Below are 55,151 nucleotides of genomic sequence, written 5' to 3' on the forward strand. Positions count from 1 at the left end.
GACCGCCGTGGGTGAAGATTTCCCAGCGCGGGGTTTCGCCCGGGCCGGAGACCTTCTTCGCGTCGATGGCGACGACGATGCACTGCGAACCGAAGTGCTGGGCTGCTTCGCCGACGAATTCCGGGTTGAACACCGCCGCCGTATTGATCGACACCTTGTCGGCACCGGCATTGAGCAGGTTGCGGATGTCCTGCACGGTGCGCACGCCACCGCCCACGGTCAGCGGGATGAACACCTGGCTGGCCATGCGCTCGACGGTATGCAGTGTGGTATCGCGGCCATCGACGCTGGCCGTGATGTCGAGGAAGGTAATCTCGTCCGCACCCTGTTCGTCGTAGCGACGGGCGATTTCCACCGGGTCGCCGGCATCACGGATGTTCTCGAACTTGACGCCCTTGACCACCCGGCCGTTGTCCACATCGAGGCAGGGAATGATGCGCTTGGCTAACGCCATGGGCTTAATCTCCGATTAAGAGTTGCAAGCTTCAAGCTATAAGCTGCAAGCCAAGCAGATCGCGGTCGTGCTTTAACTTGCAGCTTGCGGCTTACAGCTTGGAGCTGGTCGCGTACGAATCGCAGAAAGCTTGCGCTTCAGCGACATCAAGGGTGCCTTCGTAGATCGCACGGCCGGTGATTGCGCCGATGATGCCCGGCGCCTTGGCGTCGAGCAGCGACTTGATGTCACCCAGGTTATGGATACCACCGGAAGCGATCACCGGGATCTTGGTGGCAGCGGCCAGCGCAGCGGTGAACGGCACGTTGCAGCCCTGCATCATGCCGTCTTTGGCGATGTCGGTGTAGACGATGGCAGACACACCGTCGGCTTCGAAACGCTTGGCCAGGTCGATCACCTGTACGGTGCTGACTTCAGCCCAACCGTCGGTGGCGACAAAACCGTCTTTTGCGTCCAGGCCAACGATGACCTTGCCCGGGAAGGCGCGGCACGCTTCAGTAACGAACTCGGGCTCTTTCACGGCCTTGGTGCCGATGATCACGTAGCTCACGCCAGCCTTGACGTAATGTTCGATGGTTTCCAGCGAGCGAATGCCACCGCCGATCTGGATCGGCAGGTTCGGGTAGCGCTTGGCAATGGCCGTGACCACTTCGCCATTGACCGGCTGGCCTTCGAAGGCGCCGTTCAGGTCGACCAGATGCAAGCGACGGCAGCCGCCCTCCACCCACTTGGCGGCCATGCTCACCGGGTCATCGGAAAACACCGTGGAGTCTTCCATGCGGCCCTGACGCAGACGTACGCAAGCGCCGTCCTTGAGATCGATAGCGGGGATAATTAGCATGCTTTTCCTTCGTCAAAGAGCTGCAAGCTGCAAGCCATAAGCTGCACGCAGGCACGCGTTCCAATACTTGCAGCTTCAAGCTTGAAGCTTGCCGCTGCTCTAATTCTTCTCAAGCGCCCACAAGTCGCTTTCAATGCTTTCGAACCTTTCTTTAAGGTGCGTCTGCACATCGAAAATCGCCCTGTTGTAATAGTGCGGAGCAATTTCGCGGGTAAACAGGTCAAGAATTTCCGCCGCTTCGAACGAGCCCAGGTCCAGCTCGAAACGGTCCTCCATGAACCGCTGGATCTTGCGGTTCGCTTCACTCTCCTGCTCGGACGTGAGGGTGAGGATCGGCGGTTTCTTGCGGGCCATTACCAGCGCCCGTCCCACGCTGCGAAGTTCTGCAACAGTTGCAGGCCATGGGTATGGCTCTTCTCCGGGTGGAACTGCACGGCGAAGCGCGAACCATCGGCCAGGGCCGCGGCGAAATCGACGCCATAGTGACCGCTGCCCACCACCTGCCGCGCATTGCCGGCGGCGATGTAGTAACTGTGCACGAAGTAGAAGCGCGCCAGGTCCGGGATGTTGTGCCACAGCGGGTGATCCACCGTCTGCTTCACTTCGTTCCAGCCCATATGCGGGACTTTCAGGTGCTCGCCGTCTTCATGCAGGCCCTTGCCGAAAAACTTCACCTGGCCTGGAAACATGGCAATGCAATCGACGCCGTCGTTCTCTTCGCTGTGCTCGAGCAAGGCTTGCATGCCCACGCAGATGCCAAGGAACGGACGGTCCTGGCTGACTTCGTGCACCAGCTTGTCGAAGCCCAGGCGACGGATCTCGGCCATGCAATCGCGAATCGCACCGACGCCGGGAAACACCACCCGGTCGGCTTCGCGAATCACGTCGGCATCGCTGGTGATCAGCACCTTGCCGGCGCCCACGTGCTCGAGGGCCTTGGCCACCGAGTGCAGGTTGCCCATGCCGTAGTCGATAACCGCGACCGTCTGCATTACAGGACGCCCTTGGTGGAAGGCATCTGGCCGGCCATGCGGTCATCGAGCTCGACGGCCATGCGCAGGGCGCGGCCGAAAGCCTTGAACACGGTTTCGATCTGGTGGTGGGTGTTGTGCCCGCGCAGGTTGTCGATGTGCAGGGTCACGTTGGCGTGGTTGACGAAGCCCTGGAAGAATTCCTGGAACAGGTCAACGTCGAAGCCGCCGACGGTGGCACGGGTGTACGGCACATGCATCTGCAGGCCCGGACGGCCGGAGAAGTCGATGACCACGCGCGACAGCGCCTCATCGAGCGGCACGTAGGCATGGCCGTAGCGACGGATGCCCTTCTTGTCGCCGATGGCTTTGGTAAAGGCCTGGCCCAAGGTGATACCGACGTCTTCCACCGTGTGGTGGTCGTCGATATGCAGGTCGCCCTTGCTGACGATGTCCAGGTCGATCAGCCCGTGACGGGCGATCTGGTCCAGCATGTGCTCAAGAAAAGGCACGCCGATATCAAACCGGGCCTTTCCGGTGCCATCCAGGTTGATCGAGGCTTTGATCTGGGTTTCCAGAGTGTCGCGCTCGACAGACGCCTTACGTTCGGCCATCACCAGCTCCGCAAAATCATTGGGCGAAAAAGGCAGCCATTATAGGGGCGCGAGCGGCAAACAGAAACACGGGAGGTGATATCCCTGACGGGTTGTCTCCCGCGCTGTCGGCGATAGACATGTCCATACAAGTTTTCAAGGTCACTTAAAAGCAAATGTGGGAGCGGGCTTGCTCGCGATAGCGGTGGGTCAGCCGACCATGATGTCGACTGACACGCCCTCATCGCGAGCAAGCTCGCTCCCACATTAGGGTTGCCCTTACCGGATGGTCAGGGCAACGGTCTTAGTGGAACAACACCGCCGTCTTCTGCAGGGTCACCCACACACCCCACGCCAACGGAATGCCCACCACCAGCCAGGCGGCGATCGCCAGGGGCTTGGTGCCCGGCGCGGCTTTCCACTCCAGCGAAGTGCTGCTGTCGGCGCCTTTGTCATGGCCCAACGCCTGTTCGGCGGCCAGTTCGGCATCGGTCATGAAGTACTTGTCGGCGACCGGGCGGACCAGCAGGTTGCAGAGGAAGCCCAGCACCAGCAGGCCGGCGAGGATGTACAAGGTGATGTCATAGGCCGCGGCACGTTCAACGCCGATGCTCAGTTGATATTCACGCAGGTAGTTCACCAGTACCGGACCCAGCACGCCCGCCGCCGCCCAGGCAGTCAGCAGACGACCGTGGATCGCGCCGACCATTTGCGTACCGAACAGGTCCGCCAGGTAGGCCGGCACGGTGGCGAAACCGCCGCCGTACATCGACAGGATGATGCAGAACGCCGCCACGAACAGCGCGACGCTGCCCAGGTGACCCAGGTTCGGGATCAGCGCGTACAGGGCAAAGCCCAGGGCGAAGAACACGAAATAGGTGTTCTTGCGACCCAGGTAATCCGAGCAGGATGCCCAGAAGAACCGCCCGCCGATGTTGAACAGGCTCAGCAGACCAGTGAAACCGGCCGCAATGGCCGCGATCTGACCCAGTTGCGCAGCATCCAACTGACCGAAAGGCAAGTCATTGCCGAGCAACTTGCCGCCGAACACTTCCTGCAACAGTGGCGATGCCATGCCGATGATGCCGATACCAGCGGATACGTTCAGGCACAGCACCAGCCATACCAGACGGAACTGCGGGGTTTTCCAGGCCACGTTCACGTGAACGTGACGATGGGTGATCATCGCGTTCGCGGCTTTCTTCGGTGCCGGGGTCCAGCCTTCAGGCTTCCAGCCGGTCGGCGGAACGCGGTACGACAAAGCGCCACCGATCATGAACACGAAATAGATCGCGGCCATGACCAGGAAGCTCTGCCATACGCCCACGCCGGTTGGCGAAGCGAAATGGTTCATCAGCGCCGCGGCCAGCGGAGCACCGACCATCGCACCACCGCCGAAGCCCATGATCGCCATGCCGGTGGCCATGCCGCGCTTGTCCGGGAACCACTTGATCAGGGTCGACACCGGGGAGATGTAGCCCAGGCCCAGGCCGATACCACCGATCACCCCGGAACCGACCCACATCAGCCAGATCTGGTGGGTATAGATACCCAACGCGGAAATCAGCAGGCCACCGCACCAGCACAATGCCGATACAACGCCGGCCTTGCGTGGCCCGGCGTGTTCCAGCCAGCCGCCCCAGATGGCTGCCGAGCAACCCAGGAAGATGAAGAACAGGGTGTAGATCCAGCCGAGCATCGAGATCGGCCAGTCACATTGGGACGAAAAGACTTGCGAAATGAAGCTCATATCCGGTGCACAGGCCACAGGCTTGGTGACACCCAAGGCTTTGGACAGTGGCAGCCAGAACACCGAGAAGCCGTAGGCCATGCCGATGCAGAGGTGAATGGCCAGTGCGGCCGGTGGAACCAGCCACCGGTTGAAACCGGGCTTGGCGATGATACGTTCCTTGGAGAGGAACGCTGGCTGGTCGGCGATGCCGTCCGCCGTGATGCTCGTGCTCATTTGTGTATCCCCCAGTTATTGGAATGGTCCGTCAGCCACGCCTCACCCTCAGCCTTCATTGCACGCAGGCATGGCTGTATTTTCTGGTGAAGCTCCATAGTGTGCGACATCAAGTCGCAGAAGGACGGACGAACGGGCAAAGGTTACCATTTGCTCGTGGCAGAAAAACCAAAGTGATATCACCTTTTTCGTGCCATCTGTCTTATCGCACGTCTGCTCGCTTTCTATAGGGGGCTAACGATTTATTTTTTCAGGAATTTCCATGCCCATCGTTGTCGAGCTCATTACCGACGCCAGCTGTCAGGACCAGCAGGACCTGCAGAAAATCTACCGGGATGCCCCGGCCTGGCTGTTCGAACCGTTTAGCGATGCCACGCAATTGATCGCGCAATGCCTCGAGGAAGGCTCGTTGATCGCGGCACGCTTCAATGACCGACTGCTCGGTGCAGCACGCCTGCAACGGCACCAGAACGCCTGGCGCTTGTCCCACCTGTGCGTACGAAACGTTACCCGTCGCCGTGGCGTGGCTGAACGGCTGGTGAGCGAAGCTCGGCGAATGGCCACGCTAAACGGTGCCGAGCTGCACTTGTTGGCCCCGGCCGGGTATATGCAAGCCCAGGCGCTGGCGGCCAAGCTGAAGATGCCGCTTAATGAAAGCTAATCGATGACTGGAGACAAATCCTGTGGTGAGGGGACTTGCACTGTAGGAGCTGCCGAAGGCTGCGATCTTTTGATCTTTTGATCTTTCGCTTGAGACTCAAGTGTTGGAGGAAAGATCGCAGCCTCGTTGCACTCGACAGCTCCTACATAGCTCCTACATAGCTCCTACACGGCTCCTACACGGCTGTTACACAGCATTTACGGCCCTGTGAGTGCAAGCTCCCTCGCCACGGGGACCGCGCGGCGGCGAATCGAGAAACGATCCCCCAACGCGCCGCCAACTCAGGACGTTATACTCCCGACTAAATTTTGAACTCAACCTACAAGGATTCGCCCATGAAAGCGTTCGGCAAAATCCTGGGTCTGGTACTTCTCGGGCTGTTGCTGATCATTGTGGCCCTGGGCTTTGCCCTGACCCACCTGTTCGATCCCAACGACTACAAAGAAGAGATCCGCCAGATAGCCCGCGACAAGGCCCACATCGAGCTGACCCTCAATGGCGACATCGGCTGGAGCCTGTTTCCATGGCTGGGCCTTGAGTTGCACGACGCCAGCGTCGCTACCTTGGCCAGTCCGACCCAGCCTTTCGCCGACCTGCAGATGCTCGGCCTTTCGGTCCGGGTAATACCGCTGCTGCGCCGGGAAGTACAAATGAGCGATGTGCGGGTCGAAGGCCTGAACCTGCGGCTCAACCGTGACAAGAACGGGCACGGTAACTGGGAAGACATCGGCAAGGCGCCGGCCTCTGCGACGACGGCGAACGCACCGGCACCGGTGCCGGCAGAACAAGCGGCCCCGCCCGCCAGCACCCCGGCCGAAAAACCTGCCCAGCCGACCCGCCTGGATATCGACAGCCTGACCGTGAACAACGCCCGGGTCGAATACACCGACGAGCAGACCGGCAAGCTGTTCACGGCCGAGAGCATCCAACTGAGCACCGGCCCGGTCCACGACGCCACCAACATCCCGGTCACCCTGACCGCATTCCTTTCCAGCAACCAGCCAGCCGTACGCGTACGCACCGAAGTGACGGGTGAACTGCGCTTCGAGCGCGCCCTGCAGCGCTACAAGTTCGAAGACCTGAAACTGTCCGGCGAAGCCACCGGCGACCCCTTGCAGGGCAAGACCCTGAACTTCGCCGCCCAAGGCCAGCTGTTCCTGGACAAAGCCGCAAACGTCACCGAATGGACCGGCATCAAGCTGTCGCTCAATCAACTGCGCGCCTTGGGTGAACTGAAAGTCAACGACCTCGACAAGACCCCGCAATTGAATGGCGGGGTGTCGATCGCCCAGTTCGACTTGGCGAAGTTCGTCGACAGCGTCGGCCAGAAACTCCCGGCCATGGCCGAAGGCAGCCTGAGCAAGGTCGAGCTGTCCAGCCGCATTGCCGGTACGCCAACCAGTGTCGAGTTCAACGACATCAACCTGAAAGTGGACGACAGCAACTTCAGCGGTCGCATCGCCGTGGAAGACTTCGCCAAGCAGTCCCTGCGCGCGCAGCTCAAGGCCGACACGTTCAACGTCGACCGCTACCTGGCGCCAAAGTCCGCCGAAGCCGACAGCTCCAAGGCCGCCCGCGAAGCCGAAGTCAGCAACACCGAAGCCAGCGCCATGGCCGGTGCTGGCAGTACACCGCTGCCAAACGCCCCGACCCAGGGCGCCTGGAGTAACGATCGATTGTTTCCGGTGGAACGCCTGAGCAAGCTGGACCTCGATGCCGACCTGACCTTCGGGCAACTGACCCTCGATAAACTGCCGATCCAGAACGCTGCGCTCAAGGCCACCGGCCGGGGCGGCTTGCTGACCCTGGAGAACCTGCGAGGCGACCTGTACAGCGGCAACTTCGAAACCAAGGGCACCCTCGACGTGCGCCAGCCTACGCCACAGCTGAGCCTGCAAACGCGCATCAACCGGGTCCCTGCCGAGAAGATCATCGAAAGCCAAGGCAAGAATCCGCCGGTCAAAGGCCTGGTCACCGTCAACAGCGCGATCACCGCCAGCGGCAATAGCCAGAAAGCCCTGATCGACAGCCTCAACGGCACCGCCGGGTTCGTCATCAACGATGGCGTGCTGCTCAATGCCAACCTCGAACAGCAATTGTGCAAAGGCATCGCCACCCTCAATCGCAAGACCCTCAGCGGCGAACCCCGGGGCAAGGACACGCCGTTCCAGCAACTCAACGGCAATCTCACCTTCAACAATGGCGTTGCCAACAACCCGGACCTGAAAGTCCGCATCCCTGGCATGACCGTCAATGGCAACGGCGACATCGACCTGCGGGTATTGGGCATGGATTATCGCGTCGGCGTCATCGTCGAAGGCGACAAGAGCGACATGCCCGACCCGGCCTGCCAGGTCAACGAACGCTACGTCGACGTCGAATGGCCATTGCGCTGCCGTGGCCCGCTGGAACTGGGCGCCAAGGCCTGCCGCCTGGACAACGACGGGCTGGGCAAGGTCGCGGCGAAATTGGCCGGTGACCGTCTCGGCGACAAGATCGATGAGAAGCTGGGCGACAAGGTCAGCCCCGAACTCAAAGATGCGCTCAAGGGGCTGTTCAAGCGATGAGAGCCGAGCAGTTTTCCACCGCTGTCCTGGACTGGTTCGACCGCCACGGGCGCCACGATTTGCCCTGGCAACAAGCCATCTCACCCTATCGGGTGTGGGTCTCGGAAATCATGTTGCAGCAGACCCAGGTCAGTACCGTGCTCAACTACTTCGACCGGTTCATGGCCTCGCTGCCCACCGTCCAAGCCCTGGCCGCCGCGCCGGAGGACGAAGTGCTGCACCTGTGGACCGGGCTGGGCTATTACACCCGTGCGCGCAACTTGCAGAAAACCGCGAAAATCGTCGTCGAACAGTACGGCGGCGAATTTCCCCGGGACGTGGAAAAACTCACCGAGTTGCCGGGGATCGGCCTGTCCACCGCCGGCGCTATCGCCAGCATCAGCATGGGCCTGCGGGCACCGATCCTCGATGGCAACGTCAAGCGAGTGCTGGCACGCTTCACCGCCCAGGAAGGCTACCCGGGCGAACCCAAGGTTGCGAAACAGCTGTGGGCCACCGCCGAGCGCTTCACGCCACAGGACCGCGTCAACGCCTACACCCAGGCGATGATGGACCTGGGCGCCACGCTCTGTACCCGCAGCAAGCCCAGTTGCCTGCTCTGCCCGCTGAAGCAAGGCTGCGAGGCCCACATGCTGGGCCTGGAAACCCGCTACCCGATTCCCAAGCCTCGCAAGGAGGTGCCCAAGAAGCGCACCTTGATGCCGATGCTGGCGAACCACGAGGGCGCGATCCTGCTTTACCGTCGCCCTTCCACGGGGCTGTGGGGCGGTCTGTGGAGCTTGCCGGAACTCGACGACCTCGACGACCTGCAGCATCTGGCCCTGCAACACTCGCTGGAATTGGGCAGCCAACAGGAAATGCCAAGCCTGGTGCACACCTTCAGCCACTTCCAATTGGCAATCGAACCCTGGCTGGTCCGGGTCCGGGAAACCGGCCATCACGTGGCCGAGGCCGACTGGCTCTGGTATAACCTCGCCACCCCGCCGCGCCTGGGCCTTGCCGCCCCGGTCAAAACCTTGCTCGAACGCGCGGCCGCCGTAATGAACGCAGGAGAGTTGCAATGACCCGCACCATCATGTGCCGCAAGTACAAAGAAGAACTGGAAGGCCTGGAACGTGCACCGTTCCCGGGTGCCAAGGGCCAGGACATCTACGACCACGTCTCGGCCAAGGCCTGGGCCGACTGGCAGAAACACCAGACCCTGCTGATCAATGAAAAACGCCTGAACATGATGAACGCAGAAGATCGCAAATACCTTCAGGGCGAGATGGACAAGTACTTTTCCGGCGAAGATTACGCCAAGGCCGAAGGCTACGTACCGCCGTCCGAATAAGCTGCTCAGTGCGGGGGCGGATCGTAAGCGACGGTAATAGTTAAATATTTTTTGAAAACTTGCTTGACGCCCCCCTGAAAAACCCGTTTAATGCGCCCCGTTGCCCAGATAGCTCAGTCGGTAGAGCAGGGGATTGAAAATCCCCGTGTCGGCGGTTCGATTCCGTCTCTGGGCACCAAATACCGAAAACCCCGATCAAGAAATTGATCGGGGTTTTTTATTGTCCGGGATTTTCTTCCTCCGCCTTATCGACTCGGCTACATTCGTCCGCTCCCCTCCAGCAAGCGAGTCGACATGGACATCACCGGCATCCCCTTTGGCACCACCGATTGGTCAACCATCGAACCCACCGAGCACAAAGGCGTCACCGGAACCGCTTATTGGCGCACCCAACAGTTCGGGAACATTCGCGTGCGGATGGTGGAATATACGCCGGGGTACCTGGCCGACCATTGGTGCACCAAGGGCCACATCCTGTTTTGCCTCAAGGGCGAGCTCAATACTGAACTTGAAGATGGCCGGCAATTTTTGCTCAAGCCCGGCATGAGCTACCAGGTAGCCGACCAGGCCGAGCCCCATCGATCCTCCACTTCATCGGGGGCTACGCTCTTCGTAGTGGATTGAGATTCGAAGCACTCCCACTGAAGCTGTAGGATAGATAGCCTTATCCATCAGGAATCCGACCATGTCATCGGCGAACAAACAGCAGAAGCGCAGCCAGCGCGCCAAGGCGAAAGCCAAGCAGAACCGTACCAAGCGTGCTGCTGCGCCGAACGATTTCCTCGACCCGAACGACGAGCGCATCGATCTGGAAACCGTGGACCTGACGGAGATGTTCCAACTCATGGGCGCTGCCGAAAAGATCAGCCAACAGGCCATGTGCACGGTCTTCCTGGGGCATCCACTGCTGGAACTGGTGCTGGAACAGGAAGGTGAGGAAGAAGCGACCGACTTCATCTTTACCGCATTGATCGAATACCGCCGCTTGACCACCGGTGTGGATGAGCAGACCGCGCTGGATTGGGTGGAGAGCAAGCAGTTCCAGGCCGATTATGTGGCTGCATCCCAGGCACTCGCGCAAGGTAAGGTCTGACTGTCACCCAAGGGGCCAGAGGGGATGACAGACTGCAGGGATAGTTCCTACAAACCAAGGTCAACCAACATGGGGCGGCGTCATACCCGTCCTGCGTAAACCAGTTATTTTTCCTCCCAAGCAATCAGCCCCGTCCGGCATCATCGAAACGTCGCCCGGAGCATCCTTGCGGTCCGCCCCTCTCAATGGCTGGACACTGCGATGACGCCAATGCTGCCTCAAGATGACCCACAGCTCGCCCCCTTGATCAACGAACTCGGTGAGCTGATTCGCCAGGCACGCCAGAAGGTTCTGCGTGCCGTCGATACGTTCCAGGTACAAACCTGCTGGCAGATCGGCCGGCATATCATTGAATTCGAACAAGGCGGCGCCGAACGGGCGGCCTATGGGACACGGCTGCTGCCGTCACTGGCGAAAGTGCTGACGGAGCGGTTCGGGAAGGGATTTGATGAACGCAACCTACGGCACATGCGAGACTTTTATCAGAAGTTCCCAATTTGGAACGCAGTGCGTACCGAATTGAGCTGGACCCACTACCGCACGCTTTTGCGCGTAGAACACGACGTCGCCCGTCATTGGTACATGAACGAAGTGGCCATTCAAAACTGGTCCACCCGCGCCCTGGAACGCCAGATCGGCAGTTTCTATTACGAACGCTTGCTGGCCAGCCGCGACAGGCCTGCGGTGGAGCAGGAAGCCGGCACCCATATCAAGGAGATGAACCTCGGCCCCCGGGACATCGTCAGGGATCCGGTGGTTCTGGAATTCCTCGGCCTGCCCAACGCCGGCACACTACTGGAAACGGACCTGGAGCAGGCCTTGATCGACCAGCTACAGGGTTTCCTGCTTGAGCTGGGCAAGGGCTTCGCCTTCATTGCCCGTCAGCAACGCATCAGCACCGACAGCAAAGACTTCTACCTAGACCTGGTCTTCTACAACTACCTGCTCAAGTGCTTTGTGATCGTCGATCTCAAACGTGGCGAGTTCAGCCACCAGGACATCGGCCAGATGGATATGTATGTACGTCTCTACGATGATCTCAAGCGCGGCCCTGACGACAAACCTACCGTGGGCATCATTCTCTGTGCGCGCAAAGACGATTCGGTGGTGCGTTATTCCGTGTTGCAAGGCCATGAACATTTGTTCGCCAGCCAATACCAACTCGTACTGCCCACGGAAGAAGAGCTGCGCAACGAGCTGGATCGCGAACGGGCGCGCCTTGAAGACGTGACAGCCGACACCCAATAACCGCCTTTAGTGTGTTTTTTCAGCAGCGCCTACCCCAAGAACGCTATCCTGCACGTCACCGGCCGCAGCCCATTCTTCTCCAATCCAGGTGTTGCGGACCTCCCCTAACGAATTGGAAACCGAAGCCCAATGGCCTCACTGAACAAACAGCAAAAACGCGCCAAGCGCGCCAAAGACAAAGCCAAGCAAATCCGCATGACCGGGCGCAAATCGATCCCAATGTATGGCGACCCGGCCCACGCCACCGCCCAGCCACCGGTCTACGTGCTGGAACTGTTCGCCAAGCTGCGCGAAGCCGAGGCCATCAGCCGCAGTGAAATGCTCGATACGCTGCTCGCGTCCCTGAGCGAGATGATCATCGAACGCCCAGGCCTGCTCGACCTGAAAAACGCCGAGAACGAAAGCATGGCGGCGACCAACCTGGCCGCCGACATGCTGGTGGACTACCGCATGTGGGTCGATGAAATGGACCGTGAGACCGCCCAGCGCTGGCTCAGCACACCGGAGTTCATCAAGGACTTCAGCGAGGCGCTGGACCGCTACCGCCAGACCCTGGAAGAACCCGCCAGCGAATAAACCGGCCGGTTATTCGTCACCGTTCCAATGGAACACCAGGTTGCGCGCGGCTCCACTGCCTACCTCAGCAGTGTCGCGCCGCGCCTCACCATTGCGCGTCGCCACCACGCTGTACTTGCCCGGCGGCAGTTGCACGTAAACCAGCGGTCCGGCCTCATCCAGCGTCAGCAGCGTTTGCCCCGACGCGTTCTGGACGGTGACCTCCACATCCGGGATGTATTTGTTTTCCGGGCCAACCGCGAATGTCATGTGCAAGTTGTAACCCTGGGCCTGCCCGATGGCCCGGGCTTCATCCTCACCGATACCGCCCGACAGGTAAGTGATGCCGTTCTGCTGCATGGGTTGGACCTGCACGCCTGCGTTGTCTATGGGCGCGAGGTTGGTGGCGTTGACGGCGATGGGGAACAGCAGGATGCTGATGGCGATGAAAGGTAATACAAGATAATGAATGAGCTTCATGGCGAGGACTCCAGGTTCTGGAAACAACTCACATGAGTTCTTTTTGGAGCACCGTAGCGGGTTAAGGTTTAGATCGATTGGGACTATTGACTAGGACGAACCCCGTCCCACAGCCGGCATATACCATTTACATGCCCCTTCATTGCCCTATGCTTTTAACTGATTCCAATGGATCGAGTTCATGCTCGATGCCAATATCTAACTTCCACTTACAAATAACGGGACCACACCCATGGCCTCCGCGAACAAGCAACAAAAACGCGCCAAGCGTGCAAAAGCAAAAGCCAAGCAAATACGCGTCAGCCGTACCAAGCCTGCTGCCGCCACGTTTGACCTTCCCGAGTACGACGATCCGTACGTCCTGGATGCCCTGCAAGACGAATTCACAGAACCGCCCAGAGACTTCTTATCGTTGTTTTATGAGATGCAAGACGCCGAAGAAAAGACGGGGCGCATCGACATGATGGTCAGGATGCTCGGATTACTCATTGCGATGACGGATGAACAGCCCGAGCTTCTGGACAGTCAAAATGCCGAAAACGAGGCCATGGCAGTCCAAAACCTGGTCGAAAATACCCTGATCGCTTACCGAAGTTGGGCTGACGATATCGATCAGGAAGCAGCGAAGCATTGGCTTCATAGCCCTGAAGTGCAGGCGGATTTCAAAATTGCATGGGTCAGCTTCAGAGAGGTTCTCAAAATACTGTGGGACGCGCCCGAATAACCCAACAGACTTTTGATCGCGGCAACGCTCATCCGTTTAACCCTTCCAACCCCCGCTCAAAGCTGGCACCATCGCGCCTTTTTTTAGCGACTCCCCGGACTTTTCACCGGTAAACCAGGTTCAAACGGCCGTTAGGTTGTTGATGGCGCGACAGTCTGCTGCGCCGATGCGACAACCTGCCGCACATCACCGGTTTACCGCCCGTAGCGCTGTTGGCGGCCATTCGGACGCATGCTAGCTTGGCCGCCTCGCCAAGGAAGGCAGCCAACAGCAAGGGAGCACATACCATGAGGACCGCACATGGCCCAGGCCACGCCCGCGCTTGAAATCCGCAACCTGCACAAACGCTACGGACAGCTGGAGGTGCTCAAAGGCGTCTCGCTGACCGCCCGCGACGGCGATGTGATCTCGATCCTCGGATCCTCCGGGTCCGGCAAATCCACATTCCTGCGCTGCATCAACCTGCTGGAAAACCCTAACCAGGGCCAGATCCTGGTGGCCGGCGAAGAGCTCAAGCTCAAGGCCGCAAAGAACGGTGAACTGGTGGCCGCCGACGGCAAACAGATCAACCGCATGCGCAGCGAGATCGGTTTTGTCTTCCAGAACTTCAACCTTTGGCCGCACATGAGCGTGCTCGATAACATCATCGAAGCGCCGCGCCGGGTGCTCGGCCAGAGCAAGGCCGAAGCCGTCGAAGTGGCCGAAGCCCTGCTGGCCAAGGTCGGTATCGCCGACAAGCGCCACGCCTACCCGGCCGAACTGTCCGGCGGCCAGCAACAACGCGCCGCCATCGCTCGCACACTGGCGATGCAGCCCAAGGTGATTCTGTTCGACGAACCCACCTCCGCCCTTGACCCGGAAATGGTCCAGGAAGTACTTAGTGTGATCCGCGCCCTGGCCGAGGAAGGACGCACCATGCTGCTGGTCACCCATGAAATGGGGTTCGCCCGTCAGGTTTCCAGCGAAGTCGTGTTCCTTCATCAAGGCCTGGTCGAGGAGCAAGGATCGCCACAGCAGGTCTTCGAGAACCCGCTTTCGGCGCGCTGCAAACAATTCATGTCCAGCAACCGCTAACGGAGCAGTACACATGCAGACCTACAAGAAATTCCTCCTGGCCGCAGCGGCCAGCCTGGTCTTTTCGGCCAGCGCCATGGCGGCCGACAAGCTGAAGATGGGCATCGAAGCGGCCTATCCTCCGTTCAACAACAAGGACGCCAGCGGCCAGGTCGTGGGGTTCGATAAAGACATCGGCGATGCCCTGTGCGCCAAGATGAAAGTCGAGTGCGAAGTGGTCACTTCCGACTGGGACGGCATCATTCCCGCCCTGTTGGCCCAGAAGTTCGACTTCCTGATTTCTTCGCTGTCGGTCAACGACGAGCGCAAGCAAGCCGTGGACTTCACCGACCCGTACTACTCCAACAAACTGCAATTCATCGCACCGAAAAACGTCGATTTCAAAGTCGATAAAGAGTCTCTCAAGGGCAAGGTCATCGGGGCACAGCGCTCTACCCTCGCCGGTACCTGGCTGGAAGACGAACTGGGCAGCGATATCACCGCCAAGCTCTACGACACCCAGGAAAACGCCTACCTGGACCTGACCTCCGGTCGCGTCGACGCGATCCTGGCGGACAAATACGTGAACTACGACTGGCTGAAAACCGAAGCTGGCCGTGCTTACGAATTCAAGGGCGACCCGGTGGTGGAAGGCGACAAGATTGCCATTGCGGTGCGCAAGGGTAACGACGAGCTGCGCAACAAGCTGAACGCCGCCCTCAAGGAAATCATTGCCGACGGCACCTATAAAAAGATCAACGACAAGTACTTCCCGTTCAGCATCTATTGATACTGACGTGCCTGGCCGGCGCTGTTCCCTGGCAACGCCGGCCCTTAGCAAAGCCTGCCGCGATATGAACTCTTACCCATGATGATCGATCTCTACGGATTCGGCCCGGCGCTCGCCGCCGGCGCGCTGATGACCGTCAAACTGGCGCTCACGGCCCTCTGCCTGGGGCTGGTGCTCGGCCTGCTCGGCGCCTTGGCCAAGACCTCGCCGTACAAGCCGCTGCAATGGCTGGGTGGCACCTATTCGACACTGGTTCGCGGCATCCCGGAATTACTCTGGGTGCTGCTGATCTATTTCGGCACCGTCAACCTGATGCGTGCCCTGGGTGAGTATTTCGGCAAACCCGACCTCGCCCTCGACGCCTTTGCCGCCGGGGTCATTGCCCTGGGCCTGTGCTTTGGCGCCTACGCCACGGAAGTGTTTCGCGGCGCGATCCTGGCGATCCCCAAGGGCCACCGTGAGGCCGGCGTCGCCCTGGGCCTGTCGAAGTGGCGGATCTTCACCCGGTTGATCATGCCGCAGATGTGGCGCATCGCCCTGCCTGGCCTGGGCAACCTGTTCATGATCCTGATGAAGGACACCGCGCTGGTCTCGGTAATCGGCCTGGAAGAGATCATGCGCCATGCGCAAATCGGCGTGACCGTGTCCAAACAACCGTTCACCTTCTATATGGTCGCAGCATTCATGTATCTGGGCCTGACAGTGTTCGCCATGATCGGCATGCATCTGCTGGAACGACGCGCCGCCCGTGGATTTACCAGGAGCACCCAATGAACTGGGACGTCATCATCAAGTGGCTGCCGAAGCTGGCACAGGGCGCGACACTGACCCTGGAGCTGGTGGCCATCGCCGTGATCGCCGGCCTGCTGCTGGCGATTCCACTGGGCATCGCCCGCTCTTCGCGCCTGTGGCAGGTGCGGGCGTTGCCCTACGCCTACATCTTCTTTTTCCGTGGCACGCCGCTACTGGTACAGCTGTTTTTGGTCTACTACGGCCTGGCGCAATTCGATGCCGTGCGCAGCAGTGCGTTGTGGCCGTACCTGCGGGATCCGTTCTGGTGCGCCACGGCCACCATGACCCTGCACACCGCCGCCTATATCGCCGAGATCCTGCGCGGTGCGATCCAGGCCATCCCTCGTGGCGAGATCGAAGCCGCGCGGGCCCTGGGCATGTCGCGGCCCAAGGCGCTGTTCTACATCATGCTGCCCCGCGCCGCGCGCATCGGCCTGCCGGCCTACAGCAACGAAGTGATCCTGATGCTCAAGGCCAGTGCCCTGGCGAGTACGGTGACCTTGCTGGAACTCACCGGCATGGCCCGTACCATCATTGCCCGGACCTATATGCCGGTGGAGATTTTCTTCGCGGCCGGCATGTTCTATCTGTTGATGTCCTTCGTCCTGGTGCAAGGCTTCAAGCAGCTGGAGCGCTGGTTGCGCGTCGATGCCTGCCAAGGGCGCTGACAGCGGCGTGCTGACGGGCGAGGCATTGCTCGCCCGCTTCACGGCGCTGGATACTTTTCTCACGGCGCACCAGGCACTGTGGAAACCGCGTCCGTTCACCCATCTGCAACTGCCTTGGGAAACGTCCCACCCGGAATTGTCCCGATGGCTACGCCAGCGTTCGCTGGAAGCTGCAGAAAACGACCATCATCAGCCGTGGTTGATGGAAGACGCGCCAGCGCCATTCCCGGAATGGGCCGCTATCTCCCGTGCCTTGAGCGCTGTCGCAGAATTGCCAGCCAGCACGCTCGAAGCACCAAGCCATCGCCTCAACGTCGACGTACCCGGACGCAAATGGCAGCAGATCGAAGCCTTCGCCAGCCGCCTGCACTTCACCACCCAACCGACCCATTGGCTGGATTGGTGCGCAGGCAAAGGCCACCTCGGCCGACGCCTGCTGCACGGTGAGCAACAACTGACCTGCCTGGAATACGACCCCGCACTGGTCGCCAGCGGCCAACAACTGAGCCTGCGCCATCACCTGCCCGCCACGCACCTGCAACAAGACGTGCTGGCGGCGGACGCAACCCAGGCGCTCCACCCCGGACACACGCCTGTGGCCCTGCACGCCTGCGGCGACCTGCATGTGCGCTTGATGCAGCTGGCCAGCGCCGCTGGTTGTGCACAACTGGCTATCGCACCGTGCTGTTACAACCGCACCAACACCGAGCGTTATCAAGCACTGTCCGACGCCGCCAAAGGCTCTGCCCTACAGCTGTCGCTCGACGATCTCAGCCTGCCGCTGACCGAAACCGTCACCGCTGGCGCGCGCGTCAGAAGACAGCGGGACCAATCCATGGCCCGGCGCCTGGCCTTCGACCTGCTGCAACGACACATCAGAGGGTGCGACGACTACCTGCCCACCCCCTCACTGCCCAGCGCCTGGCTGGAAAAATCCTTCGCCCAATACTGCATCGATCTGGCGGCCCTGAAAGACTTATCCACAGTCGGCACGCCTGATTGGGTCGCCTTGGAAGCCGCAGGCCATCAGCGCCTGGCCGAGGTGCGCAACCTGGAGTTGTTGCGAGGCCTTTTCCGGCGGCCACTGGAGCTTTGGCTGGTGCTGGACCGGGCGCTTTTCCTCAGTCAAAAAGGCTACGAGGTTCGCCTTGGCACCTTCTGCGAAACACCGCTGACGCCGCGCAATCTGATGTTGCTGGCAGAGCGTTGCTGAGACGAAACACCCTGTGGATAACTCTGTTGATGAAATAAACCTGGATCCAAGAAATTCGCGATTTCTTGACCTAATCAACGCTGGTCATTTTTTGTTCACATGGATAAATAACCATGAAAACAGGGATTTGCGGCGAAACGCGAAAGCGGTCACAAAATCGCAAGATACCCTGCGCCTCATCCTGCCCGTTGTGCATAAGCGTCTAAGCAAAACGACATAACCGCCGAATTCAGTGCTGCCTCGCGCCAGTAATTGCGTCCACCGCGCCCGTGCTATACAACAGCCCAACGTATCGTGATTGACACAATGCCGACACACTCAAGGACTGGCCGTGACGTTCATTTCCTACGCACAGAACTTCGAAGACATACGCCTGTGGCGCGCCCTTCAATCGGTGGAAAACGGCTTTTACCTCGACGTCGGCGCCAACCATCCGACAGATGATTCGGTCACCCGAGCGTTTTACGACCGCGGCTGGCGCGGCATCAACATCGAACCGGTGCCGGCCTACTACGACGCCCTCTGCCAGCAACGCCCCGACGACACCAACCTGCAATGCGTAGCCGGTGAAAACGCCGACAGCCTGACCTTCTACACCATCGCCGACACGGGCCTGTCCACGGTAGAAGCCAGCGTCGCCCAACAGCACCGCGACGCCGGCATGAACGTAACCAACCAGACCGTCCAGTCCCGCACCCTGGCCTCCATCTGCGAGCAATACGCCCAGGACCGCCCCATCCACTTCCTGAAAATCGACGTCGAAGGCCACGAAGAAACCGTGCTGCGCGGCATGGACTTCAGCCGCTGGCGCCCCTGGATCATCCTCATCGAAACCCCATGGGCCCGCGACCAGACCTGGGAAACCCTGGTGACCGACGCCGGTTATCAGTCCATCCTGTTCGACGGCATCAACACCTACTACCTCGCCGACGAACACCTGGCCCTCAAACCCGCCTTCGACATCCCACCGTGCAACCTCGACGGCTTCCAACTCTGCAAAGGCCACAAATTCAGCCACCCCATCGACGACGCAGACCCACAGCTCAGCGCCGCCCTGCAACGGGCTGAACAGGCCGAAGCCCAACTCCAGGCGATGCAAAACAGCCGCACCTGGCGAGCCCTGAACAAACTGCGCAACCTGCTGCACCGCGCTTGAGTATGGGTAGTGCAAAAATAGTCAGAATTCAGGGGTTTACAGAACGCCCCCAATCGCTATAATCGTCGCCCACACGCCGGTATAGCTCAGTTGGTAGAGCAACTGACTTGTAATCAGTAGGTCCCGGGTTCGACTCCTGGTGCCGGCACCATACAAAACGAAGGCTTGCAGCGATGCAGGCCTTTTTTTTTGCGTCGCACGTAATAAGCGACGTAACAAGCGCTCTTTGAAAGGTGCTAAGACCATGAATTGGCTGCAGTTTCTCTCCTCAATAATCAGCTCAATTGCTTGGCCGACCGCCGTTGTAGTCCTTGCCTGTATCATGCGAGATCCGCTTGCAAAGCTGATGCTGCTAATCCGCACACTGAAATACAAAGAATTTCAGATCGACATCGGTGGACAGTTGGAAGCCGTGAGAGATCAGGTAGGCGCCGAAGGCGAAGCCCCAAACCTGCCAGTTGAAGAGCCTCCATTGAGCTTCAAGTCACTTGCTGAGGCAGACCCACGAGCTGCAGTGCTCAGTGCTTGGATACCCGTTGAGACCGAACTCCGCGACATTGCGATGAAAATGGGCATAAGCGGTAAACCAGCGCCCATGCTGCTAATTCGTGAACTGTACAAAGCAGGCGTCGTGGACCGAGTGACCTTTAATACGCTGGAAAAACTGCGCCGAATTAGAAACTCTGCAGTTCACGTGCTGGAATCTAACGTTACTTTCGACGACGCTATCAATATGGCAGATATGTGTCAGTGGGTTACTGGTCATCTAAAGCGCAACAATACAAACCCGGACATCCTCACCGATCTCACCTGACCATCCCAGAAAATTGAGCTCTACTAGAGTGTCTGTACGCATCGAGCCCACCCACAGTACACACGGGAGTTTTTTCCGGCGCCCCCATCAAAAGTGCGCAAGAAGTTTAAGTGAGAAAATTCACCTCTATAAAACCTTATATTTCAATGCATTAGAGCTAGTTTTTAACTGTTAGCAAACTGTCAGGTCAGTGTCGGCACCCAGACAACTTCTGACTGTAAGTGAGGCAGACCATACTATCTGCGGGCCATGCATCTAATTACTGACTGGTTAGGAAAACCCTGGAAACTCAATCGTTAGGTGAAAATCCACAACTGGCCAACGCGTGCTGCGCCTTAATTTATAGGGAAACTGGGGAAAACTGGGACAGACCACGGTTACTGGCTGCAATGAACAGGCAGACACTATTATTTATGGTCTGCCCCCGTTTTCCTCATTAATATCAAATAGGAGCCGGGCATTGAGTTAATGTTGAAAAAATCAAAAGAGTACATTTCGTTGGGTTTCAGCATAGGTCCGCCCAAAATCTACTCGAGATGGTAGCGGTTAGCCGCTACCGCCTCATAAATGATACAAGTCAATATTTACGAGAAAAATTTGATTTAACCACTCTTGAGATATAGCTATTGAGTCCGCGGCCTGCCACCGCAAGTCGCTGCAACTCCGCGACCATTACTGGCCCGGGGCGATTGGAATCATACACATAGGTTCTGTAGGCTCCTGAGGCGAACTCTACGGATATCGACCCGTGGGCCAGTTCATATGCCACCACATTTGACTGACCACTGAGATTTTTGTAACGCTCCATGTTTCTCACCTATTGACACTGGCAAGTCGCCAGCACATACACTTTAGACTTCAATTGACTCCCAGCCAAGTCGGAAGTCCACTGCCTCAAGAAGCATGCGTAAATTGCGAATTTCGCCAATGCCGAGTAGACACAGAGAAGGCTATGGGAGCTCAAAATCAGCAATTCTATGATGCAGCACAAATCCTCGATTCGATTCCACTAAACGCCATAACCAGTTGATTAATTTATAGTTACTAGTTGGGGTACGCTAAATTTTCCATCGAATTCCAGACCCGCAGAAAACCTAGCCCCGCTGACTGCTACCGTTCGTCTGGTGCCACCATACAAAATGAAACCCTCGCAGAAATGCGAGGGCTTTGTTGTTTCTGGAGTGTCCACTTTTTATCCACCCCCCTGAAAAACCTGTGGGAGCGAGCTTGCTCGCGATGAGGCCGTCAAACCCACCGACAATCTTTCGGCCAAGACAACGGGCAGCCTTTCCTAGGCCGGCTCAACCAAACAACATCTTCTGCCAGTGATCCTCACCCACAATGGCAATCGAAGCCCCCGCCTCCCGCAGCTCCACTGCCTTCATGATCTTCGTTCCATAGGTACTGTGGAGCCACTGCTCATTACCCACGCTACCGACCACCAGGTAATGCACCTTCTTACTCACCCCACCCCCAATCAAACCGCCACGCTCCTCAACCAATGACTGGCAATCTTTGCGCGGCCCAAAGGCCATGACGCCTGTAAATACAAACATTCGGCCATCCCACACCAAATCATGGACTGGGGAATTGAACAGAAGGTCCGTTGGAGCAACGGCAACAGCTTCGCCGGCCTTCGTTCTCTCAATGCCCACGCCAGAAAAACTACTCAGGATGTTCAGCAGTTCAAGAGACTCATCCGGGTCCAGAGCGTCGTCCTGAAGCATGGACGCCAAACGCGAATACAACAGATTGATCACCGGGTCATTCAGATGGGCGAGGTTGTTTTCCAACCATTGCTTTAGGAAAACGGCTTCGTTGGTATTCACTACACCGTCCGCCGTAATCCCAGCGGCCATTCCCACCAAGGCATCGGCAGCGCGTCGATCGATACGGGTGCGGTGGAAGAATTTGCTGTTTTCGAACTCATTGTGTAGGTCCATTACCGGGGGCTCCTTTGGATGTGTATTGGCTCGACACTGAAGCATTGCTGACTGAGGAAGTGTTGTATTCAAACCTAGCACTCTTGTGCACGGTCCCTCATTTATTGATCAAGAAAATAAATCTGAGAATCATCTGGCCGACCTCCCCACCTCACAGAATGCCCTTGGCCATCGACGGGGTAGGCCAGCGGCCCGCGTGCTGCTCCATCAATGCCGAGGTGGCCATCTCGACCGAAATCGCCTTCTGTGAGCGTGTCGTTCAGCGCATCGGCCAGGTAAATAGCCGGCCAAGGCGCGAACTGCGGCCAGACTTTCGGGGAAACCGTCAGCCTTGACCGAGGCTTTCACCCTTCGCCGCTCGAAGACGGCGGCGCATCGGGAATAGGGGGGTCAGGGAATAGGGGGTCAGATAAATAACGAAAATCGTGGTCTGACCCCGTTTTTCACGACTACAGTGCTGCGCATAGCGCCACTGGGCGCTTGGTAAAGGTGGCAAATAGCTCCGGGACAATGGCGCCCACGAAGCCCTCAGTAGCAACAAAACCTTTTGTCAATGAATAGGTTACTGAAAGCACGCCCGGTTCAGGCGTCGTTTCGAAGGCCAGCGCTTGGAAATTGGTTACACCGAACCAGTTGACATAGTGATAGAACGTGTTCAAATGAGGTGGCACCATACAAAGCCGAATACAGAACAGTACAGCGGAGCAAAACCGCGTTCGGCCGACGAATCGTTAATAACGATCCTTCAAGCGCAGTGCTTACCACTGCAAGGAAAGATTCAGAATGGCTATCAAAAGCGACACCTTCAGCCGCGTTGAGCTGACTGATGCTGACGCTGCCCGCTTCGTGCAACACATGCGCGATGACAAACCAAATCCAAAAGCCCAGGCTTCGTATGCCCGTGGCCGCGATCTCCTGAGCCAGGTTTTCGGTCAGCAAGGTAGCGCGCGTCCTCGTTAATAAGCGAGTTCAGATGCAGGTAGGCGTCGATTACTTCATAGAAAAGCTGCACGCCGAACACCAAACCAACAGATTTTCAATGGGCCCAGATATAAATCTGAGGCCCTTGAAGTCGTTCATCCAGAATAATGCGCTGGACTTCCAAACCAACAATGTGGCCGTCACATATGCGGCCATCGTGCCGCCCGATCCAAACAACCAGCAGGCGAGGAAGCGCGTCATCGCCTATGTGACGCTCACCTGCAGCGAGATCGATCTCGACGGGGCATATCCGCTAGAGGATTGCGAGGCCGCCAATCGATACAAATCGATATCGGCGCTCAAAGTAGCCCGCTTAGCCACTCATAGCGGCTACGCCGGTCATAACATTGGTAAGACACTGATGGAGTTCGCTATCGCCCTAGCGGTACACCAGATCGCACAATTCGTGGGCTGTAGGTTTCTGGTAACCGACTCAAAGGCGGATTCCGTAGGGTTCTACCAAAACAAACTGGGTTTCACGCTATTGGATACCGAGGAAAATCGGGACCGTGAGCACCCGGTGATGTTTTTGGATCTGAACAAGCTCGATCTCAATGCCCCAGCTGACGCCGAGGGCGAACCTGAGGGAAATGCTCAAGAAGCTGAACTGGCATAGGTTGGGGATAGATATATGGCGATTTTCGAATTAAACACCGCTGAAGGTGCGCTTATCGTCTCAGCGGCTGCGTTTGGCCTCTCCCTGTACACGCTCGCAAAAAACAGAAACTCCGTCAGTGTTTACGTTGCTCGCGATCAGGATGGGGATTATTTGTGGTTAACCAATAACAGCCCACATGCCGTTACCATCGTGGATATGGGGACAGTCAATGCGCGATGGGGGACGCGGTCCCTACTGCGAGAGGATCCGCTTAAGAAACGGATTGACCCCAGAGACGTAGCCGCGATTTACCTACGACCGCAAATTGAGGGTTATATGAATCGCAACGTGTATCTACCGTTAGGCGCGTACATCGAAGTGGCTACGGGCCAAAGATTTTATAGTCGGAGCTGGATTGCGCGTGCCTGGGGCCGCTTGCGATCCTGGTTGAGGATCCCTACCAAGCAAGTATCTTCGTCGCACCAGCCTTGAAACTGAACAGAGGGCTCGGGCTACGCCTGTGTCCTCTTAACTCACCAGTTGAAAAAGACCAGCTCGTTAACCTCAATACCGCCCTTCCCTCCCACGGTATGCCTAAACGTCACCTCCTTGAGACGCAGATCGGAGAAAACTTCCCGGATCTTCGGGTGATCCCCCTCCGATATCATCATCTAATAAATACACTTGAGAGTTATTTCCACTCTACTTCAGCCATCAACAATTCACTCCGGAAAGGGTGGGGTGGAAATGTGCTAATTGTGGGGCTTGGTGCAGTTGGCACATGGATTTACATAGCTTAGTCAAGGCAGGCGTAAAGAATATCACTGTGATGGATTATGTTGTTGAGGAATCCAACCTCCATAGACAGGCTATTTTTTTGAGGCAGATATTGGCATCTCCAAAGGTGTCCGCCGCTTATAACAATATAAAAACCCCGTATGGAACCGGATTAAATAAACATATCAAAAAAATGCAGTCAGTTGAAGACTTGGAGCATCTTCCAGGCATGCCTGACATGATTATAAATTGCGCAGATTATCCAAGCGTTGACCACACGTCCAAGATTGTTTCCGACTTCTGCCTGAAGAATAGAATATCTCACATCATTGGAGGAGGTTATAATCCGCATCTAACGCTAGTTGCCAAGTCGTAATTCCCGGAGTTACAGCTTGCTTTCATTGCTTTGATAAGGTTCTCACTCCAATAAATGCCGCAGAGCCATTTGGTGTCAAAAAGTTTAACAGGAAGTACAAAAAAATAGGAAGCCTGGGGTCTCTGTGCAGCATTTCTGCATCGATTACAGCTACAGAAGCAATAAAATTAATTTTTGGAGTCCCGTTAGAATTTATGGGCGTGATAAATAAGCATCTAGAGTTTAGCCTTAAAGATTTTGATTTTGGTGAATTTTCTGTCCAGAGGAATGGAGATTGCGAATATTGCTCTTAGCCCATTGCAACCATTTCACGCTACAAGTTCCATCAAATCGGTTCATAGGTTCTACAGTTAGCCGCATCAGTCCGACTGACAGACTCACCAGATAAATATCTTTTGACTGAAATCAGAATACTTTTAGAGATAGCGTCATTTTTACGAGCACTTATTGAATAAAATCAATATATTGGAATACGATTTGACTCCTAGTGCCGCACCATACAAGACAAAGCCCTCGCAGAAATGCGAGGGCTTTGTTGTTTCTCGCGGTTGGTGGGCCTGAGCTTGAGCCCGCTGCACTTCCTCCCCCTACGCCGAGCACGGCATGAGCAAGCACTGCCTTCACGATCACTCATGGCAGGTATCCTTCCGACCGAGCCATTTCTACCTGCCCACTTAACTCAGGGCTATAGATCATCCATTGAAACCTTAACTCGTTGGGGAGCAGCAAGCCGCTCTCGCGCCTTATGGATCAAGACCACATCATCCTCGTCCATCAGGACTACCATGGAAGGCAATTGGCCCTGGTTGGGCACAATCTGCGAGGTTTCTCCCGATATCATTTGATGCGCGGACTCGAGCACGTCCTGCTGAAATTGCTCACTTTCATCATCCATTGGATATTTCCTCCAATCGTTTATCTTTGCGCGTCGACAGCCGGCTATTTCGACAGCGACGCGAATTATTACCCATCCATAAAATTACCTAAACCTCACCCGCCAGCATCGCGCCACGATTGCAGCCTCCCCCATCGCCCGCTACTCTCTGACCGTCGCTGCCAATTCAGCGACCGGGCCTGAGAACCCGAGTAAGATGCAGGCGCTACAGCGCCCGAACCACGTTTTGCGGCGTTTTTTTATGTCCGCATTCCGTGCAATGGCGGCTGTGCGTGGGAGACCTTCGGGTCTGCCGGGTTCCTGTATCTCCGGTTTCTCAGCCTGCGCACAGCTGCCACCCATTCGCCTGAGAACGAACGTGGCAGCTCTCACTTGATATGGGAGTTTATCGATGCATGCCATGGATCTGCTGCAGTTTCGCTTTATCGCTTTGCTAGTCACCACCGGCCGCCAATTGGCAAACGGAGGTGCGCAATGACCCATCCCAAAGACCTCAAAACCCCAGGCCTAACCCCCTTCTCCTACCACTCCGACCGCCCGCTATTCCGAGTCAACAGCGGCATACCCATCGGCGAAGCCCTGTCCCACGCCTCCGACTTGCTCCACGTTGCCAAGGTCCTGGCCGAGGACGCGGCGATGATTCGCAGCACGGACCGGTATGCCTGGGCGTCGTGTTATTTGCAGGATATGAGCAAGGCCGTCATCGATGACGTGGTGAAGGTGCTGGAGGCGCCGGGGAGTAATCCTGCCTAACAGCCGGTGGTGCAATGCTGCTCACTGAGCGGGGCAGCATTGGGTTTTATCTGTGGCAACGTCGCGAGAACGGGACGCAGATCGTGCCGTGCTCCAGCAAGAGTGCTTGTCAAATCAGCGACACAGTTCGTCCCGCAAGACTTCCACCACACGCTCCTGCTGCTCGACCGACATACCTACCCACAGCGGCAGTCGCACCAAGCGTTCCGAAAGGCTTACCGTATTGTCCATGGCGCCATGGACACGACCGTAACGCTGGCCAGCCGGCGAAGAATGCAGGGGCACGTAATGGAAGACCGAATTGATTCCCTCTCGCTTGAGGCCATCGAGCACCCGTTGTCGCGGCACGTCTGCGGGCAGCAGTACGTAGTACATGTGCGCGTTATGTTGGCAGTCGACCGGCACGATAGGGCGGCGCAGTGCCCCGCTGGTTTCCAGCGGCGCCAGCAATTGGTGATACCGCTGCCAGATGGCAAGCCGCGCCTGCGTGATGTGTTCGGCCTCTTCCAACTGCGCCCAGAGAAACGCAGCAGTCACGTCCCCTGGAAGGAATGACGAGCCGACTTCCTGCCAAGTGTATTTGTCGACCTCGCCACGGAAGAAACGGCTACGGTCAGTGCCTTTTTCGCGGATGATTTCTGCGCGCAACACATACGCAGAATCATTGACGAGCAATGCGCCGCCCTCGCCCGAAATGACGTTCTTGGTCTCATGGAAGCTGAAGGCACCGAGATCCCCGATACTGCCCAGAGGCCGCCCTTTGTAAGCGGCCATGACCCCCTGCGCCGCATCCTCGACCACCTTCAGGTTGTGACGCCGGGCGATCTCCATGATCGTATCCATCTCGCAACTCACGCCCGCATAATGAACCGGCACGATTGCCTTGGTGCGCGGCGTGATGGCCGCCTCGATCAGCGTCTCATCCAGGTTCAGGGTATCCGGACGGATATCGACGAACACGGGAACGCCGCCGCGCAAAACGAAGGCATTGGCCGTGGAAACGAACGTGAACGAGGGCATGATGATCTCGTCGCCCGGCTGGATGTCCAACAACAACGCGGACATTTCCAGCGCTGCCGTGCACGAGTGGGTCAATAAGGCCTTGCTCGCGCCGGTACGTTCGGTCAACCACTCATGGCACCGCTTGGTGAACGGGCCATCGCCGGCGAGGATATTGCCGAACTTGGCTTCAGCGATGTAATAAAGTTCTTTCCCCGTCATGTAGGGGCGATTGAACTGGATGTTTTTGTCTTCCGCCATTTGAGCCTTCGTACGCAAGTTTTAGTCGAACTAGACATCACGTCGTTATGCGAGGTGGGGGCTACCCACTTTTTTTCCGGGCGACAAGCAACCTGGAGGCACCGACCGGAAAACTCACTCCCACCTTGATGAGCAAACACTCCAGCCACATCACGAAACCAAACAGCACATTGAGCGCCTTGGGTACCGCTAATTCGGCGGTCTCGCTCGTATCGCCCCGCTGTTGCTTCTTGGCGCCGCGTGAAATCATCATCGCCGGCAGCAGCAAAGAGACAAACGATGTGCTGCGCACGACGGAAAACCCCGCCTCTTCCACCTTGCGATGCAGGTCGGTGGCATCGTAGCGCCGCACGTGGCAGGAATATTCATCCACCTGGCTCCACAGCCACTGATGCTGGGGCACGGTCAACAGCATGATTCCCCCGGGCTTCAGGGCACGGTGCATCTGCTGGAGCACTACGGTATCCGCCTCGATGTGCTCGATGACATCGAACGCGCCAATCGCTTCGAACTCGTCGATGTAAGGGATATCGCGCGCATCCATCTGCACGAACTCGGCAGCGGGCAAGCGAGAGGAGGCAAACTTCAGTCCGGTCGAGAACATCTCGCTGCCAAGCAACCTGGCCTTCGGAAACGCCACGGCGACCCGACTCAGAATGAAGCCGGTACCGCAGCCGATTTCCAGGAATGAACGCATGCGCGGCGCATATTTCGTCAGCGCCCATGTAATCAACCTGCCACGCGCCCGGAACCAGAAATGGTCGCTTTCAAGGTGCGCGTAGGTCTCATAGAAGTCGGCCTTGAAGCCCTCCTGCTTGTCCTCCAGCTCTGGCGCAAAAGCGGCGAAACCGTTCTTTCGAGCCACCTGATGTCCACACTGGACACATGCCCCTTTCTCCGAGGCGTACGGCGTCTCGCATTCAGAACAGATCCTCACGCCTGGTTCCCATCCGGTTGGTCATGACGAAAGACGAATAGCTTGAAGACGACGAACAAGAAACCTCCTACAACGAAAATGGCAGCGGCCTGGACCCACTGATGGGGATATCCCAGCTTGTCGACAAACACCGTCAGCAAGGCCAGGTTGAGCAAATAGCCGGCTGCGTGCGCCAGGCCGAAGCGCCATGCCGTTCCCACGACGTTGCCGCGATGCTCGAACGCCCAGTTGCGGTTGCCCAGGAAGCTGATGCAGATGCCAAGCACGTACAGGAAGCTCATGGCCAGCTTGAATGGGATGCCCAGCCACGTCAATGCCAGGTAGGCCGCATAACCGATGGCATTGCAGGCGACGCCGACGACTGCGTAACGGAGAATGGGCCTGATTACGGGCCGCCAGCGCTGAATGAGGGTCACTCATCTCCCCAGACGGCAATCCCGAAACCCGTCTTGCCATAGCCGTTGCCGTTATAAAGCATGTAGCGTCGACCGGCATGATCGAAGACGAACGGGTAACAGATCATCTCCGAATCCCAACCCGATTCCGATACGTCGATTCCCACCTGCTCATCGTGTCGCGTCCATTGCACGCCATCGGCGGAGGTTGCATAGCGGATCCGGTAGGTGGGGCAGTCTTGCGTGGCCCGGGAGCAGAACCACATCCGGTACATGTCCGCATCCTTGAGCACCCGCGGCACACCCAGGGCGTACTCGTGTTCGTCACGGAACTCGATGGCAACCGTGCCGTTGCGCTCCCACTCGATCCCGTCGGCGGACTCAGCATATTCGAGATGATAGAAGTGCTTCGCTTCCGAAGGGCCTTGTTCCCATCGCACACAGGAGGTGAACCAGGCCCTGAATCGTCCGGCCTCGAACTGCACCTCGGGAGTGGCAACGAAGTGAGGAAGATCGCGGGTGCGGTCGATGACGGGGCCGCGGAACAGCCTCTCAAAGCGTTGGGTGGCCTCGTTCCATTCGGCCAGGCCGATGGAATTGCGGATCTTCACCGTCACGCCCAGGTTGATCCCGGTGTAGTACAGCAGCTTGCGGCCACCGACGTTGACGATCGAATTGGGCAAGGCGCCACTGTCGTCGAAACATCCGAGGTCGCCCGGTTCGAGAACCGGATCCGGATGGACACGCAAGACCTTGGTCGGGTCCCGCATGTCGATCTCGAGGAAGCCGCCGTGTCCGCGATTATCTTTGTCACGCGATGAGAAATAGATGCGATACAGATCGCCATCCACTTGCTCGGCCATGGGAATCATCGCGTGGGAATACAACCAATCGCTCTGCCCTTCTGCGCAGAATATCTTTCCTAGTTTTTTCCACATGGGATTTCTTCTGCCAATGATGATGTTCTTCAGATGTTCCTGACGCGGGTACTCGGTACGCGCGACCGCTCGGTGGCTTGTCCGACGTACACGCCTTCGGCAGCGGCATCTCCAAGAATCAGGGCACCGGCGCCGATGATGCACTTCTCGCCGATGGTGACGTGATCACGAAGGGTCGCGTTGACGCCTAGAAAACAGCTTTCCCCGATCGTCACACGGCCGGATACGACAATGTGCGAGGCCAGGAAACAATGGTCCTCGATACGCGAATGATGCCCGACGTGATTGCCGCTCCACAGGGTCACGTTGTTGCCGATGCTCACGAAGGGCTGGACGGTATTGTCTTCCAGGATGAAGCAGTTCTCGCCGATGTCCTCTGTCAGCACCGAGGCGCGCGAACTGATGTAGCTGACCATTTCGTAACCCAGCGCCTTGACTGCCAGATATTTTTCCTTGCGGATCTGGTTAAGCTTGGAATATCCGAGCGCGACGAAAAAGACATACCGGTCTGGCGGGTAAATCTGGGTGACGTCATCGAACGCCACCACCGGAAACCCCTTGAAGCTCTTGTCCGCCGGCATGTAGGCGGGATCGACGGCAAACGCCTCGACCTGATAGTCGGAGTCGGTGGAGAAATAATAGAGTGCAAGCTCGGCGGCGTCAGTGAGACCAAAAATAATGAGTTTTTTCATTCGATGCTCCGCGCCTCAGCCTGACGGTAGACGTTCCGGACGATAGTGTAGGGTCTCTGTTTGACTTCGGAATAGATCTTGGCGAGATAAATCCCGACCACACCGACGAATGCGATGATCAGGCCGCCGAGCAGCCAGATCGAAGCCATCAGCGACGTATAGCCACTGGGTGGGTTCGCCAGGAACAGCCAGTTGACGATGAGAAAGCTCGTGTAGGCGGCCGACAGCAGGAAGATCGCGCAGCCCACGCCGAAAATTCCCACCAGCGGTGCACTGCTGAAGGCAGTAATCGAATTGACCAGTTGCGCCACTTTCTTTCCCAGCGTGTAGGTCGTCTCGTCACGACTGCTCTTTACAATGGCCTGCGCACGCTGATCGAAGCCGGTGATAACCCACAGACCCGCCATGAACAACTCGCGTTCGTCGTGCTGAATCAGCGCGTCTACATAGCGGCGCGACATCAGCCTGGCGACGACGATATTGTCGGGCATATCCAGCCCGCTGAGGACACGGAAGAGTTTGTAGAACACCTTCCCGGTCCAGCGCTCGAAGTGCTTGCCTTTTCGCTGCTGCTGGACACCGTAGACCACATCGGCCTTCTCGCGCTCCATCTGCTCGCTGAACGAGAGCAACCATGCCGGATCTTCCTCCAGGTCGCTATCGAGCAGGAAGACACGTTCACCGCGGGCATATCGCAGGCCCGTCATCATGGCCTTGTGGTGGCCGAAGTTGCGCGAGAGGTCGACGACCACCACATGGTGATCGGCTTCGCTCAACTGAACGGCCAGTTCCAGGCTTGAATCGGGAGAGCCGTCGTTGACGAGTACGATCTCGTAATCATCTCCGACCAGTTGTTGTGCTGCCTGGCTTGCACGGAGATGGAACTGCTCGATGAACTTGGCCGAACGGTAAAGCGTGGCAACGATGGACAGCCTCATGCTTTGACATGCCTCATGTAACGGTGCGCGTCCTTGCCGCAATTGAACAGCAGATCCAGGACAGTGACGCCATGGGTGAACTCTCCCCAGAGTTGCGGATACTCGGGGAAGCCAGCGTAATCGAACCATTGCAGCGCAATGCCGGCGTCGTCGAACAGCGGCTCCTCGATGTAGTCCTTTGCCGCCGGCCCCGACAGGTATCGCGTCGCACCGGCCTGCTGACAAAGATCCACCAGGCGGGCGGTCCGGGTTTTGTCGCCGGCAGACTTATAGTCCCAGCAATTCGTAATGCGGGTTTCAATACCGATGTATCGGCAAATCGCTTCCATGAACTTCCGGTTCATCGACGACAGACCCGTGTGGGTCTCAACCAGATAGAGCGGCTCGAGCCACTGGGCGACCTCATCGAAGAAAGGCGCTCGCCCATAGTTGCTCTGCAACGTTTTCCAATGCTTGGCCTGCCAGGCAGGGGTCAGCTCGACATCGCGAATGCGGCGACTGATGCCTTGCCCGACAGGCACGCTGAGCCACTGGACGCCTTGCGGCGTCTTGATCTGGTTGCGATTGCGCCAGTCATTCTTGGTGAACTGCATGTCGTCGTAGAGGATGAACTCATCGACCGCAGCGATCATGTCGAAATAGCCCTTCCAGGGTATGTAGTTCGACTGGAGAATGGCGACGGTCTTCATGGGCGCTTGCTGCTCGCGTCCCAGGCACCCGGGTAGTAACAACCCTGGCATTTTGCCTGCGCGACCTGTTGGAAATGGAAGGAAATGCAGAACAGTAGCGCCAGCGACCAGAAACGCAACGCTGCCGGTGAAGGTTTGTAGGCAAAATTCAGAACGATCGCGACGAAAACCGGTGCCATCAGCAGGTAGTCATACAGGTACGGATGAATGGCAACGGCCTGCGGCCACAGCAGACTGGTCATCACGTATTGTGAAAAAAGCAGGTAGTAGAACATGCTGATGCCGGCCAACGGGGAAGTCCCCGCCGATGCCGCAACGCCGGCAGGTTCGCGCCGTTTGATCAGGCGGAAACAGGCCAACTGGGCTACCAGGAACAGGATCGGCACGGCAATGGTCGGAATGGGCCGCGGAAACTGCGGATCAAGTATCGACTTCAGGATGTTGGTGAAATAAGTGGTGTCGCCATCCAGGCCAGCGCGAAACAGCCAACCACTGTTGGACGAGGTGAAACCCAGTGCCTTCGCTATCAGAGGGGACGGCAGGTAGAAGGCAACGGCGGCAACGATGGCCACCAATGCCAGGCGACACATCCGCCTGTCGAGACCGTCGCTGCGGCATGCCCAAACCAGCAAGGCGGCGCCCAGCAACGCCGCCGAGATCGGAGAAAACACGGCAAAACACACGATCACTGCCATGACCGCTCCGGACCGTTCCTGATTTTTCCAGATCAGGAACGCAGCCAGCGCCTGGAGCGCAAATATCAATGGGAACGTATTGTCGACGTTGAATCTGGCCGAAGAAATCCAGAATCCCGGCATCGACACCATGAATACAACCGATAACAGAATCAGCAGTCCCTGACCGAATGCCAGGCGCTTTTCCACCAGACGGGACAGAAAAAAGAACGTAACGCCTGCCAGCGAGATGATGTTCAGGAAGGCCCCTGTCACTCTCATCGGTAATGCCTGCACAAACATCTCTAGTTTATAGAGGCCGTACATGTAGAACAGATAAGCCGTGGCATGGTTGGAATACGCGATCTTATTTGCGTAGTTCTCCATCGAATAGAAGACGAGGAAACCATGCTGCGAAAAAGCGTGTTGTTCCCAGATGGGAAACGTGAAGTTTCTCAGGCGCTCGGGCGCGGTCGCAATCTGGCTTGCCGCTTCCCCGAAGCCCAGTGAGTACACCACGCCGATGGTTATGATGACTGCCAACAAGTATAAACAGGAGAAAAGCTTATTATTTTTTATAAAGATCATCTTTTCTAGTATTCACAATACGCTTGGGATAATTGGTGCCAGTGCGGGAGGCCCAACGTGGCATTTGCTGCCAAACAAGGTAGAAACAGTTAGTGATCGGGGGAGTGGCCCGTAGTGTAGAGGATTACGGTCAGGCGGCAGCGCAATCATAATCCAGATATACGGTCTGGTGAAGCGCTCCTGATAGAGAATGGCGAATTGATTTATCGTGCTTTTTCAGTAGTGGGCAGGTGTTGGCGAAGCCGCCAACCACGCGCACGCAGGCAGCAACGGCCTTTCGTAAATTGAGGGACAGACCACGATTGCTGGCTGCAATGAATAGGCAGACACTAAATTAATCATGGTCTGTCCACGTTCCGCCCCGCGGAAAAAACCCCCTCTCCTGCCTCCTGTCCAAACAGTCTGCGGCGTATTCATCTAATCAATTCCCCCGCCGATAGCCTCAGATAAGGGCCTGGCCTGTCCCAAGGCTCCGCTCACGCTCGACTACACTTTCCCAGAATCCCCCGCTCCAGGAGCAGTAAGCGATGAAGATCCGCAGCAAGATCATAGGCTCGGGGCTGGTCAGTCTTTCTTTTGCGCTGTTGCTCGGCGGTATCGGGTTGTGGGGTTATCACTCCATGACCGAGGCCCTGGTGCAGAACGAGACCAGTATTTCGGCCATGCGCAAGCACATGGAGGCGGACATGATGCACGACGCCATTCGTGCCGATGTGCTCGCCGCTCTGCTGGTGAAGGCGGGGGATACCCAGGGGGCAAAGGAGGTGCTGGAGGCGTTCGATGAGCATATGCAGCGGATGCGCAAGGTTATCGCCGAAAACGCCGAGGCCAAGTTGCCTGAGGATGTCGCCAAGGCGATTGTCGAACTCAAGCCACAGGTCGAAACCTATATCGACAAAGCCAAGCAAATAATCGGCAAGGCACTGAGTGGTTCCCAGGATAGCCATGCGTTGCGCGCAGAGTTCGACAAGGCGTTTTCAGCGCTGGAGGAACGCAACGAGGCCGTGAGCGAGTTGATCGAGAACCAGGCGCAGTCGTCTCGTGCGCATCAAGACAGCAGCATTCAAACCTCGCAGACCTGGCTGATTATTACCTTGTTGGCCACTTGTGTGGCGCTGGCGCTGTTGTCGTGGAGCCTGCTCAAGGCGGTGCTGACGCCGCTGAACAAGATCATCCTCAATACCCAGGCGATTTCCCAAGGGGATTTACAGCGCTCGATGGGGGCTCAGAGCAAGGATGAGCTGGGTCAGTTGCAAGGTGTGATCGAGCAGATGCAGACCAATCTGCGGCAGATGATCGCCACTATCCGCGGTCAGAGCGATGAGTTGCACGGCACGTCCCGGCACCTGGGCGATACGGCGCGGCAGATTGTGTCCAGCGCCGATCAGCAGGCCCAGAGCGCAACCAGCATGGCGACGAGCATGGAGCAGATGATGGCGAACATCAGCCAGATCCATCAGCACGCCGACAGCGCCCGGACGATTTCCGCGCAGTCCGAACATTTGGCGAGCAGCGGTGGCCAGGTGATTCTCGGGGTGGTGGAAGGCATGAACCGGATCGCTGAAGTGGTCAACCAGTCGTCCAGCAAGATCACGGCACTGGACGCGTCGTCCGAGGACATTCATTCCATCATCCAGGTGATCAAGAGCATCGCCGAACAGACCAACTTGCTGGCCCTCAACGCCGCCATCGAAGCCGCCCGTGCCGGCGAGGCGGGGCGTGGTTTTGCGGTGGTGGCCGATGAGGTGCGCAACTTGGCGGCGCGCACCACGCAGTCCACCCAGGAAATCACCGCGATGATCGAGCGCATCCAGTCCAGCGCCCGGGACGCGGTGGCGAACATGCAGGCTTGCGTCAGCCGCGTGGACGAAGGCGTCAATCTGGCCCAACAGGCCGGGGTCTCCATCAGCGAAATCCGCACCGGTGCCCGGCATGCGGCCGAAGTGGTGGAGGAAATTTCCCACACCATTGCCGAGCAATCCAAAGCCAGTGATGAGATGGCCCAGCGGGTGGAGTCAATTGCCGAGCAGTCCCGCGAGAACACCCGCTCGATTCACACCCTGACGCAAACAGCGGATCAATTGAACAATGCGGCGGGATCGATGCAGGCTTCGGTGCAGCAGTTCAAGATTTGATCAATCGGTGCTTTTGTGGCGAGGAAGCTTGCTCCCGCCGGGCTGCACAGCAGCCTCTGCTTGCAATACTCGCGAACTATTGAAAATCATGGCTGGGCAATAATTATTGCCCAGCCATAACCCCCCCCCTAAAAATCTGACTCACACCTCGCTCACCTCAAACACAAACGAAATCTCCCGCTTCTGGGCACTCCAGACGTACCGAATGTGCTTGCCCTGCGTCGGAATCGAAACCGCTGGTGGGCGAAACGCGGCCACGCATTCATGGCCAGGCAGGCGGACGCTGTTGTACAGCAGCCCCCACGACAGGGTTTCACGCAGCTGCCGGGCAAACACTTGGGACGGGCCGTAGGCGGTAGGGTCCGGGTTGTGGAGGTGGGGGTAGTCGTGGCGGATGTCGTGCAGGGGTTTGACGACCTTGTTAACGTAGGTGCGCATGGTCAACTCCAGGTCTGGCTCGTTGGTCGCGCCAAGGAATCGCGCCTGGTGGTAGCAGGTCTCGGCGATGGCGGCTTCCTGGCTGCTGGCCGCGTAATAGACGCCGAAGGTGCCGTCGCTGAAGCGGCTGCTTTTGCCGATGTGGGTAAACGCCGCCATCACCGGCGAGGAGCCGGGCCCGGAAATGCGGTCCTCGGGGCGGACCCGGGACAGCACGCCGGCTTGTTCCATCAGCCGATCGTTGGTCAACGCTTCCAGGGCGTAGGCCGTGGGCAGGTCTTCCGGGTCGAGTACGTCTTCAAACAGCGAAATCGGCGGGAAGCTGCTGTTGACGATCCGATAGGCCCGTTTCCATTGCGGGTCCGCCAGTGATGGCACCATTAACCGCGCACTCCGTCGAGGTATCGCCGCACATCGGCGATGTCTACCACGCGGCCGGTCAGCATGTAGGACAGCGCCGACTGGCCATTGAACGGTGCCGCGGTGTTCGGGCTGCTGACCCATTGATAGGCACGGTCCCGGCTGTTGCTGAAGATAATGCTCAGCGCCTTGTGGATACCCATGAGGTAGGAAATGCGCTCGAGCGTATCGCGAGGCAGCTTCACGTTTTCCGGCAACTGTTTGTATTTGTAGAAGGTCGTGTTTCCCACCTTGCCCAGCAATGTGCGCTGCTGCTCGACGCTGCAGCCCCAGAGCGCCATGAGATTGAAGAAAAACTTCAACGCGACTCGACCCGCATCCGGGGAATCCAATTGTTGCTGCGCATTGAGAGTGATGGAGGAAGTCGCCATGGGTTTTGGCTCCTTTGTCGCGGGGTGGTGCTTAGAGGATAGTACAGATGTGGATTATTTTTAAGTTTTTATTCGCAAGTGGATTCCACAGATCCCCTATTTGAACAATTCGGCATGACTTCCCAAGTCAACAAACACAACCAGGGTCGGGCGTGAATGCTCCCAATTATATGACGTCCCTCATTCATATCGCGTCGCCTTACCCGTTTGACAACGCGCATCTATCGAGTCGAACCATTGACGGATATCCCGTGCCTCCATCATGGCCCGGGCGGTCTTATCCGAAGGCACTCGTACCTCGAATGGAAGCCCTTGAGTCTCAACAACCTGGCGCAGGAAAAGACGCATCGCATCGCCAACACTCAATCCACAGGCGTTCAAAACCTCAGTGGCACGGGCCTTCAAGGTTTCATCAATGCGGCAACGCACGTCAGTGTTTTTTGAAAATGTCTTAATGAAAGCACCTCACCGTTAATTTGTAGCTGCATAAGCTCGCGATGTGGCGTATTTCAACCTGAGTGTCCAAGGACGAATATCAGAGCGATCAGCCATGATGTTGGGAGTGTTCCGAGACTCACGCAGGATTTTTCGCAAGGCAGTCCACCTATGACCCTGCTAACTGATCCCGGCCAGCACCGACTGGGCAAATTCCCCAAATCCCGCATAAGCTCCAACCATCGCCTCCCGGCGCTTTTCGGCACAAAATCGCGACAACCGTGGCAAGGTGCATGATGATAGCCAGCATGCACTGCCTGGCTCGGACCAGGTGCACAACAATAGCGAGCCCACTTAAGCAGAGGGCATTACCTCATGGATAGCAGAACCCTACGCAACCTCATGCGTATCGTGCAGACCGGCTCGTTGTCGGCAGCGGCCGAGCATTCGTGCCTCACGGTGCAGGCGTTGGCGGCGCAGTTGAACAAGGTCGAGGAACAGTTCGGTTTCCGGTTGTTCCGGCGTTCGAACAAGGGCCTGACGTTGACGAGCCAAGGCTCGGAACTGACCCCCTTCATGGATCAGGTGCTGGTTGCCACCCGGCAGTTGGAGGAGAAAGTCGCGGCGCTCAAGACCCCGCGACAGCGCACCCTCAGAGTGGCGCTCAATACCACCCTGCCGGCGGAGTTCAACCGGCGAATGATCGACCGGTTGATCGCTGTGTTCCCCCAGTATCAGCTGGAATTCAGCTATGCCGAGTCGATGGAGAACCTGAGCAAGCTCAGGAACGAAGATTTCGACCTGGCGATCCTGATCGGGCAGCCGCAGGGCGGTTTTACCAGCATCACCATGCCGGATGTGCAGGTGCGGGTGGTCGGCGCCCATTGTGGCGACGCAGACGATTCCCTTGGCCTGCTCGGTGACAAGTTTCAGGTGCGTCCGGCAGAAGAATGTCCGTATTCCCACAGTTTCCTGCGCTTTCTCGATGCAGGCCTGGGCGAATATGGGTCGAGCCAGCGCATGGTGTATTCCTGCAGTGAAACGCTGACGCTGTCGTTGATCACGCAGCTCGATGGCCTGGGGCTGGTGTCCCGGGAAGCGGCGTTGCGCAACGGCCTGGCGATTTTCCCGGACTTCGAAGACTTCCTTGAGGTCCGCCTGGCGGTGAACAATTCGGAGCTGTCCGGCCAGGCGCTGCACGATGTGGTGGACCTGACGCTACAGGAACGAACCGAGCGCGATGTACGCCGCCGTGCCCACCGCCACACTGAGAAACAGGTTGCGGCTGAAATACGCACATAACAGCGTCGGTATCGCGGCATAGAATTCAGGGCGATCAAGTTGTATCTGCTGATCCTTGATCAGCAAGGGGGTCAGGCTGATGGCAGCGACGATCGCCACTGGCAGGTATTCCAGGGCACGGGCGACGAAAGGCGGCCAGTGTTCGGTATTGATCTGCAGCGGCAGGGCGCGTGGCAGGAAGGTCACGGCCATCATCAGGACCACGACCAAAATCAGGAACGTTTGGTCAGGCATACGCCCACCCCGCAGCCAACGAACGTGGCAATGAAGACATTGAACGGCGAGCTGCCCAGCAGGCTCAGCCCGCCCATGCAGACGACAGCCGCCAGGGCCGCGATCAGTTTGTTGCGAGTGTTGCACAACGAAACCAGCACATAGAGCATCATCGCGGTCAGGGCATAGTCGAGCTGGTATTTGATGAGGTGCGCCGCGTATTGCGCGCACACGGCGCCCAGCAAGCCACCCAGTACCCAGGACGTGTGGCAGAACAGGTTGAAGCCGACCAGGTAGCGCACGCTCACCGGCGCCCCGCTGCCGAGCTTGACGCTGTGGAACGCGAACGACTCATCCGTCAGCCCCGCCGCGTAGCACCAGCGCTCGAAACGGCTGAGCCCCAGCGCACGCAGGGCCTTGGCCATGTAGACCGACATCAGCATGTGCCGGGCATTGATCAGGAACGTGGTGAGCACGATGGTGGTCAGCGACGCGCCGCTGGAAATCAACGCCAGCGCGGCGAATTGCGAAGCGCCCGCGTAAACGAACAGGCACATCGCCACCGGCAACCACAGGGGCAACCCGGCGTTGACCGCCATCAGACCGAACACAAACGAAACCGTGAAATAACCCGCTACCACCGGACTGGCTTCAGCAAAGGTACGCGAGGCTTGTGGTTCGACCGCCAGCGGCTGGCTGGAAGTCTTGTTCATAAATCCCTCTCGAAGGTGATTTCACCCCGGGGCTCACAGAAGCCCTGGGCCGCCCAGAAGCGCTTGCCGGCCAGATTAGCATCGTCGACGAAAAGGAACATGCGCAGCACGCCGACCCGTTTCATGTCAGCCGATGCGGCTTCGACCAGGCGCTGGCCCAGGCCTTTGGTGCGATGCTGCGGGCTGACCGCCAAGTGATTGATGGTGCCACGGGTACCGAGCATGCCGCCGATCACCGCGCCCACCACTTCACCGTTCGCATCGATGGCCAGGTAGGCGGTGGTGGTTTCCTGCAACAACACACCGCGCAAGAATCGGGCGTCCTGCCATTCGCAGAACGACACTTCGTCGAAACCGCGAAAAAACCGCTCCAGTCGCTCGGCGTCACGGACCATGGTCCGGCGCAACAGGACCTGCTGCGTCGGATCGTCCATGGGCTCGAGCCGTTCAGCGAACAATGTCGAAAGCGGTCCCGGGCCGCGAGAAGGAGATGGCCAGGATCTGCCGGTACGCCATGTCATGGCTATGGGTGTTGCGCGCCGGGGTCACGTAATGGCGCATGTCACGATCCAGGAAGAACGTGGTGTCGAGGATGTCCTCGTAGGTCGTCGCCGCCAGCTGTTCTTCCTGGGCGCTGTACAAGCGGCTTTCCGCACCCGTCACATTCTGACGGCCCCAGAAGTGCACGCCGCTAAACGGATAGCCGTCGCAGTGAATCCCTTCGGGGGTGATTTCCAGTTGTTTGCCCGGCTTGATCTCGATGCGAATCTGATGGATCTGGCACTGCCAGATTTCATCGTGCAGTTCCTGCGGCAGGACGTTCTTGTAAACCTCGAAGTCCGTGTCGATCAGGCTGCGCATCACCGGCGAATTGATCACTTCGTTGGAGAAGTCCTGGAAGTGCCGCTCCAGTCCACCGACATAGCTGTTGTTGGCCTTGGACTGAATGTAGGCCCGGTGTTCGAGCTGCGTGAGCTCACGGGTCGTAGGGTTGTATTCGAAGTCGCTGTAGCGGCGAAAACGCATGCCTGACTCGGCCTGGCCGTAGTAACTGTCGGGCTCCATGTTTTCCCAGCTTTTGGTCAGCCGGACAAAATCGCCGAAATGACCGTAGAGGTTGAAGTCCCCACCGCGAACGTTGACGTATTTGTCACGTCTTAGCGCTTCGCCCACTTCCCTGTTCAGAACGATCATTTTTCATAGGTCTCCGCTGCATTGAGCGGCCTAATCTAGTAGGTGCAGGATTTACGTCCATGAGAAAGTATTTGAGGCATTTCAAGCGGCGCTTGAAACGGCGGGTAAAGCTGCATTAGTACGACTTTTGCTCGGGCAAACAGGCGGTTCCAGCGGTATTTCTTGCGCTAAAAGCCAAAAAGCACCCGAGTCTGAGGCCGCAACGCTATTCACTTCAGGCAGGCATGAATCAGTTGTGGCGAGGACGCTTGCTCCCGCTGGGCTCTGTAGGAGCTGTCGAGTGCAACGAGGCTGCGATCTTTCCCCAGACACTTGAGTCTCAAGCGAATGAGTCTCAAGCGAAAGATCAAAAGATCGCAGCCTTCGGCAGCTCCTACGGCCAGCGGGAGCAAGCCCCCTCGCCACGGTTTTATCCACTTACAACGCGATCAGGCATCAGAAGACGTTGATCGGGTAATCCACGAACACCCGCAGCTCATTGCCGCTGACGTTGTACTCGCTGGACTTCTGCGACACTCGCAGCACGGAACTGCGCAACCTTACGCTCAAGTCCTTGGCCGGGCCGCTCTGGACCACGTACTTGAACTGGTTGAAGATCTCGCGCTCGGTACCGCCTTCGCTGGTAGAGGTGGTGATGTTGTCGCCACGCACATAAGCGACGTTATAGGTCAGGCCCGGTACGCCGAAGGTGGTGAAGTCCAGGCCATAGCCCAACTGCCAGCTGCGTTCGTCTTCAGCGTTGAAGTCGGACCAGTAGGAGTTGGCCAGGTAGATCGTGTTACCACCATCACCCACCCGATTCTGCTCGCGCTGATAGCCACCGTAGGCATAACCCAGGTTGCTGTCGCCGGTGCTGCGCTGGTGGGCGAGCGTGAAGCTGTGCGGGCCGGTGGCGAAGGTGGCAGCCAGGCTCCAGATCTTGTTGTCATCGCCGGTGACGTTGTTTTCACGAACGTAGCTGTTGTCCAGCTTGGTGCGATAGCCGTTGAAATCCAGGGTCAGGGACTGATCCTTGGCCAGCGGGAACACATAGTTGGCGTTCACGTATTGCTTCTTCAATACGTCCTCGACATCCGAGGCGTAGAGCGAGGCCTTGAACTGCTCGGTGAACTGATAGCTGCCGCCCAAGACGTTGATCGACTTCAGGCCACCGCTGTCGCGGCCTTCAGCGCTCTTGCGCGATTCGGCGGTGAAACGGCCGGCATTGAGTTCCAGGCCCTTGATCTCCTTGGAGGTGATCAGCGTGCCGGTGTAGCTTTCCGGCAGCAGGCGCGAGTTGTCATAGCTGAGCACCGGCAGGGCCGGCATCTGGTCACCGTAGGCCAGCACGGTGTTGGAGACGCGGAACTTGACCGCTGCCCCGAACTTGGACAGATCATCGGCCGCGTTGCCGCTGTCGCCTTGCTTGAAGAAGTCGATGCCGCCCGCACCGCTGCGGCCTTTACCGCCGTCCAGACGCAGCGCGTACAGACCGAACGCATCCACACCTACACCCACGGTGCCCTGGGTGAAACCGGACGAAAAGGTACCGATGGCCGCTTGGCCCCATTCAGCCTTGTCTTCGTTGCCATCTTTGTAATCGCGGTTGATATAAGCGTTGCGCAACAGCACTTTCAAGCTGCTGTCTTCAACGAACCCTTTGGACTCAGCCTGGTCGTTGGCCATGGCGTGTGTCGTGCTCAAGATCCCCAGTGCGATCAAACTAATGCGCTTGTTCAACATGATTATTTTCCTTGTACGGGTTGATACGCACTGCGGCGGGCAACCGAAATGGCGCTTTTTGCGCTCTTTTTCGGACTCTTGCTCCTGAAAATAATGAAAAGGCCCGCCCACGAGTGATCGTGTCGGGCCTTTTTATTATTTAAGAGTCATGGCTGTTAGCCACAGGCGTAGGACGAATCCTAGTCTCGCCCTCAACGGTGTGTCAATTTCGTGAATCGTCTGTAATTAGGCGAAAAACATCTAAGAATCTATCAAAACGAACAACCATCCAGACCGCAGGCCGCCGATGGCGTAGAAGCCTGCTCCGGCAAGGCTTGAGTCAGCCATTGGGTAAATGCCTCGGGTTTGCCGAGCCAGGGGCCGATGTCGATCAGCGTGAACTGGCCGTCCTGCTCCAGGGCAAAGGTCGGGAAACCCTGGCCGCCAACCCGGGCCAGCAAGGTACGACTGGCCTTGATATGCCCCAGCACGTCAACCGCGCGCAACGCCGCCAGGAACGCCTGGGCTGGCAGGCCGATGGATTGAGCGAGCTCCAGCAGGACGGCCTCGTCAGCGATGCGCCGGCCCTCGACGTAGTGCGCGGTTTGCAGGCGCCCGAGCAATTCCAGGCCGTGGCCGCCGAGCTGTTCGGCAGCGAGGATGGCAGCAGTCGGCGGCGCCGAATCGAACACGGCGCTGTGGTCACGCAGCAAACCTTCGAAATAGGCCTCGCCAAACGGCTGCCCGGAATATTCGGCGATGCGCCGGTCGTGGGGCATCACGTAATTGCGCAACTGCGGCGAGACCTGCTGGCGATTGGCACCGGTCATCATGCCGCCGCCATGGGCAGTGACCGGCAAAACGGTCCGGGCAGCCTGCACCAGCGGCTTGGCGCCGTAGCACCAGCCGCACAGCGGGTCGTAGATATAATGAAGAGTGGCCATGAGAACTCCGCTAGCCGTCAGGATTCGATGACAGCAGGGTAGCCTCGGCAGGGCTGCGGAAAAACGCTGGAATGGCTTTCAATCTATTTCGCGGATCGGTCGAATGCCCACTGAATTTTCCCCCCTGTGGGAGCGAGCTTGCTCGCGATGGCAGTGTGTCAGTCAACAGCAGTATTGTTGATCCACCGCTATCGCGAGCAAGCTCGCTCCCACAGGGATTTGTGTGAATTCGAAAGCCCGCGGACACAAAAAAAGCGCTGCCATCCCGGCCAGCGCTTTTTATCAATCCGTCGAATTCTATCCTTGCATCACATCCCACAACGCTTCCAGCTCCGCTTCGCTGAACAGGCCAGCGGGGTAACGCTCAACGATCATCCGGCGCGGATCAGGTTCTCTGATCTGACGCGTTCCGTTGGACTTCAACCACTGCGCCAAGGCTTGAAGCGACTCACCATTAACGGCCAAGGGATGGCATGTGCGCTCGCTTGTCATATTCATTCCAGCGCCCTCTCCTGGTTGATGAGCGGCCAATTTATCCAAGGTTTATGACAAAACAACGCAGTTCCGCTCCTCGAAACTGCTGGGACGCTGATACAAGAGCTATGCCAACGTATCCACGATAACTATAAACAGACACAAAAAAGCCCACGACCCAATCGGGCCGCGGGCTTGCCATGATGGATCCAAAACCGCCGACTTAGAGCCGACGCGGTCGATATCACCCAGCTGTTACATCGCCACTCATTTTGCGCGCGGTGCAGGTTGCTGTTGAGTAAGGCAATGGATATTGCCGCCCCCGAGTAACAGTTCGCGTCCTGGCACCATGACCACTTCGTGCTGCGGGAACAGGTTCTGCAGGATATCCCTGGCCGGTGCGTCCAGCGGATCGTCAAAGCTTGGCGCGATGATGCCGCCGTTGACGATCAGGAAATTCACATAGGAACCGGCCAGCCGTACCGACGGGTTACGCTCCTGGGAACCTTCCACCGCATCGACGCCGGCACACTCTTGCTCGGTGGCGTACAACGGCCCCGGAATCGGCATTTTGTGCACTGTGAACGGGCGTCCCTTGGCGTCAGTGCTGTTTTGCAGCACGTTCATCGCCGCGTGGCAGCGGGTGTAGTTCGGGTCTTGCGGGTCGTCGGTCCAGGCAAGCAGCACTTCACCTGGCCGCACGTAGCAGCAGAAATTATCCACATGGCCGTCGGTTTCGTCATTGAACAGACCGTCCGGCAGCCAGATGATCTTGTCCACCGCCAACTGCGCGCTGAGCACCGCCTCGATCTCTTCGCGGCTCAAGTGCGGGTTGCGATTGCGGTTGAGCAGGCACTCTTCGGTGGTGATCAGGGTGCCTTCACCATCCACGTGGATCGAGCCGCCCTCGAGCACAAAACCTTCGGTGCGATAACGCGGGCTGCGCTCGATCTCGAGGATCTTGCCGGCCACTTGCGCATCACGGTTCCACGGCGCATACAGGCCACCGTCGAAACCGCCCCAGGCGTTGAAATCCCAATCGACACCGCGCACTTCGCCGCTGTCATTGATGACGAACGTCGGCCCTGTGTCGCGAACCCAGGCGTCGTCGCTGGACATTTCCACCAGGCGGATATTCGGCACGTCGAGACGCGCCCGGGCATTTTCGTACTGGGCCGCAGACACCGCCACGGTCACCGGTTCAAAACGGGCGATGGCCTTGGCGACGGCTACGTGGGCGGCCTGCGCGGGCTTGCCGCCCAGGCGCCAGTTGTCCGGGCGCTCGGGCCAGATCATCCAGACCTGGGTCTGGATCGCCCACTCGGCAGGCATGTGGAAACCATCCGCGCGGGGAGTGCTGTGCAACGTTGTCATGGGTCATCTCCTGGCGATGGGCAGTGGCAACTTTATAAACGATAAATATCGACTAATAAAGCCAGAAAAACTTAGCGCCATCAAAAAATAGCGGAAAAAACCGACAAAAATCGATTTTATAAGATTTGTGCCAAACCCTGTGGGAGCGAGCTTGCTCGCGATAGCGGCGAGTCAGCCAAATCAATATTGGCTTGGGCACCGTCCATCGCGAGCAAGCTCGCTACCACAGGGAAACAGCTTGGCGTTCCAGATTAGTTACAGCCCCTCGTCCAAGACCTTCACCAGCATATCGACGAAGAAATCCACGCTCTGGCGCGTGGTGACCATCGGCGGTTTGATCTTGAGGATGTTCAGGTAATCGCCGGTCGGCTGCATGAAAATCCCCAACGTTCGCAGACGGTTGCACAGCGCCGTGGTTTCTTCAGTGGCTGGCTCCAACGTGTCGCGGTCGCGGATCAGTTCCACGCCCAGGTAGAACCCGGAGCCATGCACCGCGCCGACCAATGGATAGCGGTCGATCAAGGCCTCCAGCCGCGCCTTGAAGTGCCCGCCCACCACCAGGGCGTTTTCCCAGAGATTTTCTTCTTCCATGACATCCAGCACCGCCATGCCGATCTGGCAACTGACCGGACTGCCTCCGGCCGACGAAAAGAAATACCCCTCGGCTTCCAGTGCCTCGGCGATCTCCCGGCGGGTAATGACCGCACCCAGCGGCTGGCCGTTGCCCATGCCCTTGGCCATGGTGATAATGTCCGGCACCACGCCTTGCTCTTCGAAGCCCCAGAAAAACTCGCCCATGCGCCCGTAACCGACCTGTACTTCGTCGGCGATGCAGACCCCACCGCGCTCGCGCACCATCGCATAGACCTGCTTCAGGTAACCGGGCGGCAGCGCGATCCCACCGGCGTTGCCGTATACCGGTTCGCAGATGAAACCGGCGAGCTGGCGCTTGTTTTCAGCGATTTTCGCCAGGTTGTGTTCGACGCTGCGCACGTAGTCCGGCGCAGTGTCGGGGCCACGGAATTCGCCGCGATAGGTGTTCGGTGCGGTCACCGGATGCACCCAGTCCGGACGGCTGCTCAGGGCCTGGGGGTTGTCGGCGATGGACGTCGAGACCGCATCGGCCGCCACCGACCAGCCGTGGTAGGCCTCCAATACGCTGAGCATGTCCCTCCCGCCGCTGTAGGCCCAGGCCAGGCGGATCGCCAGGTCGTTGGCCTCGGTGCCGCTGTTGACCAGGAACACCCGGTCCATGTTGGACGGCGCCAACGCCAGCAGGCGTTCGGAAAACTCGGCGATCGCCGCGTAGTGAAAACGCGAGTTGGTATTGAGCAGCGACCATTGCCGGGCAGCCACTGCCGCCATGCGTGGATGGCCGTGGCCCAGCACCGCGACATTGTTGAGCATGTCCAGGTAGGAGCGGCCCTGCATGTCGATCAGGTGATTGCGCCAGCCGCGCTCGATACGCGGCGGATCGACGTAATAGTGCTTCTGCGAACGGGCAAAGCTCGCATCGCGACGGGCCAGCAGCACCTCGGGATCGATCTCCGGCTCGGCATCGCAAGCCAGCCCCAGCAGCACCGCCGGCGAAGGGCATAGCGCCTGCCAGGCCAGTGCCCTGGAGGGCGTGCAGAACAGCGGTGGATTCACTTGGGCGCCACGGCACAACTGAACCCGCAACGGCCCCGTCACTTCGCCCAGCACCTGCCCCTTGACCAGTGCCGCGCCGGAATGCAGCGGCGACGTCACGCCCCACAGCCGCACGCTCAACTGCGCGCTGTCCAGCTGCAACAGGCCGTCGGCCGTCTTGTGCACGACCCCAGCGAACGGGGATTCGAGCGGCGTCCCCCGAGGAACGCTCAACTCCACGTGCAGTGGATAAGTATCGGGGTCGAGGGCGCTGTCCGGCCGAGTGCGGGATAACCGGTACTGCCCGTAGCGGCTGGCGGCCTGGCCATGAACGCCCGCGGCCTCACTCAGCAGGCGTTGGTCGATCCCCGGCTGCTCCCAATTGCCGGCCTCGAAATGCGGGCTCAGTACACCCAGGTCAATCAGTGCGAACTCACGCCCCACCAGAGTCGGCAACAGCGGCGCAAAGCCTTCGCTGGCGATGGGCGGCAGGCTGTGACCGACGGCGGTGAGAATCGCCGCTTCCATCAACTCGAAGGGCACCGAGTGGGCGACCCGGAAAATCTCCCACTCATGGGCCAGGTTGTCGCGGCTGTACTGGTTGTCCGGGTCGATGGAAACCTGCTGCTCACCGCTGAGCACCAGTACCGCGGCGCGCGCCACGATCAGAGGCCACAGCGCCAACAGTTCTTCGCGTTGCAAGGGGTTGATCGCCTGGTAGGCCTTGATCGCCGGCAAGATGAAGAACGGGTCGCCGTCGGCGTGGTGCAGCAGGGCCGCGCACGTCACCGACAAGTCAGTGATGCGCCAGGTGCGGATCAGGTCGCCGAAATCGATGACGCCCTGCAATTGCCATTGGCGCTGGGCATCGCGCTGCCAGACCACGTTGTCATCAGTGATGTCCATGTGGATCGCCTGCACCGGCAGGCTGGCCTTGAGCGGCTGCAAGCGCCGCTCGGCCTGTTGCGCAACCTCGGCGATCAGTTGGCGCCGTTGATCGTCGTCGATGACCGGCAACAGGTGATCGACCAGGGCGGGGGCGTGGCGCGCGTCCCATTGCAGGGTGCGCTCCAGGCCTGGGTGGTCGAATGTCGCCAGGGCCAGGTCCATTTCCGCGCACAGGCGGCCCAGGCCGGTCACCAACTCAGGCGGCAGGTGTTTGAGCTGCGTGAGGGACTGGCCGTCGATGTACTCCAGCAGTCGCATGTGAACCGCTTGCCCGTCGACATCCAATGTCAGCAGGTCCTGGCCGTTGCTGGCGGTAATCACCCGCGGCACCTTCACCGCGCCGTGCCCGGCCAACTGCTTGAGGGCAGCGTGTTGGGCCTGGAATTCCTGGACAGCGTAGTCGCCGTGGCAAATTTTCAACACAAAGCGCCCGCGCTCGCTGTCGACGCGGTAGTTGAGGTCCTGGTTGCTGCCAAGGGGTCGCAGGTCACCGCTGAGTCCGTAATTCAAGCGCAACAGCACCAACGCCTGCTCGGCGCTGATCTGTGGGCTTGGCAAACTGGCACGGTGAACCAACGTAGTGAGTGGCATACAACGACCCCTGAGGTGGTTTTGATCGGATGACTATCTCGCCACTGAGTCGTGGGATAAGCAACCCCTCTTACATACTCATTCTGGTATTGCGCATGCGGCGAGGGGATTTATCCCAACGCACAGGTTCATTCTTGCGCCGGTCGCCTGTCGACGCGCCGATATCCCACTTGCGCCGCCTTCGCCATGCCTACAAGCTATGCTCTTATCGCTCTACTCTCTGGTCCAAAAGGCTTACTGGATGCGCATTCTCATCACTGGCGGTGCTGGCTTCATCGGCTCGGCCCTCATACGGCACTTGATTCTTGATACCGGACACCAGGTCCTGAACCTCGATAAGCTGACCTATGCCGGCAATCTCGAATCACTGAGCAGCATCGATCACGACAGCCGCTACGAATTCGTCCAGGCCGATATCGTCGATCAGCCAACCGTCAGTGCAGTGCTGGCGCGATTCAAGCCTGACGCCATCATGCATTTGGCGGCCGAGTCCCATGTAGACCGCTCCATTGATGGCCCGGCGGACTTCATCCAGACCAATATCGTGGGCACCTACAGCCTGCTGGAAGCCACTCGAGCCTATTGGCAGACCCTGCCCGAGCCGCAGAAGCGCGCGTTTCGCTTCCACCACATTTCCACCGACGAAGTGTATGGCGACCTGCACGGTGTGGATGACCTGTTCACCGAAACCACCGCCTACGCCCCAAGCTCACCGTATTCGGCGAGCAAGGCGGCGTCCGACCACCTGGTCCGCGCCTGGCAACGCACCTATGGCTTGCCCGTGCTGTTGACCAACTGCTCGAACAACTACGGGCCGTTTCACTTCCCCGAGAAGCTCATCCCACTGGTGATTCTCAACGCACTGGCCGGTAAGCCATTGCCGGTCTACGGCAACGGCCAGCAAGTGCGCGACTGGCTGTTCGTCGAAGACCATGCCCGTGCACTGCTCAAGGTCGTTACAGAAGGCGCGGTCGGCGAGACTTACAACATCGGCGGCCACAACGAGCAGAAAAACATCGACGTGGTGCGCAGTATCTGCGCATTGCTCGAAGAACTGGCGCCACGCAAACCCGAAGGGGTCGAGCACTATGCCGACCTGATCAGCTTCGTCCAGGATCGCCCAGGCCACGACCTGCGCTATGCCATCGACGCCAGCAAGATCGAACGGGAACTGGGCTGGACGCCTCAAGAAACCTTCGAGACCGGGCTGCGCAAGACCGTGCAGTGGTACCTCGAAAACCTGCTGTGGTGCCAACGCGTCCAGGACGGCAGCTATCAGGGCGAGCGCCTGGGCTCGCTCGACAACAAGGATGCGACTGCGTAATGAAAGGCATTATTCTGGCCGGCGGTTCCGGCACACGCTTGCACCCGATTACCCTCGGCGTTTCCAAGCAGCTATTGCCGGTTTATGACAAGCCGATGATCTATTACCCGATCTCGGTGCTGATGCTCGCCGGCATCAAGGACATCCTGGTGATTTCCACCCCGCAGGACCTGCCGCAATACCGCAACCTGCTGGGCGACGGCCAACAGTTTGGCGTGCAGTTCAGCTACGCCGAGCAGCCGTCGCCCGATGGCCTGGCCCAGGCGTTCCTGATCGGCGAGCAATTCATTGGCAGCGACTCGGTGTGCCTGATCCTGGGCGACAACATTTTCCACGGCCAGCATTTTGGCGAACAATTGCAGACCGCCGTCAACCGGCAGAGTGGCGCGACAGTGTTCGGCTATTGGGTCAAGGACCCTGAGCGTTTTGGCGTGATCGACTTCGATACAGAAGGACGGGCGATATCCATCGAAGAGAAACCCACCGCGCCCAAATCCAGTTACGCGGTGACCGGCCTGTATTTCTACGACAACGACGTGATCAAGATCGCCAAGGCCATCAAGCCGTCCAAGCGCGGCGAACTGGAAATCACCGACGTCAACAATGCCTACCTGCAACGCGGCGACCTGCACGTCGAGCGCTTCGGTCGTGGTTTCGCCTGGCTGGACACCGGCACCCACGACAGCCTGCTGGAAGCCTCGCAATACGTGCAGACCATCGAACATCGCCAAGGCCTGAAAGTGGCATGCCTGGAAGAAATTGCCTACCAGCAAGGCTGGGTCAGCCGCGAGCACGTCCTTGAGCGCGCCCAGTATTTTGGCAAGACCGGCTACGGCCAGTACTTGTTTAACATCGCCGGAGAAACACGATGAAGGTCATCGCCACTCGCTTGCCAGACGTCCTGGTCATCGAACCGAAAGTCTTTGGCGACGACCGGGGGTTTTTCTACGAAAGCTTCAATGCCCGGGCGTTTGCCGAAGCGACTGGCTGCACTCTGCAGTTCGTCCAGGACAACCATTCTCGCTCCACCAGGGGCGTGCTGCGGGGCCTGCACTATCAGATCGAACAGGCCCAGGGAAAACTCGTGCGCGTCACGGCGGGGGAAGTGCTGGATGTCGCGGTGGACATCCGCCGCGGCTCGCCGACCTTCGGCCAATGGGCCAGCGTACGCCTGTCGGCGCAGAACCACCGGCAGATGTGGGTCCCGCCAGGTTTTGCCCACGGTTTCGTCGTACTGAGCGAATCAGCAGACTTCCTCTACAAGACCACTGATTACTACGCCCCCTCGGCCGAACGCTGCATTCGCTGGGACGACCCGCAGTTGGCCATCGATTGGGAGTTCGAAGGCGCGCCGATTCTCTCGGCCAAGGACCAGAATGGCAAGACCCTGCACGAGGCCGACCTGTTCCCATGAGTGCTCCCTTGCGCATCCTGATCATCGGCCAGAATGGCCAGGTTTCCCGGGCGCTCCAATCGCGCCTGAGCGGCCTGGGCGAGTTGATCGTACGCGGCAGCGACCAGCTCGATCTCGCACAACCGGACTCCCTGCGCGCGCCCATCGAAACCCTCAAGCCCGGCCTGATCATCAATGCCGCCGCCCACACGGCCGTCGACCAGGCCGAAAGTGAACCGGAGCGGGCGTTCGCCATCAATGCCACGGCACCGGGCATCCTGGCCCAGGCTGCGGTTGCGCTGGGCGTCCCGCTGATTCATTACTCCACCGACTACGTCTTCGATGGCCTCAAGCCGGCCCCCTACACCGAAGACGACACGCCCAACCCGCTGAGTGTCTACGGACGCAGCAAACTGGCCGGCGAGAATGCCATCCGCCAGGCGGGCGGCCAGCACCTTATTCTGCGCACCAGTTGGGTGTACTCCACCGAGGGCCGCAACTTCCTGTTGACCATGCAGCGCCTGTTGCAGGAAAAACCGCAGCTGCGGGTGGTCGCCGACCAGGTCGGCGCACCGACCTGGGCCGGCACCATTGCCGACAGCACCGCGCAACTGATCGAGCGCTGGCAGGCCGGCCGACCCGGCGCCTGGGGCACCTATCATCTGACAGCCCGGGGCGAGACGTCCTGGTTCGGTTTCGCCCAGGCCATTGGCGAAAACCTGCTCGATCGACACAAACCGTGTGCGCTGCTTGAGCCCATTGAATCCAGCGCCTATCCGACTCCAGCCCCGCGGCCACTTAACTCGCGCCTGGATTGCACGCGCCTGCTCAAGGAGTGGGGCGTGAGCCAACCGGACTGGCGAAGCGCGTTGCAGCAGTGCCTTGGCGGACAAACCTAGTACTGCCTTACAAATAGTATTTGCAAGGCAACTAGGCATAATACGCCTGTCACCACAGGCGTCCGAGGCTCATGAATTCCACCCTTCCCCGCAGACCCCGCTGGCGCAGCCTGGCCTTGCTCGCGCTGTGCCTGGCGCCGTTGCTGTGGCCGTTGGAGCACCTGGCCGAACGTTATTACCGCAGCGAGTTGGCCGGTCAGAACCGCCAGACCCTGGACCTCTACGTCGCCAACCTGCTGGGCACGCTGCACCGTTATGAGGTGCTGCCACAGATTCTCGGCGAGCTGCCGGCCTTGCGCGCCGCCTTGTCGGCGCCGGACGATGGCGTGACCCAAGGCAATGCCAACCGGCTGCTGAAAAACATCAGCGCCCAGACCGGCGCCGAAGTCATGTACCTGATGGACCCTTCCGGCAAGACCCTGGCCGCGTCGAACTGGGACAAACACGACAGTTTCGTCGGACGCAATTTCGCCTTCCGGCCGTACTTCATCGAAGCCATGGCCGGGCGCCTGGGCCGCTTCTTCGGCCTGGGCACGACATCGGCCAAACGCGGTTATTTCTTTGCCGCCGCCGTGCGCGACCGCGAAAAAGTCATCGGCGTGCTGGTGGTCAAGGTCGACCTCGACCACACCGAAAGCCTGTGGGGCAAGACTCCCGAACAATTGCTGGTGACTGACCACAACGGCGTGGTCATCCTCACGTCGCGACAAGAGTGGCGCTTTCGCGCGACCCGACCCTTGAGTGACGCCGAGCGCGAGGCCATCAGCGCGGTACAGCCGTATCCAACCCGCGACCCCAAGCCGCTGAACCTGGACGCCAACGCCTGGCTGACCCAGACCCAGTCCATCGAGGAAACCGGCTGGAGCGTGAGCATTCTCGCCCCGCGCACGCTGATTGATCGTCCGGTGCGCACCGTGGTCGCCATCGGTGGCGCGGCGTTGCTGGTCTTGATGTTGTTGCTCGGGTTGATGATGCAACGCAGGCGCCATTACCTGGATCGAATCGCCTTCGAAGCCAAGGCCCGTCACGAATTGGAAGGCCGGGTGGCCGAGCGCACCAGTGACCTGGAAGGACTGAACCGACGGCTGAAGCAGGAAGTGCTGGAGCGCGAACAGGCTCAGCAGGAGTTGGTCCGCGCCCAGGATGACCTGGTACAGGCCGGCAAGCTGTCGGCCCTGGGCACCATGTCGGCGAGCATCAGCCACGAACTCAACCAACCGCTGGCAGCGATTCGCAGCTACGCGGAAAACGCCGAGATTTTGCTCGACCACCAACGCACCGAAGACGCCCGGGGCAACCTCAAGCTGATCAGCGAACTGACCGGGCGCATGGCCTCGATCATCGCCCACCTGCGCGCCTTCGCCCGCCGCGACCGACACGCACCGGAAAGCGTCGCCCTGCAACCGGCGCTGGACGATGCCCTGGCGCTGCTCGCCAAACGCCGGCGCAGCATGGAAGTGGAGCTGATCCGCGATTTGCCGGCCGCCACGCTGTGGGTCGAGGCCGGCGAAACCCGCTTGCGCCAGGTACTCGGCAACCTGCTGGCCAACGCCCTCGATGCGCTCACCGAGAAAGGCCCACCCCGCAAACTCTGGCTCAGTGCCCAGGCCACCGAAACCGGCGTCAACCTGTACATCCGCGATAACGGTCCGGGGTTTTGCATGGAAGCCCTGGGCCGCGCCGGCGAACCCTTCTACACCACCAAGACCCGCACCCAGGGCCTTGGCCTGGGGCTGGCGATCTGCGACACCCTGATGCGCGCCTTTGGCGGCGAACTGTCGTTCGCCAACCACAAGGAAGGCGGCGCCCTGATTACCCTGAAGCTGCGCGCCGGCGCCCCCGGGGTGAGCCTGCAACCGTCCGAGGACCGAAGTGTATGACCATCGACAACCGGATTGAGGTGGTGCTGATCGACGACGATCCCCATTTACGTCAGGCCCTGAGCCAGACCCTCGACCTGGCCGGCCTGAAAATCCTGCCCCTGGCCGAAGCCAAGGGTGTAGCCGGGCAACTGCCCCGTGACTGGCCGGGCGTGGTGGTCAGCGATATTCGCATGCCGGGCATGGATGGCCTCGAACTGCTGGGCGAACTCCACGCCCAGGACTCGGAACTGCCGGTGCTGCTGATCACCGGCCACGGCGACGTGCCGTTGGCCGTGCAGGCAATGCGCGCCGGAGCCTATGACTTCCTGGAAAAACCTTTCGCCAGCGATCATCTGCTCGACAGCGTACGCCGGGCCCTGGCCTTGCGCCGACTGGTGCTGGACAACCGCAGCCTGCGCCTGGCCCTGAGCGATCGCCATGAACTCAGCGCCCGCCTGGTCGGCCAATCGACACCCATGTTGCGCCTGCGCGAGCAGATCGGTGCACTGGCCGCCACCCGCGCCGACGTGCTGATCCTCGGCGAAACCGGTGCCGGCAAGGAAGTAGTCGCCCGTGCGTTGCATGATCTTTCAGGCCGGCGTAACGGCCCCTTCGTGGCGATCAACGCCGGGGCCCTGGCCGAGTCGGTGGTGGAAAGCGAGCTGTTCGGCCACGAACCCGGCGCTTTTACCGGCGCGCAGAAACGCCGCATCGGCAAATTCGAATTCGCCAACGGCGGTACGCTGTTCCTGGATGAAATTGAAAGCATGAGCCTGGATGTCCAGGTCAAGCTGCTGCGCCTGCTGCAGGAGCGCGTGGTGGAGCGGCTGGGGGGCAATCAACAGATCCCGCTGGATATCCGCGTGATCGCCGCGACCAAGGAAGACCTGCGCCAGGCCGCCGACCAGGGACGTTTTCGCGCCGACCTGTATTACCGCCTGAACGTCGCGCCGCTGCGCATACCGCCGTTGCGTGAACGGGGGGAGGATGCGCTGACGCTGTTCCAGTATTTTGCCGACGAAGCCAGCGCTCGCCACGGCCTGCCGCCCCATGAATTGCAACCGGCACAACGGGCGCTGCTGCTGCGCCATAGTTGGCCGGGCAATGTGCGGGAACTGCAGAACGCCGCCGAACGTTTTGCCCTGGGCCTGGAACTGGCCCTGGACAACAGCGTGCCCGACGGCAGCCCCGGCGCACCGGTGGAAGTGGTCAGTGGCGGCTTGAGCGAGCAGGTGGAAAACTTCGAGAAAACCCTGATCGCCGCCGAACTGGCCCGCCCCCACAGCTCGGTGCGCAGCCTGGCCGAAGCCTTGGGCATTCCACGCAAGACCTTGCACGACAAGTTACGCAAGCATGGGCTGAACTTCGGCGACAGCAGCCACGGC

60 protein-coding genes and 2 tRNA genes (2 of these 62 cut by a window edge) are annotated in these 55,151 nt (G+C 58.9%); 31 read left to right on the forward strand and 31 right to left on the reverse strand.

The annotated features are described in order from the left end of the window. From hisF to ASC85_RS09655, 6 genes are all read right to left on the reverse strand, one after another. Positions 1 to 454, reverse strand: partial view of an imidazole glycerol phosphate synthase subunit HisF gene (gene hisF / locus ASC85_RS09630; RefSeq protein ID WP_014336099.1) — the 5' portion only. The gene continues 317 nt to the left of window position 1, outside the view; the window shows 454 of its 771 coding nt (coding positions 1-454); the start codon lies at positions 452 to 454; its stop codon lies beyond the left edge, outside the window. A gap of 91 nt (positions 455 to 545) precedes the next feature. After that, complete coding sequence (gene hisA, locus ASC85_RS09635) at positions 546 to 1,295, reverse strand: 1-(5-phosphoribosyl)-5-[(5-phosphoribosylamino)methylideneamino]imidazole-4-carboxamide isomerase (RefSeq protein WP_057449155.1); 750 nt, start codon at positions 1,293 to 1,295, stop codon at positions 546 to 548. Positions 1,296 to 1,394: 99 nt separating this feature from the next. Beyond that, positions 1,395 to 1,649, reverse strand: coding sequence for a DUF2164 domain-containing protein (locus ASC85_RS09640; RefSeq protein WP_003196826.1), 255 nt, complete (start codon positions 1,647 to 1,649; stop codon positions 1,395 to 1,397). Next, positions 1,649 to 2,287, reverse strand: a complete 639-nt coding sequence (gene hisH, locus ASC85_RS09645; protein WP_003196824.1) for an imidazole glycerol phosphate synthase subunit HisH — start codon at positions 2,285 to 2,287, stop codon at positions 1,649 to 1,651. The genes ASC85_RS09640 and hisH overlap by 1 nt, the downstream gene beginning before the upstream one ends. Next, a complete protein-coding gene (gene hisB / locus ASC85_RS09650; protein ID WP_003186751.1) occupies positions 2,287 to 2,880 on the reverse strand; it encodes an imidazoleglycerol-phosphate dehydratase HisB in 594 nt (197 codons plus the stop codon). Before hisB ends, hisH begins: the two co-directional genes overlap by 1 nt. A gap of 283 nt (positions 2,881 to 3,163) precedes the next feature. Continuing rightward, on the reverse strand, positions 3,164 to 4,825 hold the full coding sequence (locus ASC85_RS09655) for an OFA family MFS transporter (RefSeq protein ID WP_057449156.1): 1,662 nt from the start codon (positions 4,823 to 4,825) through the stop codon (positions 3,164 to 3,166). 262 nt (positions 4,826 to 5,087) lie between these two features. On the opposite strand from ASC85_RS09655, the gene panM reads away from it, so the two are divergent. The 9 genes from panM to ASC85_RS09700 all read left to right on the forward strand — a co-directional run bounded on the left by panM (position 5,088) and on the right by ASC85_RS09700 (position 12,303). Continuing rightward, positions 5,088 to 5,486 (forward strand): aspartate 1-decarboxylase autocleavage activator PanM, encoded by a 399-nt coding sequence (panM, locus tag ASC85_RS09660; RefSeq protein WP_057449157.1) that lies wholly within the window; start codon positions 5,088 to 5,090, stop codon positions 5,484 to 5,486. A 335-nt stretch (positions 5,487 to 5,821) separates the two neighbouring features. Continuing rightward, a complete protein-coding gene (locus tag ASC85_RS09665) occupies positions 5,822 to 8,053 on the forward strand; it encodes an AsmA family protein (protein WP_057449158.1) in 2,232 nt (743 codons plus the stop codon). Continuing rightward, the gene (mutY, locus tag ASC85_RS09670) at positions 8,050 to 9,117 is read left to right on the forward strand and encodes an A/G-specific adenine glycosylase (protein WP_003196816.1); all 1,068 of its coding nucleotides are present in this window, start codon (positions 8,050 to 8,052) and stop codon (positions 9,115 to 9,117) included. Before ASC85_RS09665 ends, mutY begins: the two co-directional genes overlap by 4 nt. Then, on the forward strand, positions 9,114 to 9,386 hold the full coding sequence (locus tag ASC85_RS09675; RefSeq protein WP_003196814.1) for an oxidative damage protection protein: 273 nt from the start codon (positions 9,114 to 9,116) through the stop codon (positions 9,384 to 9,386). Before mutY ends, ASC85_RS09675 begins: the two co-directional genes overlap by 4 nt. Positions 9,387 to 9,488: 102 nt before the next feature. Further along, positions 9,489 to 9,564, forward strand: a tRNA-Phe gene (locus ASC85_RS09680). Between the two features lie 116 nt (positions 9,565 to 9,680). Beyond that, positions 9,681 to 10,010, forward strand: coding sequence for a DHCW motif cupin fold protein (locus ASC85_RS09685; RefSeq protein ID WP_057449159.1), 330 nt, complete (start codon positions 9,681 to 9,683; stop codon positions 10,008 to 10,010). Positions 10,011 to 10,071: 61 nt separating this feature from the next. Further along, positions 10,072 to 10,479, forward strand: coding sequence for a hypothetical protein (locus ASC85_RS09690; protein WP_057449160.1), 408 nt, complete (start codon positions 10,072 to 10,074; stop codon positions 10,477 to 10,479). 201 nt (positions 10,480 to 10,680) lie between these two features. Next, positions 10,681 to 11,727, forward strand: a complete 1,047-nt coding sequence (locus ASC85_RS09695) for a PDDEXK nuclease domain-containing protein (protein WP_057449161.1) — start codon at positions 10,681 to 10,683, stop codon at positions 11,725 to 11,727. Positions 11,728 to 11,856: 129 nt separating this feature from the next. Beyond that, positions 11,857 to 12,303 carry a hypothetical protein gene (locus ASC85_RS09700; protein ID WP_057449162.1) on the forward strand — a complete coding sequence of 149 codons (447 nt, stop codon included), beginning with the start codon at positions 11,857 to 11,859 and terminating at the stop codon, positions 12,301 to 12,303. A 9-nt stretch (positions 12,304 to 12,312) separates the two neighbouring features. Here the strand turns inward: ASC85_RS09700 and ASC85_RS09705 are convergent, their stop codons facing one another. Beyond that, positions 12,313 to 12,762, reverse strand: coding sequence for a carboxypeptidase-like regulatory domain-containing protein (locus ASC85_RS09705; RefSeq protein WP_057449163.1), 450 nt, complete (start codon positions 12,760 to 12,762; stop codon positions 12,313 to 12,315). Between the two features lie 232 nt (positions 12,763 to 12,994). Between ASC85_RS09705 and ASC85_RS09710 the strand changes: the two genes are divergently transcribed. The 9 genes from ASC85_RS09710 to ASC85_RS09750 all read left to right on the forward strand — a co-directional run bounded on the left by ASC85_RS09710 (position 12,995) and on the right by ASC85_RS09750 (position 19,972). Beyond that, positions 12,995 to 13,486: a hypothetical protein gene (locus tag ASC85_RS09710; RefSeq protein ID WP_057449164.1), complete on the forward strand. Its 492-nt coding sequence runs from the start codon at positions 12,995 to 12,997 to the stop codon at positions 13,484 to 13,486. Positions 13,487 to 13,786: 300 nt separating this feature from the next. Continuing rightward, positions 13,787 to 14,560, forward strand: a complete 774-nt coding sequence (locus ASC85_RS09715) for an ABC transporter ATP-binding protein (protein WP_003196795.1) — start codon at positions 13,787 to 13,789, stop codon at positions 14,558 to 14,560. 13 nt (positions 14,561 to 14,573) lie between these two features. Then, entirely contained in the window at positions 14,574 to 15,329 is a 756-nt protein-coding gene (locus tag ASC85_RS09720) for an ABC transporter substrate-binding protein (protein ID WP_003196792.1), read from the forward strand. A 78-nt stretch (positions 15,330 to 15,407) separates the two neighbouring features. After that, the gene (locus tag ASC85_RS09725) at positions 15,408 to 16,103 is read left to right on the forward strand and encodes an ABC transporter permease (RefSeq protein WP_057449165.1); all 696 of its coding nucleotides are present in this window, start codon (positions 15,408 to 15,410) and stop codon (positions 16,101 to 16,103) included. After that, the gene (locus ASC85_RS09730) at positions 16,100 to 16,789 is read left to right on the forward strand and encodes an ABC transporter permease (RefSeq protein ID WP_039592683.1); all 690 of its coding nucleotides are present in this window, start codon (positions 16,100 to 16,102) and stop codon (positions 16,787 to 16,789) included. The genes ASC85_RS09725 and ASC85_RS09730 overlap by 4 nt, the downstream gene beginning before the upstream one ends. Beyond that, a complete protein-coding gene (locus ASC85_RS09735) occupies positions 16,770 to 18,002 on the forward strand; it encodes a methyltransferase (protein WP_057449166.1) in 1,233 nt (410 codons plus the stop codon). Before ASC85_RS09730 ends, ASC85_RS09735 begins: the two co-directional genes overlap by 20 nt. Positions 18,003 to 18,333: 331 nt before the next feature. Further along, on the forward strand, positions 18,334 to 19,158 hold the full coding sequence (locus ASC85_RS09740; protein WP_057449167.1) for an FkbM family methyltransferase: 825 nt from the start codon (positions 18,334 to 18,336) through the stop codon (positions 19,156 to 19,158). A gap of 75 nt (positions 19,159 to 19,233) precedes the next feature. Continuing rightward, positions 19,234 to 19,309, forward strand: a tRNA-Thr gene (locus tag ASC85_RS09745). A 93-nt stretch (positions 19,310 to 19,402) separates the two neighbouring features. Next, entirely contained in the window at positions 19,403 to 19,972 is a 570-nt protein-coding gene (locus ASC85_RS09750) for a DUF4145 domain-containing protein (RefSeq protein ID WP_177343166.1), read from the forward strand. A gap of 577 nt (positions 19,973 to 20,549) precedes the next feature. Here ASC85_RS09750 and ASC85_RS31010 read toward each other — a convergent pair. From ASC85_RS31010 to ASC85_RS32090, 3 genes are all read right to left on the reverse strand, one after another. Then, positions 20,550 to 20,780: a hypothetical protein gene (locus ASC85_RS31010; protein WP_082534352.1), complete on the reverse strand. Its 231-nt coding sequence runs from the start codon at positions 20,778 to 20,780 to the stop codon at positions 20,550 to 20,552. A 493-nt stretch (positions 20,781 to 21,273) separates the two neighbouring features. Beyond that, positions 21,274 to 21,915 (reverse strand): BRCT domain-containing protein, encoded by a 642-nt coding sequence (locus tag ASC85_RS09755; RefSeq protein WP_057449169.1) that lies wholly within the window; start codon positions 21,913 to 21,915, stop codon positions 21,274 to 21,276. A 449-nt stretch (positions 21,916 to 22,364) separates the two neighbouring features. Beyond that, entirely contained in the window at positions 22,365 to 22,574 is a 210-nt protein-coding gene (locus ASC85_RS32090) for a hypothetical protein (protein ID WP_156395629.1), read from the reverse strand. A 124-nt stretch (positions 22,575 to 22,698) separates the two neighbouring features. Here ASC85_RS32090 and ASC85_RS32590 point away from each other — a divergent pair, with 124 nt between their 5' ends. The 4 genes from ASC85_RS32590 to ASC85_RS33785 all read left to right on the forward strand — a co-directional run bounded on the left by ASC85_RS32590 (position 22,699) and on the right by ASC85_RS33785 (position 24,940). After that, positions 22,699 to 22,875, forward strand: coding sequence for a hypothetical protein (locus tag ASC85_RS32590; protein ID WP_164488478.1), 177 nt, complete (start codon positions 22,699 to 22,701; stop codon positions 22,873 to 22,875). Between the two features lie 13 nt (positions 22,876 to 22,888). After that, positions 22,889 to 23,512, forward strand: coding sequence for a GNAT family N-acetyltransferase (locus ASC85_RS09760; protein ID WP_057449170.1), 624 nt, complete (start codon positions 22,889 to 22,891; stop codon positions 23,510 to 23,512). A gap of 763 nt (positions 23,513 to 24,275) precedes the next feature. Beyond that, positions 24,276 to 24,647: a ThiF family adenylyltransferase gene (locus ASC85_RS31015; protein WP_082534353.1), complete on the forward strand. Its 372-nt coding sequence runs from the start codon at positions 24,276 to 24,278 to the stop codon at positions 24,645 to 24,647. Continuing rightward, entirely contained in the window at positions 24,647 to 24,940 is a 294-nt protein-coding gene (locus tag ASC85_RS33785; RefSeq protein WP_156395630.1) for a hypothetical protein, read from the forward strand. The genes ASC85_RS31015 and ASC85_RS33785 overlap by 1 nt, the downstream gene beginning before the upstream one ends. A 392-nt stretch (positions 24,941 to 25,332) precedes the next feature. Here the strand turns inward: ASC85_RS33785 and ASC85_RS33510 are convergent, their stop codons facing one another. Further along, positions 25,333 to 25,542 (reverse strand): hypothetical protein, encoded by a 210-nt coding sequence (locus tag ASC85_RS33510; protein ID WP_057449172.1) that lies wholly within the window; start codon positions 25,540 to 25,542, stop codon positions 25,333 to 25,335. Positions 25,543 to 26,016: 474 nt separating this feature from the next. Here ASC85_RS33510 and ASC85_RS09775 point away from each other — a divergent pair, with 474 nt between their 5' ends. After that, a complete protein-coding gene (locus tag ASC85_RS09775; RefSeq protein ID WP_057449173.1) occupies positions 26,017 to 26,295 on the forward strand; it encodes a DUF3077 domain-containing protein in 279 nt (92 codons plus the stop codon). A 114-nt stretch (positions 26,296 to 26,409) separates the two neighbouring features. On the opposite strand, the gene rffA is transcribed toward ASC85_RS09775, so the two are convergent. The 8 genes from rffA to ASC85_RS09815 form a co-directional block, all read right to left on the reverse strand. Beyond that, positions 26,410 to 27,555, reverse strand: coding sequence for a dTDP-4-amino-4,6-dideoxygalactose transaminase (gene rffA, locus ASC85_RS09780; protein ID WP_057449174.1), 1,146 nt, complete (start codon positions 27,553 to 27,555; stop codon positions 26,410 to 26,412). Positions 27,556 to 27,616: 61 nt separating this feature from the next. Beyond that, positions 27,617 to 28,420, reverse strand: coding sequence for a class I SAM-dependent methyltransferase (locus ASC85_RS09785; RefSeq protein ID WP_236712341.1), 804 nt, complete (start codon positions 28,418 to 28,420; stop codon positions 27,617 to 27,619). A gap of 68 nt (positions 28,421 to 28,488) precedes the next feature. Then, positions 28,489 to 28,908 (reverse strand): GtrA family protein, encoded by a 420-nt coding sequence (locus ASC85_RS09790; RefSeq protein ID WP_057449175.1) that lies wholly within the window; start codon positions 28,906 to 28,908, stop codon positions 28,489 to 28,491. Further along, complete coding sequence (locus ASC85_RS09795) at positions 28,905 to 29,825, reverse strand: hypothetical protein (RefSeq protein WP_057449176.1); 921 nt, start codon at positions 29,823 to 29,825, stop codon at positions 28,905 to 28,907. Before ASC85_RS09795 ends, ASC85_RS09790 begins: the two co-directional genes overlap by 4 nt. A 29-nt stretch (positions 29,826 to 29,854) precedes the next feature. Beyond that, positions 29,855 to 30,517, reverse strand: a complete 663-nt coding sequence (locus ASC85_RS09800) for an acetyltransferase (protein ID WP_057449177.1) — start codon at positions 30,515 to 30,517, stop codon at positions 29,855 to 29,857. Next, positions 30,514 to 31,455, reverse strand: coding sequence for a glycosyltransferase family 2 protein (locus ASC85_RS09805; RefSeq protein ID WP_057449178.1), 942 nt, complete (start codon positions 31,453 to 31,455; stop codon positions 30,514 to 30,516). Before ASC85_RS09805 ends, ASC85_RS09800 begins: the two co-directional genes overlap by 4 nt. Beyond that, a complete protein-coding gene (locus tag ASC85_RS09810) occupies positions 31,452 to 32,144 on the reverse strand; it encodes a WbqC family protein (RefSeq protein WP_057449179.1) in 693 nt (230 codons plus the stop codon). Before ASC85_RS09810 ends, ASC85_RS09805 begins: the two co-directional genes overlap by 4 nt. After that, positions 32,141 to 33,364, reverse strand: coding sequence for a hypothetical protein (locus ASC85_RS09815; RefSeq protein ID WP_057449180.1), 1,224 nt, complete (start codon positions 33,362 to 33,364; stop codon positions 32,141 to 32,143). Before ASC85_RS09815 ends, ASC85_RS09810 begins: the two co-directional genes overlap by 4 nt. A gap of 569 nt (positions 33,365 to 33,933) precedes the next feature. Here ASC85_RS09815 and ASC85_RS09820 point away from each other — a divergent pair. Then, positions 33,934 to 35,541, forward strand: a complete 1,608-nt coding sequence (locus tag ASC85_RS09820) for a methyl-accepting chemotaxis protein (RefSeq protein ID WP_057449181.1) — start codon at positions 33,934 to 33,936, stop codon at positions 35,539 to 35,541. A gap of 141 nt (positions 35,542 to 35,682) precedes the next feature. On the opposite strand, the gene ASC85_RS09825 is transcribed toward ASC85_RS09820, so the two are convergent. From ASC85_RS09825 to ASC85_RS31020, 3 genes are all read right to left on the reverse strand, one after another. Next, entirely contained in the window at positions 35,683 to 36,360 is a 678-nt protein-coding gene (locus ASC85_RS09825; protein WP_057449182.1) for an RES family NAD+ phosphorylase, read from the reverse strand. Then, a complete protein-coding gene (locus ASC85_RS09830; RefSeq protein WP_003196771.1) occupies positions 36,360 to 36,770 on the reverse strand; it encodes an MbcA/ParS/Xre antitoxin family protein in 411 nt (136 codons plus the stop codon). The genes ASC85_RS09825 and ASC85_RS09830 overlap by 1 nt, the downstream gene beginning before the upstream one ends. Positions 36,771 to 36,950: 180 nt before the next feature. Continuing rightward, positions 36,951 to 37,226 (reverse strand): type II toxin-antitoxin system RelB/DinJ family antitoxin, encoded by a 276-nt coding sequence (locus ASC85_RS31020; protein ID WP_082534355.1) that lies wholly within the window; start codon positions 37,224 to 37,226, stop codon positions 36,951 to 36,953. Positions 37,227 to 37,580: 354 nt separating this feature from the next. On the opposite strand from ASC85_RS31020, the gene ASC85_RS09835 reads away from it, so the two are divergent. Beyond that, positions 37,581 to 38,507 (forward strand): LysR family transcriptional regulator, encoded by a 927-nt coding sequence (locus ASC85_RS09835; protein WP_057449183.1) that lies wholly within the window; start codon positions 37,581 to 37,583, stop codon positions 38,505 to 38,507. On the opposite strand, the gene ASC85_RS09840 is transcribed toward ASC85_RS09835, so the two are convergent. The 9 genes from ASC85_RS09840 to ASC85_RS09880 form a co-directional block, all read right to left on the reverse strand. After that, positions 38,424 to 38,741 carry an AzlD domain-containing protein gene (locus ASC85_RS09840; RefSeq protein ID WP_041475660.1) on the reverse strand — a complete coding sequence of 106 codons (318 nt, stop codon included), beginning with the start codon at positions 38,739 to 38,741 and terminating at the stop codon, positions 38,424 to 38,426. The genes ASC85_RS09835 and ASC85_RS09840 overlap by 84 nt on opposite strands. Beyond that, positions 38,720 to 39,433 carry an AzlC family ABC transporter permease gene (locus ASC85_RS09845; protein ID WP_003196767.1) on the reverse strand — a complete coding sequence of 238 codons (714 nt, stop codon included), beginning with the start codon at positions 39,431 to 39,433 and terminating at the stop codon, positions 38,720 to 38,722. Before ASC85_RS09845 ends, ASC85_RS09840 begins: the two co-directional genes overlap by 22 nt. Continuing rightward, complete coding sequence (locus ASC85_RS09850) at positions 39,430 to 39,867, reverse strand: GNAT family N-acetyltransferase (protein ID WP_177343167.1); 438 nt, start codon at positions 39,865 to 39,867, stop codon at positions 39,430 to 39,432. Before ASC85_RS09850 ends, ASC85_RS09845 begins: the two co-directional genes overlap by 4 nt. Before the next feature lie 13 nt (positions 39,868 to 39,880). Continuing rightward, on the reverse strand, positions 39,881 to 40,627 hold the full coding sequence (locus ASC85_RS09855; RefSeq protein WP_057449184.1) for a 2OG-Fe dioxygenase family protein: 747 nt from the start codon (positions 40,625 to 40,627) through the stop codon (positions 39,881 to 39,883). 435 nt (positions 40,628 to 41,062) lie between these two features. After that, the gene (locus ASC85_RS09860; protein WP_003196762.1) at positions 41,063 to 42,349 is read right to left on the reverse strand and encodes an OprD family porin; all 1,287 of its coding nucleotides are present in this window, start codon (positions 42,347 to 42,349) and stop codon (positions 41,063 to 41,065) included. Positions 42,350 to 42,600: 251 nt separating this feature from the next. Beyond that, a complete protein-coding gene (locus ASC85_RS09865; RefSeq protein ID WP_057449185.1) occupies positions 42,601 to 43,272 on the reverse strand; it encodes a DsbA family protein in 672 nt (223 codons plus the stop codon). 297 nt (positions 43,273 to 43,569) lie between these two features. After that, positions 43,570 to 43,770, reverse strand: a complete 201-nt coding sequence (locus ASC85_RS09870; RefSeq protein ID WP_057449186.1) for a hypothetical protein — start codon at positions 43,768 to 43,770, stop codon at positions 43,570 to 43,572. Between the two features lie 243 nt (positions 43,771 to 44,013). After that, on the reverse strand, positions 44,014 to 45,120 hold the full coding sequence (gene aguA / locus ASC85_RS09875) for an agmatine deiminase (RefSeq protein ID WP_057449187.1): 1,107 nt from the start codon (positions 45,118 to 45,120) through the stop codon (positions 44,014 to 44,016). A gap of 255 nt (positions 45,121 to 45,375) precedes the next feature. Further along, a complete protein-coding gene (locus ASC85_RS09880) occupies positions 45,376 to 48,288 on the reverse strand; it encodes an aminotransferase (RefSeq protein ID WP_057449188.1) in 2,913 nt (970 codons plus the stop codon). 241 nt (positions 48,289 to 48,529) lie between these two features. On the opposite strand from ASC85_RS09880, the gene rfbB reads away from it, so the two are divergent. From rfbB to ASC85_RS09910, 6 genes are all read left to right on the forward strand, one after another. Further along, positions 48,530 to 49,612, forward strand: a complete 1,083-nt coding sequence (rfbB, locus tag ASC85_RS09885) for a dTDP-glucose 4,6-dehydratase (RefSeq protein WP_057449189.1) — start codon at positions 48,530 to 48,532, stop codon at positions 49,610 to 49,612. Then, on the forward strand, positions 49,612 to 50,484 hold the full coding sequence (gene rfbA / locus ASC85_RS09890; RefSeq protein ID WP_003196744.1) for a glucose-1-phosphate thymidylyltransferase RfbA: 873 nt from the start codon (positions 49,612 to 49,614) through the stop codon (positions 50,482 to 50,484). Before rfbB ends, rfbA begins: the two co-directional genes overlap by 1 nt. Next, the gene (rfbC, locus tag ASC85_RS09895) at positions 50,481 to 51,026 is read left to right on the forward strand and encodes a dTDP-4-dehydrorhamnose 3,5-epimerase (RefSeq protein ID WP_057449190.1); all 546 of its coding nucleotides are present in this window, start codon (positions 50,481 to 50,483) and stop codon (positions 51,024 to 51,026) included. The genes rfbA and rfbC overlap by 4 nt, the downstream gene beginning before the upstream one ends. Continuing rightward, positions 51,023 to 51,904 (forward strand): dTDP-4-dehydrorhamnose reductase, encoded by an 882-nt coding sequence (gene rfbD / locus ASC85_RS09900; RefSeq protein WP_057449191.1) that lies wholly within the window; start codon positions 51,023 to 51,025, stop codon positions 51,902 to 51,904. Before rfbC ends, rfbD begins: the two co-directional genes overlap by 4 nt. A gap of 71 nt (positions 51,905 to 51,975) precedes the next feature. Further along, on the forward strand, positions 51,976 to 53,784 hold the full coding sequence (locus ASC85_RS09905) for a sensor histidine kinase (RefSeq protein ID WP_057449192.1): 1,809 nt from the start codon (positions 51,976 to 51,978) through the stop codon (positions 53,782 to 53,784). Further along, on the forward strand, positions 53,781 to 55,151 hold the 5' portion of the coding sequence (locus ASC85_RS09910) for a sigma-54-dependent transcriptional regulator (RefSeq protein WP_057449193.1). It continues 21 nt past the right edge of the window; 1,371 of the gene's 1,392 nt are visible here — the first part of the coding sequence; it begins with the start codon at positions 53,781 to 53,783; the stop codon falls past the right edge of the window. The genes ASC85_RS09905 and ASC85_RS09910 overlap by 4 nt, the downstream gene beginning before the upstream one ends.

The sequence above is a fragment of the Pseudomonas sp. Root401 genome, from assembly GCF_001425105.1.
Classification (GTDB): domain Bacteria; phylum Pseudomonadota; class Gammaproteobacteria; order Pseudomonadales; family Pseudomonadaceae; genus Aquipseudomonas; species Aquipseudomonas brassicacearum.

Excerpts from the sequence above, each read along its gene's own strand:
- ASC85_RS09865 (WP_057449185.1), bottom strand. The coding sequence starts at position 43,272 with ATGGCCACTCTTCATTATATCTACGACCCGCTGTGCGGCTGGTGCTAC.
- ASC85_RS09750 (WP_177343166.1), top strand. The coding sequence starts at position 19,403 with ATGAATTGGCTGCAGTTTCTCTCCTCAATAATCAGCTCAATTGCTTGG.
- ASC85_RS32590 (WP_164488478.1), top strand. The coding sequence starts at position 22,699 with ATGGCTATCAAAAGCGACACCTTCAGCCGCGTTGAGCTGACTGATGCT.
- ASC85_RS09825 (WP_057449182.1), bottom strand. The coding sequence starts at position 36,360 with ATGGTGCCATCACTGGCGGACCCGCAATGGAAACGGGCCTATCGGATC.
- ASC85_RS09695 (WP_057449161.1), top strand. The coding sequence starts at position 10,681 with ATGACGCCAATGCTGCCTCAAGATGACCCACAGCTCGCCCCCTTGATC.
- ASC85_RS09870 (WP_057449186.1), bottom strand. The coding sequence starts at position 43,770 with ATGAATATGACAAGCGAGCGCACATGCCATCCCTTGGCCGTTAATGGT.
- ASC85_RS09665 (WP_057449158.1), top strand. The coding sequence starts at position 5,822 with ATGAAAGCGTTCGGCAAAATCCTGGGTCTGGTACTTCTCGGGCTGTTG.
- ASC85_RS09675 (WP_003196814.1), top strand. The coding sequence starts at position 9,114 with ATGACCCGCACCATCATGTGCCGCAAGTACAAAGAAGAACTGGAAGGC.
- rfbD (WP_057449191.1), top strand. The coding sequence starts at position 51,023 with ATGAGTGCTCCCTTGCGCATCCTGATCATCGGCCAGAATGGCCAGGTT.
- ASC85_RS09850 (WP_177343167.1), bottom strand. The coding sequence starts at position 39,867 with ATGGACGATCCGACGCAGCAGGTCCTGTTGCGCCGGACCATGGTCCGT.
- ASC85_RS09730 (WP_039592683.1), top strand. The coding sequence starts at position 16,100 with ATGAACTGGGACGTCATCATCAAGTGGCTGCCGAAGCTGGCACAGGGC.
- ASC85_RS09880 (WP_057449188.1), bottom strand. The coding sequence starts at position 48,288 with ATGCCACTCACTACGTTGGTTCACCGTGCCAGTTTGCCAAGCCCACAG.
- ASC85_RS09840 (WP_041475660.1), bottom strand. The coding sequence starts at position 38,741 with ATGCCTGACCAAACGTTCCTGATTTTGGTCGTGGTCCTGATGATGGCC.
- ASC85_RS09855 (WP_057449184.1), bottom strand. The coding sequence starts at position 40,627 with ATGATCGTTCTGAACAGGGAAGTGGGCGAAGCGCTAAGACGTGACAAA.
- rfbB (WP_057449189.1), top strand. The coding sequence starts at position 48,530 with ATGCGCATTCTCATCACTGGCGGTGCTGGCTTCATCGGCTCGGCCCTC.
- rffA (WP_057449174.1), bottom strand. The coding sequence starts at position 27,555 with ATGGCGGAAGACAAAAACATCCAGTTCAATCGCCCCTACATGACGGGG.
- ASC85_RS09835 (WP_057449183.1), top strand. The coding sequence starts at position 37,581 with ATGGATAGCAGAACCCTACGCAACCTCATGCGTATCGTGCAGACCGGC.
- panM (WP_057449157.1), top strand. The coding sequence starts at position 5,088 with ATGCCCATCGTTGTCGAGCTCATTACCGACGCCAGCTGTCAGGACCAG.
- mutY (WP_003196816.1), top strand. The coding sequence starts at position 8,050 with ATGAGAGCCGAGCAGTTTTCCACCGCTGTCCTGGACTGGTTCGACCGC.
- ASC85_RS09640 (WP_003196826.1), bottom strand. The coding sequence starts at position 1,649 with ATGGCCCGCAAGAAACCGCCGATCCTCACCCTCACGTCCGAGCAGGAG.
- ASC85_RS09845 (WP_003196767.1), bottom strand. The coding sequence starts at position 39,433 with ATGAACAAGACTTCCAGCCAGCCGCTGGCGGTCGAACCACAAGCCTCG.
- ASC85_RS09810 (WP_057449179.1), bottom strand. The coding sequence starts at position 32,144 with ATGAAGACCGTCGCCATTCTCCAGTCGAACTACATACCCTGGAAGGGC.
- ASC85_RS09735 (WP_057449166.1), top strand. The coding sequence starts at position 16,770 with ATGCCTGCCAAGGGCGCTGACAGCGGCGTGCTGACGGGCGAGGCATTG.
- hisA (WP_057449155.1), bottom strand. The coding sequence starts at position 1,295 with ATGCTAATTATCCCCGCTATCGATCTCAAGGACGGCGCTTGCGTACGT.
- rfbC (WP_057449190.1), top strand. The coding sequence starts at position 50,481 with ATGAAGGTCATCGCCACTCGCTTGCCAGACGTCCTGGTCATCGAACCG.
- hisB (WP_003186751.1), bottom strand. The coding sequence starts at position 2,880 with ATGGCCGAACGTAAGGCGTCTGTCGAGCGCGACACTCTGGAAACCCAG.
- ASC85_RS09800 (WP_057449177.1), bottom strand. The coding sequence starts at position 30,517 with ATGAAAAAACTCATTATTTTTGGTCTCACTGACGCCGCCGAGCTTGCA.
- ASC85_RS31015 (WP_082534353.1), top strand. The coding sequence starts at position 24,276 with ATGGATTTACATAGCTTAGTCAAGGCAGGCGTAAAGAATATCACTGTG.
- ASC85_RS09720 (WP_003196792.1), top strand. The coding sequence starts at position 14,574 with ATGCAGACCTACAAGAAATTCCTCCTGGCCGCAGCGGCCAGCCTGGTC.
- rfbA (WP_003196744.1), top strand. The coding sequence starts at position 49,612 with ATGAAAGGCATTATTCTGGCCGGCGGTTCCGGCACACGCTTGCACCCG.
- ASC85_RS09805 (WP_057449178.1), bottom strand. The coding sequence starts at position 31,455 with ATGAGGCTGTCCATCGTTGCCACGCTTTACCGTTCGGCCAAGTTCATC.
- ASC85_RS09820 (WP_057449181.1), top strand. The coding sequence starts at position 33,934 with ATGAAGATCCGCAGCAAGATCATAGGCTCGGGGCTGGTCAGTCTTTCT.
- ASC85_RS33510 (WP_057449172.1), bottom strand. The coding sequence starts at position 25,542 with ATGGATGATGAAAGTGAGCAATTTCAGCAGGACGTGCTCGAGTCCGCG.
- ASC85_RS09715 (WP_003196795.1), top strand. The coding sequence starts at position 13,787 with ATGGCCCAGGCCACGCCCGCGCTTGAAATCCGCAACCTGCACAAACGC.
- hisH (WP_003196824.1), bottom strand. The coding sequence starts at position 2,287 with ATGCAGACGGTCGCGGTTATCGACTACGGCATGGGCAACCTGCACTCG.
- ASC85_RS09725 (WP_057449165.1), top strand. The coding sequence starts at position 15,408 with ATGATGATCGATCTCTACGGATTCGGCCCGGCGCTCGCCGCCGGCGCG.
- ASC85_RS09905 (WP_057449192.1), top strand. The coding sequence starts at position 51,976 with ATGAATTCCACCCTTCCCCGCAGACCCCGCTGGCGCAGCCTGGCCTTG.
- ASC85_RS09705 (WP_057449163.1), bottom strand. The coding sequence starts at position 12,762 with ATGAAGCTCATTCATTATCTTGTATTACCTTTCATCGCCATCAGCATC.
- ASC85_RS09685 (WP_057449159.1), top strand. The coding sequence starts at position 9,681 with ATGGACATCACCGGCATCCCCTTTGGCACCACCGATTGGTCAACCATC.
- ASC85_RS09690 (WP_057449160.1), top strand. The coding sequence starts at position 10,072 with ATGTCATCGGCGAACAAACAGCAGAAGCGCAGCCAGCGCGCCAAGGCG.
- ASC85_RS09830 (WP_003196771.1), bottom strand. The coding sequence starts at position 36,770 with ATGGCGACTTCCTCCATCACTCTCAATGCGCAGCAACAATTGGATTCC.
- ASC85_RS09860 (WP_003196762.1), bottom strand. The coding sequence starts at position 42,349 with ATGTTGAACAAGCGCATTAGTTTGATCGCACTGGGGATCTTGAGCACG.
- ASC85_RS09700 (WP_057449162.1), top strand. The coding sequence starts at position 11,857 with ATGGCCTCACTGAACAAACAGCAAAAACGCGCCAAGCGCGCCAAAGAC.
- ASC85_RS31010 (WP_082534352.1), bottom strand. The coding sequence starts at position 20,780 with ATGGAGCGTTACAAAAATCTCAGTGGTCAGTCAAATGTGGTGGCATAT.
- ASC85_RS09755 (WP_057449169.1), bottom strand. The coding sequence starts at position 21,915 with ATGGACCTACACAATGAGTTCGAAAACAGCAAATTCTTCCACCGCACC.
- ASC85_RS09795 (WP_057449176.1), bottom strand. The coding sequence starts at position 29,825 with ATGTGGAAAAAACTAGGAAAGATATTCTGCGCAGAAGGGCAGAGCGAT.
- aguA (WP_057449187.1), bottom strand. The coding sequence starts at position 45,120 with ATGACAACGTTGCACAGCACTCCCCGCGCGGATGGTTTCCACATGCCT.
- ASC85_RS09775 (WP_057449173.1), top strand. The coding sequence starts at position 26,017 with ATGACCCATCCCAAAGACCTCAAAACCCCAGGCCTAACCCCCTTCTCC.
- ASC85_RS09710 (WP_057449164.1), top strand. The coding sequence starts at position 12,995 with ATGGCCTCCGCGAACAAGCAACAAAAACGCGCCAAGCGTGCAAAAGCA.
- ASC85_RS09760 (WP_057449170.1), top strand. The coding sequence starts at position 22,889 with ATGCAGGTAGGCGTCGATTACTTCATAGAAAAGCTGCACGCCGAACAC.
- ASC85_RS09655 (WP_057449156.1), bottom strand. The coding sequence starts at position 4,825 with ATGAGCACGAGCATCACGGCGGACGGCATCGCCGACCAGCCAGCGTTC.